At 70.7% G+C, this 55,643-nt stretch carries 56 protein-coding genes (2 of these 56 only partly in view); 32 read left to right on the top strand and 24 right to left on the bottom strand.

Translation table 11 applies throughout. The features are described from left to right. From ACFV9T_RS16955 to ACFV9T_RS16940, 4 genes are all read right to left on the bottom strand, one after another. Positions 1–1,106: the 5' portion of a DUF5667 domain-containing protein gene (locus ACFV9T_RS16955; RefSeq protein ID WP_385440852.1), read on the bottom strand. The gene continues 145 nt to the left of window position 1, outside the view; 1,106 of the gene's 1,251 nt are visible here — the first part of the coding sequence; the start codon lies at positions 1,104–1,106; the stop codon falls past the left edge of the window. Positions 1,107–1,310: 204 nt separating this feature from the next. Further along, positions 1,311–2,096 carry an ECF subfamily RNA polymerase sigma factor, BldN family gene (locus tag ACFV9T_RS16950; RefSeq protein WP_385440850.1) on the bottom strand — a complete coding sequence of 262 codons (786 nt, stop codon included), beginning with the start codon at positions 2,094–2,096 and terminating at the stop codon, positions 1,311–1,313. A 465-nt stretch (positions 2,097–2,561) separates the two neighbouring features. After that, the gene (locus ACFV9T_RS16945; RefSeq protein ID WP_385440847.1) at positions 2,562–3,485 is read right to left on the bottom strand and encodes an HAD family hydrolase; all 924 of its coding nucleotides are present in this window, start codon (positions 3,483–3,485) and stop codon (positions 2,562–2,564) included. 107 nt (positions 3,486–3,592) lie between these two features. Next, complete coding sequence (locus ACFV9T_RS16940; protein WP_385440845.1) at positions 3,593–3,871, bottom strand: glutaredoxin family protein; 279 nt, start codon at positions 3,869–3,871, stop codon at positions 3,593–3,595. Positions 3,872–4,217: 346 nt separating this feature from the next. Here ACFV9T_RS16940 and ACFV9T_RS16935 point away from each other — a divergent pair, with 346 nt between their 5' ends. The 6 genes from ACFV9T_RS16935 to ACFV9T_RS16910 all read left to right on the top strand — a co-directional run bounded on the left by ACFV9T_RS16935 (position 4,218) and on the right by ACFV9T_RS16910 (position 10,661). Continuing rightward, positions 4,218–5,045: a redox-sensing transcriptional repressor Rex gene (locus ACFV9T_RS16935; protein ID WP_385440843.1), complete on the top strand. Its 828-nt coding sequence runs from the start codon at positions 4,218–4,220 to the stop codon at positions 5,043–5,045. Beyond that, positions 5,042–6,544 carry a glutamyl-tRNA reductase gene (locus tag ACFV9T_RS16930; RefSeq protein ID WP_385440840.1) on the top strand — a complete coding sequence of 501 codons (1,503 nt, stop codon included), beginning with the start codon at positions 5,042–5,044 and terminating at the stop codon, positions 6,542–6,544. Before ACFV9T_RS16935 ends, ACFV9T_RS16930 begins: the two co-directional genes overlap by 4 nt. Beyond that, positions 6,541–7,509, top strand: a complete 969-nt coding sequence (hemC, locus tag ACFV9T_RS16925; protein WP_385440838.1) for a hydroxymethylbilane synthase — start codon at positions 6,541–6,543, stop codon at positions 7,507–7,509. The genes ACFV9T_RS16930 and hemC overlap by 4 nt, the downstream gene beginning before the upstream one ends. Next, a complete protein-coding gene (locus ACFV9T_RS16920; RefSeq protein WP_385440835.1) occupies positions 7,506–9,170 on the top strand; it encodes a uroporphyrinogen-III synthase in 1,665 nt (554 codons plus the stop codon). The genes hemC and ACFV9T_RS16920 overlap by 4 nt, the downstream gene beginning before the upstream one ends. Continuing rightward, entirely contained in the window at positions 9,167–10,171 is a 1,005-nt protein-coding gene (gene hemB / locus ACFV9T_RS16915; RefSeq protein ID WP_385440832.1) for a porphobilinogen synthase, read from the top strand. Before ACFV9T_RS16920 ends, hemB begins: the two co-directional genes overlap by 4 nt. A gap of 76 nt (positions 10,172–10,247) precedes the next feature. Then, positions 10,248–10,661, top strand: a complete 414-nt coding sequence (locus tag ACFV9T_RS16910) for an NUDIX domain-containing protein (RefSeq protein WP_385440829.1) — start codon at positions 10,248–10,250, stop codon at positions 10,659–10,661. Positions 10,662–10,672: 11 nt separating this feature from the next. On the opposite strand, the gene ACFV9T_RS16905 is transcribed toward ACFV9T_RS16910, so the two are convergent. From ACFV9T_RS16905 to ACFV9T_RS16890, 4 genes are read right to left on the bottom strand one after another with little or no spacing between them, the layout of a single operon-like run. Further along, on the bottom strand, positions 10,673–10,900 hold the full coding sequence (locus ACFV9T_RS16905) for a hypothetical protein (RefSeq protein ID WP_385440827.1): 228 nt from the start codon (positions 10,898–10,900) through the stop codon (positions 10,673–10,675). Positions 10,901–10,914: 14 nt separating this feature from the next. Continuing rightward, the gene (locus ACFV9T_RS16900; RefSeq protein ID WP_385440824.1) at positions 10,915–12,594 is read right to left on the bottom strand and encodes a sodium:solute symporter family protein; all 1,680 of its coding nucleotides are present in this window, start codon (positions 12,592–12,594) and stop codon (positions 10,915–10,917) included. Next, positions 12,591–13,238: a nucleoside/nucleotide kinase family protein gene (locus ACFV9T_RS16895; protein ID WP_385440821.1), complete on the bottom strand. Its 648-nt coding sequence runs from the start codon at positions 13,236–13,238 to the stop codon at positions 12,591–12,593. Before ACFV9T_RS16895 ends, ACFV9T_RS16900 begins: the two co-directional genes overlap by 4 nt. A gap of 29 nt (positions 13,239–13,267) precedes the next feature. Next, positions 13,268–14,140, bottom strand: coding sequence for a sugar phosphate isomerase/epimerase family protein (locus ACFV9T_RS16890; RefSeq protein ID WP_385440820.1), 873 nt, complete (start codon positions 14,138–14,140; stop codon positions 13,268–13,270). Between the two features lie 172 nt (positions 14,141–14,312). Here ACFV9T_RS16890 and ACFV9T_RS16885 point away from each other — a divergent pair, with 172 nt between their 5' ends. Then, on the top strand, positions 14,313–15,512 hold the full coding sequence (locus ACFV9T_RS16885; RefSeq protein WP_385440818.1) for an ROK family protein: 1,200 nt from the start codon (positions 14,313–14,315) through the stop codon (positions 15,510–15,512). Positions 15,513–15,555: 43 nt separating this feature from the next. Here ACFV9T_RS16885 and ACFV9T_RS16880 read toward each other — a convergent pair whose 3' ends face one another. Next, a complete protein-coding gene (locus tag ACFV9T_RS16880; RefSeq protein WP_385440816.1) occupies positions 15,556–16,143 on the bottom strand; it encodes a hypothetical protein in 588 nt (195 codons plus the stop codon). 197 nt (positions 16,144–16,340) lie between these two features. Here ACFV9T_RS16880 and ACFV9T_RS16875 point away from each other — a divergent pair, with 197 nt between their 5' ends. Then, the gene (locus ACFV9T_RS16875; RefSeq protein ID WP_385440814.1) at positions 16,341–17,828 is read left to right on the top strand and encodes an alpha/beta hydrolase; all 1,488 of its coding nucleotides are present in this window, start codon (positions 16,341–16,343) and stop codon (positions 17,826–17,828) included. A 28-nt stretch (positions 17,829–17,856) separates the two neighbouring features. Here ACFV9T_RS16875 and argS read toward each other — a convergent pair whose 3' ends face one another. Continuing rightward, positions 17,857–19,644 carry an arginine--tRNA ligase gene (gene argS, locus ACFV9T_RS16870; protein WP_385440812.1) on the bottom strand — a complete coding sequence of 596 codons (1,788 nt, stop codon included), beginning with the start codon at positions 19,642–19,644 and terminating at the stop codon, positions 17,857–17,859. 203 nt (positions 19,645–19,847) lie between these two features. On the opposite strand from argS, the gene lysS reads away from it, so the two are divergent. Next, complete coding sequence (gene lysS / locus ACFV9T_RS16865; RefSeq protein WP_385440810.1) at positions 19,848–21,617, top strand: lysine--tRNA ligase; 1,770 nt, start codon at positions 19,848–19,850, stop codon at positions 21,615–21,617. A gap of 71 nt (positions 21,618–21,688) precedes the next feature. On the opposite strand, the gene ACFV9T_RS16860 is transcribed toward lysS, so the two are convergent. The 3 genes from ACFV9T_RS16860 to ACFV9T_RS16850 form a co-directional block, all read right to left on the bottom strand. Continuing rightward, complete coding sequence (locus ACFV9T_RS16860; RefSeq protein WP_385440807.1) at positions 21,689–23,155, bottom strand: DUF2637 domain-containing protein; 1,467 nt, start codon at positions 23,153–23,155, stop codon at positions 21,689–21,691. 102 nt (positions 23,156–23,257) lie between these two features. Further along, positions 23,258–24,034, bottom strand: a complete 777-nt coding sequence (locus ACFV9T_RS16855) for a hypothetical protein (RefSeq protein ID WP_385440805.1) — start codon at positions 24,032–24,034, stop codon at positions 23,258–23,260. Between the two features lie 123 nt (positions 24,035–24,157). Next, complete coding sequence (locus ACFV9T_RS16850; protein WP_385440802.1) at positions 24,158–25,156, bottom strand: DUF3558 domain-containing protein; 999 nt, start codon at positions 25,154–25,156, stop codon at positions 24,158–24,160. 159 nt (positions 25,157–25,315) lie between these two features. Between ACFV9T_RS16850 and ACFV9T_RS16845 the strand changes: the two genes are divergently transcribed. Next, positions 25,316–26,509 carry an RtcB family protein gene (locus ACFV9T_RS16845; RefSeq protein WP_385440800.1) on the top strand — a complete coding sequence of 398 codons (1,194 nt, stop codon included), beginning with the start codon at positions 25,316–25,318 and terminating at the stop codon, positions 26,507–26,509. Positions 26,510–26,564: 55 nt separating this feature from the next. On the opposite strand, the gene ACFV9T_RS16840 is transcribed toward ACFV9T_RS16845, so the two are convergent. Beyond that, a complete protein-coding gene (locus tag ACFV9T_RS16840) occupies positions 26,565–27,320 on the bottom strand; it encodes an SDR family oxidoreductase (RefSeq protein WP_385440797.1) in 756 nt (251 codons plus the stop codon). A gap of 208 nt (positions 27,321–27,528) precedes the next feature. Here ACFV9T_RS16840 and ACFV9T_RS16835 point away from each other — a divergent pair, with 208 nt between their 5' ends. Continuing rightward, complete coding sequence (locus ACFV9T_RS16835) at positions 27,529–29,151, top strand: hypothetical protein (protein WP_385440795.1); 1,623 nt, start codon at positions 27,529–27,531, stop codon at positions 29,149–29,151. Here the strand turns inward: ACFV9T_RS16835 and ACFV9T_RS16830 are convergent. After that, positions 29,141–29,473, bottom strand: coding sequence for a YnfA family protein (locus ACFV9T_RS16830; RefSeq protein WP_385440793.1), 333 nt, complete (start codon positions 29,471–29,473; stop codon positions 29,141–29,143). The two genes, ACFV9T_RS16835 and ACFV9T_RS16830, sit on opposite strands and share 11 nt — an antisense overlap. Before the next feature lie 25 nt (positions 29,474–29,498). Continuing rightward, positions 29,499–30,047: a hypothetical protein gene (locus ACFV9T_RS16825; RefSeq protein ID WP_358628016.1), complete on the bottom strand. Its 549-nt coding sequence runs from the start codon at positions 30,045–30,047 to the stop codon at positions 29,499–29,501. A gap of 138 nt (positions 30,048–30,185) precedes the next feature. Here ACFV9T_RS16825 and hemL point away from each other — a divergent pair, with 138 nt between their 5' ends. The 7 genes from hemL to ccsB all read left to right on the top strand — a co-directional run bounded on the left by hemL (position 30,186) and on the right by ccsB (position 37,886). Continuing rightward, positions 30,186–31,502 carry a glutamate-1-semialdehyde 2,1-aminomutase gene (gene hemL, locus ACFV9T_RS16820; protein ID WP_385440791.1) on the top strand — a complete coding sequence of 439 codons (1,317 nt, stop codon included), beginning with the start codon at positions 30,186–30,188 and terminating at the stop codon, positions 31,500–31,502. 8 nt (positions 31,503–31,510) lie between these two features. Next, positions 31,511–32,197: a histidine phosphatase family protein gene (locus ACFV9T_RS16815; protein ID WP_385440788.1), complete on the top strand. Its 687-nt coding sequence runs from the start codon at positions 31,511–31,513 to the stop codon at positions 32,195–32,197. Between the two features lie 164 nt (positions 32,198–32,361). Further along, positions 32,362–33,546, top strand: a complete 1,185-nt coding sequence (locus ACFV9T_RS16810; RefSeq protein WP_385440786.1) for a hypothetical protein — start codon at positions 32,362–32,364, stop codon at positions 33,544–33,546. 66 nt (positions 33,547–33,612) lie between these two features. Further along, positions 33,613–34,230 carry a TlpA family protein disulfide reductase gene (locus tag ACFV9T_RS16805; protein ID WP_385440783.1) on the top strand — a complete coding sequence of 206 codons (618 nt, stop codon included), beginning with the start codon at positions 33,613–33,615 and terminating at the stop codon, positions 34,228–34,230. A gap of 6 nt (positions 34,231–34,236) precedes the next feature. Further along, complete coding sequence (locus ACFV9T_RS16800) at positions 34,237–34,998, top strand: cytochrome c biogenesis CcdA family protein (RefSeq protein ID WP_385440780.1); 762 nt, start codon at positions 34,237–34,239, stop codon at positions 34,996–34,998. A 3-nt stretch (positions 34,999–35,001) separates the two neighbouring features. Next, complete coding sequence (locus ACFV9T_RS16795) at positions 35,002–36,795, top strand: cytochrome c biogenesis protein ResB (RefSeq protein WP_385440778.1); 1,794 nt, start codon at positions 35,002–35,004, stop codon at positions 36,793–36,795. Continuing rightward, a complete protein-coding gene (ccsB, locus tag ACFV9T_RS16790) occupies positions 36,792–37,886 on the top strand; it encodes a c-type cytochrome biogenesis protein CcsB (protein ID WP_385440775.1) in 1,095 nt (364 codons plus the stop codon). Before ACFV9T_RS16795 ends, ccsB begins: the two co-directional genes overlap by 4 nt. 42 nt (positions 37,887–37,928) lie before the next feature. On the opposite strand, the gene ACFV9T_RS16785 is transcribed toward ccsB, so the two are convergent. After that, a complete protein-coding gene (locus ACFV9T_RS16785; RefSeq protein WP_385440773.1) occupies positions 37,929–38,330 on the bottom strand; it encodes a PLD nuclease N-terminal domain-containing protein in 402 nt (133 codons plus the stop codon). 90 nt (positions 38,331–38,420) lie between these two features. On the opposite strand from ACFV9T_RS16785, the gene ACFV9T_RS16780 reads away from it, so the two are divergent. The 3 genes from ACFV9T_RS16780 to ACFV9T_RS16770 all read left to right on the top strand — a co-directional run bounded on the left by ACFV9T_RS16780 (position 38,421) and on the right by ACFV9T_RS16770 (position 41,591). Continuing rightward, positions 38,421–39,872 (top strand): menaquinone biosynthesis decarboxylase, encoded by a 1,452-nt coding sequence (locus ACFV9T_RS16780; protein WP_385440771.1) that lies wholly within the window; start codon positions 38,421–38,423, stop codon positions 39,870–39,872. A gap of 79 nt (positions 39,873–39,951) precedes the next feature. Further along, a complete protein-coding gene (gene mqnP / locus ACFV9T_RS16775) occupies positions 39,952–40,854 on the top strand; it encodes a menaquinone biosynthesis prenyltransferase MqnP (RefSeq protein ID WP_385440768.1) in 903 nt (300 codons plus the stop codon). A gap of 62 nt (positions 40,855–40,916) precedes the next feature. Then, the gene (locus ACFV9T_RS16770) at positions 40,917–41,591 is read left to right on the top strand and encodes a UbiX family flavin prenyltransferase (RefSeq protein ID WP_385440766.1); all 675 of its coding nucleotides are present in this window, start codon (positions 40,917–40,919) and stop codon (positions 41,589–41,591) included. Positions 41,592–41,599: 8 nt separating this feature from the next. Here the strand turns inward: ACFV9T_RS16770 and ACFV9T_RS16765 are convergent, their stop codons facing one another. Beyond that, on the bottom strand, positions 41,600–41,767 hold the full coding sequence (locus ACFV9T_RS16765; protein WP_385440764.1) for a hypothetical protein: 168 nt from the start codon (positions 41,765–41,767) through the stop codon (positions 41,600–41,602). A gap of 126 nt (positions 41,768–41,893) precedes the next feature. Here ACFV9T_RS16765 and ACFV9T_RS16760 point away from each other — a divergent pair, with 126 nt between their 5' ends. From ACFV9T_RS16760 to ACFV9T_RS16720, 9 genes are all read left to right on the top strand, one after another. Next, a complete protein-coding gene (locus tag ACFV9T_RS16760; RefSeq protein WP_385440762.1) occupies positions 41,894–42,355 on the top strand; it encodes an Lrp/AsnC family transcriptional regulator in 462 nt (153 codons plus the stop codon). 63 nt (positions 42,356–42,418) lie between these two features. Continuing rightward, entirely contained in the window at positions 42,419–43,600 is a 1,182-nt protein-coding gene (gene mqnE / locus ACFV9T_RS16755; RefSeq protein WP_385440759.1) for an aminofutalosine synthase MqnE, read from the top strand. A gap of 7 nt (positions 43,601–43,607) precedes the next feature. Then, positions 43,608–44,132, top strand: a complete 525-nt coding sequence (locus tag ACFV9T_RS16750) for a GNAT family N-acetyltransferase (RefSeq protein ID WP_385440756.1) — start codon at positions 43,608–43,610, stop codon at positions 44,130–44,132. A 43-nt stretch (positions 44,133–44,175) separates the two neighbouring features. Beyond that, a complete protein-coding gene (locus tag ACFV9T_RS16745; protein WP_385440754.1) occupies positions 44,176–44,574 on the top strand; it encodes a DUF4229 domain-containing protein in 399 nt (132 codons plus the stop codon). Positions 44,575–44,923: 349 nt separating this feature from the next. After that, positions 44,924–46,264 carry a dicarboxylate/amino acid:cation symporter gene (locus ACFV9T_RS16740; protein WP_385440752.1) on the top strand — a complete coding sequence of 447 codons (1,341 nt, stop codon included), beginning with the start codon at positions 44,924–44,926 and terminating at the stop codon, positions 46,262–46,264. 189 nt (positions 46,265–46,453) lie between these two features. Then, positions 46,454–47,035: a hypothetical protein gene (locus ACFV9T_RS16735; protein ID WP_385440750.1), complete on the top strand. Its 582-nt coding sequence runs from the start codon at positions 46,454–46,456 to the stop codon at positions 47,033–47,035. Further along, positions 47,035–47,487, top strand: coding sequence for a hypothetical protein (locus ACFV9T_RS16730; RefSeq protein ID WP_385440747.1), 453 nt, complete (start codon positions 47,035–47,037; stop codon positions 47,485–47,487). Before ACFV9T_RS16735 ends, ACFV9T_RS16730 begins: the two co-directional genes overlap by 1 nt. Further along, positions 47,484–47,951, top strand: a complete 468-nt coding sequence (locus ACFV9T_RS16725; protein WP_385440744.1) for a hypothetical protein — start codon at positions 47,484–47,486, stop codon at positions 47,949–47,951. Before ACFV9T_RS16730 ends, ACFV9T_RS16725 begins: the two co-directional genes overlap by 4 nt. A gap of 25 nt (positions 47,952–47,976) precedes the next feature. Continuing rightward, positions 47,977–49,035, top strand: coding sequence for an ATP-binding protein (locus ACFV9T_RS16720; RefSeq protein ID WP_385440743.1), 1,059 nt, complete (start codon positions 47,977–47,979; stop codon positions 49,033–49,035). On the opposite strand, the gene ACFV9T_RS16715 is transcribed toward ACFV9T_RS16720, so the two are convergent. Beyond that, a complete protein-coding gene (locus ACFV9T_RS16715) occupies positions 49,000–49,998 on the bottom strand; it encodes an alpha/beta hydrolase (RefSeq protein ID WP_385440742.1) in 999 nt (332 codons plus the stop codon). The two genes, ACFV9T_RS16720 and ACFV9T_RS16715, sit on opposite strands and share 36 nt — an antisense overlap. Before the next feature lie 244 nt (positions 49,999–50,242). Between ACFV9T_RS16715 and ACFV9T_RS16710 the strand changes: the two genes are divergently transcribed. Further along, positions 50,243–50,845, top strand: coding sequence for a TetR/AcrR family transcriptional regulator (locus ACFV9T_RS16710; protein ID WP_385440884.1), 603 nt, complete (start codon positions 50,243–50,245; stop codon positions 50,843–50,845). 36 nt (positions 50,846–50,881) lie between these two features. On the opposite strand, the gene ACFV9T_RS16705 is transcribed toward ACFV9T_RS16710, so the two are convergent. From ACFV9T_RS16705 to ACFV9T_RS16685, 5 genes are all read right to left on the bottom strand, one after another. Continuing rightward, positions 50,882–51,481: a hypothetical protein gene (locus ACFV9T_RS16705; RefSeq protein WP_385440739.1), complete on the bottom strand. Its 600-nt coding sequence runs from the start codon at positions 51,479–51,481 to the stop codon at positions 50,882–50,884. After that, a complete protein-coding gene (locus ACFV9T_RS16700; RefSeq protein WP_385440737.1) occupies positions 51,478–51,978 on the bottom strand; it encodes a matrixin family metalloprotease in 501 nt (166 codons plus the stop codon). The genes ACFV9T_RS16705 and ACFV9T_RS16700 overlap by 4 nt, the downstream gene beginning before the upstream one ends. Positions 51,979–52,147: 169 nt before the next feature. Then, entirely contained in the window at positions 52,148–53,323 is a 1,176-nt protein-coding gene (locus ACFV9T_RS16695; RefSeq protein ID WP_385440735.1) for a lipase family protein, read from the bottom strand. A 111-nt stretch (positions 53,324–53,434) separates the two neighbouring features. Continuing rightward, positions 53,435–54,592 carry an AraC family transcriptional regulator gene (locus ACFV9T_RS16690; protein ID WP_385440734.1) on the bottom strand — a complete coding sequence of 386 codons (1,158 nt, stop codon included), beginning with the start codon at positions 54,590–54,592 and terminating at the stop codon, positions 53,435–53,437. A 186-nt stretch (positions 54,593–54,778) separates the two neighbouring features. Then, positions 54,779–54,982: a cold-shock protein gene (locus ACFV9T_RS16685; protein ID WP_009715975.1), complete on the bottom strand. Its 204-nt coding sequence runs from the start codon at positions 54,980–54,982 to the stop codon at positions 54,779–54,781. Positions 54,983–55,343: 361 nt separating this feature from the next. Between ACFV9T_RS16685 and ACFV9T_RS16680 the strand changes: the two genes are divergently transcribed. Next, a protein-coding gene (locus ACFV9T_RS16680; RefSeq protein WP_385440881.1) for a menaquinone biosynthetic enzyme MqnA/MqnD family protein crosses the window boundary here: on the top strand, positions 55,344–55,643 show its 5' portion. It continues 573 nt past the right edge of the window; 300 of the gene's 873 nt are visible here — the first part of the coding sequence; it begins with the start codon at positions 55,344–55,346; the stop codon falls past the right edge of the window.

The raw sequence follows: 55,643 nt of genomic DNA, 5'->3' as shown, positions 1-55,643 counted from the left end.
GGTTCCAGCAGACCACCGGCGCCACCCACCAGGCCGCCCTGCTCCTCGGGAGCGGCCGACGCCGACGGGTGCGGCTTGGCGGAGGCGTCACCGGGGCGGCTGTGGCTCGGGGTGGCCGGGGAGGACATCGGCTGGCCGCGCTCCGGCTCCACCGCGCCGGGGCGCGGCGGCAGCTCGCCGCTCGGCTGGCCGGACTCACCCTGCTGCTCCCGGGAGGTGGGCAGCAGTGAGCGCAGCGGGCCGACCTCATCGTCTATGGCGTCGAAGACCGAGCTGACCTGCTCGCCGACGTCCATGAGCTGGACCGGCAGCTGGTCGCGCAGGCGGCTCCAGCCGTCGCGGTGCGACGTGGTGAAGGTGGACAGCTCCCGCATCGCGCCGAGCGAGCCGTCCCGCTTGTAGACCTCGCGCAGCAGCCGGTGGCCCTCGGAGGCGTCGTGGCGCATCCCGGACAGGGCCCGGCGGATCTCGCCGAGCTGGTCGTGGTCGAGGTCGCCGGAGCGGGCCCGCTCCATCAGCCGGCGCGCCTCGCTCAGCCGGGTGGACGCCTGGTCCAGGTAGATCCGGCCGCGGTCGGCGTCGCCGTCGGCCATCTCCAGCTTCAGGCCCTCCATGCCCCGCTTGACCCCGTAGAGGGTGTCGCCCGGGAGCGCGTCGGAGCTGGCCGCGGCGACGCCGCCGAACGCGCCCGCCGCGACTCCCACGGTGAGCCCCCCGGCCGCGAGCCCCTTGGACCAGCGGGAGCGGGGCCGGAGTCTGGCCACCGGGGGTTTCGCCCGGTGGGCGCCGCTGCTGCGGCGGCGCTGCTCGGGGACGCGGGACGCGCCGTCCGCGAAGGCGGCCTCCATGGCGGCGATCAGCTGGGCCCGCTGGGCGGTTTTGACGTCGGCGGACAGGGTCGGCGCGGGCAGTTCGCCGAGCTGCCGCGCCACGCCCATCAGCCGCTGCTGCTGGCCGGGGCTGTCCGTCGCCGGGCCGGACGGTTCGGGCCCGGCCGCCCCGTTCGTGTCCTGGGACGCCTGGTGCCGGCTCTCCAGAGCCTCCAGGGCCTCCAGCGCCTCGGCGAAGGCGTTCGCCCGCCGGTGCGCCGATACGTTCGCGATCACGGGCGGCACCTCCTCTTCTCGTGACGGTCGACTCCCCAGGACACCCAGAGGTTCCGTGCCATGCGCGCGTCCACCCGATCGAGTGAGGGGACTACGGGCAGGGTACGACCGCGAGGCGCCTGCATCTCCCACAACGAGCGGCGCAGCACAGGGGTTACGCCCTCCCGATGATCGGACCACACGTCGCGCCCGCGCTTCCCGGGGTCAGCGGGCGTCGTCCGGCAGCAGCCGTGCGAGGGTGCGCACGGCCCGGTACTGCAGGGTTTTGATCGCGCCCTCGTTCTTCCCCATGACGCGGGCGGTCTCGGCGACCGAGAGGCCCTGGAGGAAGCGGAGCGTCACGCACTCCTGCTGCTGCGGGTTGAGTTTTCGCACCGCCTGCAGCAGCGCCGCGTTGGAGAGGGACTCCAGGACGGAGTCCTCCGGGCTGCGCTCGACCTCGTTGGCGTCGAGCATCTCGCCGGTGGTGACCTCCAGCCGGAAGCGGCTGGACTTGAAGTGGTCGGCGACGAGGTTACGGGCGATCGTCACCAGCCAGGCGCCGAAGTCGCGGCCCTGCCAGGTGAACGTCCCGATGCGGCGCAGGGCGCGCAGGAACGTCTCGCTGGTGAGGTCCTCGGCCGTGGCCCGGCCGCCGACGCGGTAGTAGATATAGCGGTACACCGTGTCGGCGTACTGGTCGTAGAGGCGCCCGAAGGCCTCGGCCTCGCCCGCCTGGGCGCGCTCCACGAGGTCCATCATCCGGCGGCTGTCGCTGTCGGCGCTGGGCCGGCGGGCGGTGGAGGTCGAGGTCGAGGTGGAGCCGCGGGTTCGTCTGCCGACCGCCGCTCCGCCATCGGTGAGGGCATAGCAGGGACTGGCAGGGACGGGCGAGGCGAGGGCGAAGGCGGGGACGGCATACGCGGTGGGGACGAAGCCGCGCAGACAGTCGAGGACCGTTGCGCGCAGCGTAGCCAGGCCCGAGGCGTCAACCCCGACGTGTGGGTACACGGGACTCCCAGAGGCAGAGCTTCCATCACGTGCAGTACGGGACCGTTCACCCGCCGTAGGGACGCGTGGGTACCGGTTTGCGTCTAAGGAGAATAACGCTTCGTGTAGGCGGCGCTACACCCAGTTGCTCAAATCATCGTTTCCGTCTGCTTCGTTATGGGTTGATGACTGATCAAGTGCCGAATGCAGTATGGGAGTTGATCGAAAACCTTCGCTGCTTGTGCGCCGGTATGGCGTGTTGTGACAAACCAGCGGTAAGGGGACTGGCGGGGGCGCTATGGGGCAGCAAACGCGGATTGACTGAAACGGGACGGACGCGGTCGTTCGATGACCCGCCGCATCGCTGCCCAAGCCGTCACGCAGCGCGACGATCAGTCAAGGGCGGGCATGCCCGGTCACCCTCGTACGGCGACGGTCGGTCACGGTGCGCGGCCCGCCGGAGGGGTGTCCCGGTGGCTCGGGGTGCTAGCGGCGCCGGCGGTGGAGGGCCACCGCGGCGGCCGTGCCGCCCGCCACCGCGCCCACCCCGGCCGCGGCCGGGATGCCGATGCGGGCCGCCTTGCGGCCGGTGCGGTAGTCGCGCAGCCGCCAGCCGCGGTCGCGGGCGTGTTTGCGCAGCTGGCTGTCGGGGTTCACGGCGTAGGGGTGGCCCACGATCGACAGCATCGGGATGTCGTTGGAGGAGTCGCTGTACGCCGCGCAGCGGTTCAGGTCGAGCCCCTCGGCCGCCGCGAGGGCCCGTACGGCCTCCGCCTTCGCCGGGCCGTGCAGCGGCTCGCCGACCAGTTTGCCGGTGTACACGCCGCCGACGGACTCGGCCACCGTCCCCAGCGCCCCGGTCAGCCCCAGCCGCCGGGCGATGATCGTCGCGGTTTCGACGGGGGCCGCGGTCACCAGCCACACCCGCTGCCCGGCGTCCAGGTGGGCCTGGGCGAGGGCCCGGGTGCCGGGCCAGATGCGGTCGGCCATGTACTCGTCGTAGATCTCCTCGCCGATGGACATCAGCTCGGCGACCCGGTGGCCCTTGACGATCGACAGCGCGCTGCTGCGCACGTCCTCCATGTGGGCCGGGTCCTCGACTCCGGCCATCCGGAACCACGTCTGCTGCCAGGCGAAGCGGGCCAGCTCGCGCTTCTGGAAGAAGTGCCGCTTGTAGAGGCCGCGGCCGAAGTGGAAGAGCGCGGCGCCCTGCATGACCGTGTTGTCGAGGTCGAAGAAGGCGGCCGCCTGCTCGTCGCCGACCACCGGGAACTCCGGCTCGGCGGCGGTCTGCGGCGGCGGGGTCTCGGCCGACGACTTGCGCGCCGCCTCGGCCGACGCCTCTCCGGCGAGGACGCTCCGCTCCGTGGCGGGTCGTCGACGGCGGGTTACCCATCCCAGTGCGGCCATAGAGCGAGCATAGCCATGCCCATGGCGCTCGCCGTTACGCCAGGGTGTCGGGCGGATTCAGGTTGCGCGAAAGGAAGGCGGGCGAAGCCGGGCCGTACGGCGGTCCGTCAGCCGCCGAGGGCGGCGCGCAGCCGCTTCGGATCGACCCGCCAGAAGTCGTGCTGGGCGCCGTCGACCAGGACAACCGGAATCTGCTCCCAGTACGTGCGGTACAGCTCCTCGTCCTGGGTGATGTCCTTCTTCTCCCAGGGGGTGCCCAGCTCGCCGCAGACCTTCTCGATCACGGCCTCGGCGTTCTCGCAGAGGTGGCAGTCGGGCTTGCCGATCAGCGTCACCATGCGCTCGCTGGGCTTCTTGCGGGGGCTACGGCGCAATAGCGGACTCATGGGCTCCATGATGCCCGGACCGACGAGTTCGGCGGCGGGGCCCCGGTCGGTTTACGATCGTGGGCGATTTGTTGCTGTCCGGGGGTAAAACGGTGAGGAGTGATGGCCCGTGCTCCCCTCGGTGGCTCCGTCGGCGCCCGCGCGGTACGTGCGCGTCCATGGGAAACGGTGCGACGCTGGTGGTGGTTCCGTGGCCAGGTCGAAAAGGCGCGTGACACCGGTCACTTTGCTCGGACAAAGCGGACACCATCTTTGTGCACGCGTTCACAAAGACATAGCCTGCTGTCGATGGGGCGGCCTCACGCCATCCGGCCGCCCGCAGCCCCGCTCTACCCGCAGGAGCACCGTGGCAACTGGCCGAACTCACCGACCGGCGACCCGAAGCCGAGGAATCCCCGAGGCCACCGTCGCCCGGCTACCGCTGTATCTGCGTGCCCTGACCGCGCTCTCCGAGCGCTCGGTCCCCACGGTGTCCTCCGAGGAACTCGCGACCGCCGCCGGGGTCAATTCGGCCAAGCTGCGCAAGGACTTCTCGTACCTCGGCTCGTACGGCACCCGGGGTGTCGGCTACGACGTGGAGTACCTCGTCTACCAGATCTCGCGGGAACTCGGCCTCACCCAGGACTGGCCGGTCGTGATCGTCGGTATCGGTAATCTCGGCGCCGCGCTCGCCAACTACGGCGGCTTCGCCTCCCGTGGCTTCCGGGTGGCCGCGCTGATCGACGCCGATCCGGCGATGGCCGGGAAGCTGGTCGCGGGCATCGCGGTGCAGCACACCGATGAGCTGGAGAAGATCATCGACGACAACGGGGTCTCGATCGGCGTGATCGCCACCCCGGCCGGTGCCGCCCAGCAGGTCTGTGACCGCCTCGTCGCGGCCGGGATCACCTCGATCCTCAACTTCGCGCCCACCGTGCTCTCCGTTCCGGAGGGGGTGGACGTCCGTAAGGTCGATCTCTCCATCGAGCTGCAGATCCTCGCCTTCCACGAGCAGCGCAAGGCGGGCGAGGAGGCCACCCCTCCCGAGCGGGAGACGGCCGGGACCGGTGAGCCGGGTGTCGCGACGACGCCCAAGCCCACCGCCTCCGCGAACCGCCCGGCCGCCGGCGCGTCCGGTGGCGACGGCCCTCGGCAAGGACCTGACGGGGATGTGCCCGCCGTGATGCCGGCATGAGTCTCCTCGTCGTCGGAATGAGTCACCGCAGCGCGCCCGTGAGCGTGCTGGAGCGCGCTGCCCTGGTGGGGGACGAGCAGGCGAAGCTGCTGCAGGACACGCTGGCCGCCGATCCCGCCACCGAGGCCGCGGTGCTGGCCACCTGCAACCGGATCGAGCTGTACGCCGATGTGGACAAGTTCCACGCCGGAGTGGCCGAACTGTCCACCCTGATCGCCCAGCACACCGGTGTCGGCCTGGACGAGCTGACTCCGTATCTCTATGTGCACTACGAGGACCGGGCCGTCCACCACCTCTTCTCGGTGGCCTGCGGGCTGGACTCGATGGTCGTCGGCGAGGGCCAGATCCTCGGCCAGATCAAGGACGCGCTCGCGCTCGGGCAGGAGCTGCACACCGCGGGCCGGATGCTGAACGACCTCTTCCAGCAGGCGCTGCGGGTCGGCAAGCGGGCACACAGCGAGACCGGGATCGACAAGGCCGGTCAGTCGCTGGTGACCTTCGGCCTGGAGCAGCTGGCCGGGGCAGAGCCGGTGGCGGACTGGGCGGCCGGGAAGCGCGCGCTGGTGATCGGCGCGGGCTCGATGTCCTCGCTGGCCGCGACGACCCTCGCGCGGGCCGGTGTGGCAGAACTGGTGATCGCCAACAGGACGTTGGAGCGGGCCCTTCGGCTCGCCGAGTCCCTCGCGGGCCACCACGCCGGGCTGGGCGCCGACGTCGCCGTCGCCGACCTCGCGGCCGACGCCGCGCGGGAGGCCGGTCCGGACGAGCGGCCCGGTCTGATCGCCCGTGCCGTACCGCGCGACCGGGTCGCGAACGAGCTGCCGCACGCCGACATCGTCGTCTCTTGTACGGGCGCGACCGGCCTGGTGCTGACCGCCGACGATCTGCGCACCGCGCTCACCCAGCGGGCGGGCTGCCCCACGGGCGGGCACGCCGCCACCGTCTCGCTGCTGGATCTGGCGATGCCGCGCGACATAGACGCGGCGGCGCACCGGATCGAGGGGCTGCGACTGGTCGACATCGAGTCCCTCGCCGAGGCGGCCGCCACCCCCGCCGACGGCTCGGGCTCCTCCGCCGTCGCGCTCGCCGCCGACGTCGACAAGGTCCGCGGAATCGTCTCCGCCGAGGTGTCCGCCTTCGGGGCGGCCCAGCGCGCCGCGCACATCACGCCGACCGTGGTCGCGCTGCGTACCATGGCGGCAGATGTCGTCGCGAGTGAGATCGCCCGGCTCGACGGACGCCTGCCCGACCTGGACGACAAGCAGCGCTCGGAGATCACCCAGACCGTGCGCCGGGTCGTCGACAAGCTGCTGCACGCGCCCACCGTGCGGGTCAAGGAGCTGGCGAGCACCCCGGGTGGCGCGGGTTACGCGGACGCGCTGCGCGAACTCTTCGACCTCGACCCCCAGGCGGTCGCCGCCGTCAGCCGGGCCGACACGGGCGGTCCGGGCCGCGCGGCCGCCGGAGAACCGAACGACCCGAAGGGAGGCCGGGCATGACCACCGCCCCCGCCACCCCGCTGCGGCTGGGGACCCGCCGCAGCGCGCTCGCCATGGCCCAGTCCGGCCTGATAGCCGACCGGGTGCGCGAGCTGACCGGCCGCCCCGTCGAGCTGGTCGAGATCACGACGTACGGGGACGTCTCGCGCGAGCAGCTGGCGCAGATCGGCGGCACCGGCGTCTTCGTCTCGGCGCTGCGCGAGGCGCTGCTGCGCGGCGAGATCGACTTCGCCGTCCACTCGCTGAAGGACCTGCCGACCGCCGAGCCGGAGGGCCTCACGCTGGCCGCGATCCCGCGCCGCGCGGACCCGCGCGACGCGCTGATCGCCCGCGACGGCCTCACCTTCGAACAGCTGCCGTCCGGCGCCCGGATAGGCACCGGATCGCCGCGCCGGGCCGCACAGCTCAACGCCTGGGCGCGGTCGTCCGGGCTCGCTGTCGAGACGGTGCCGATCCGCGGCAACGTCGGCACCCGGATCGGCTACGTCCGCTCCGGTGAACTCGACGCCGTGGTGCTCGCCGCCGCCGGGCTGAGCCGCCTCGGGCGGATCGGCGAGGCGACCGAGATCCTCGACGCCGACCATGTTTTGCCCGCCCCCGGCCAGGGGGCCCTGGCAGTCGAATGTGCCGCGGCCGACGCGGAGATGACTGCCCTGCTCGCCGGACTCGACGACCCGCACACGCGGGCCGCCGTGACCGCCGAGCGTTCCCTGCTCGCCGCCCTGGAGGCCGGCTGCAGCGCACCTGTGGGGGCGCTGGCCGACCTGTTGGGCGACGGTCAGGTTGTCACCGAAATGCGCCTGCGCGGCGCCGTCGGCACGACCGACGGCTCGACGCTGGTGCAGCTGTCCACCACCGGTCCCGTACCCGCGTCGCCCGATCAGGCCGCGGACCTCGGTCGCGAACTCGCCGCCGAGATGCTCGCCAAGGGTGCGGCCGGTCTTATGGGGGAGCGAGCACTTTGAACCCCAACGCCCCTAACCATCCCGGCTGCGGGCACGTCACCTTTCTCGGTGCGGGCCCCGGAGATCCGGGCCTACTGACGCTGCGTGCCGTAGAGGCACTGGCCGCCGCGGACGTGCTGATCGCCGACCCGCACGTGCTCGACGTGGTGCGTACGCACGTCAGGCCGGGCGTGGCCGCGGAAGCTCAGGGCACGCCAGGGCAAGCGGGCCCTGACGTGTCGTCAGGCTCCGCAGAGGTCCCGGTACTCCGGGACAGCACCAATCTTGTCATGGCGGCCGCGCGCGGCGGCAAGCGGGTCGTCCGCGCCGTCGCGGGCGACCCCGGTCTCGACGGGTACGCCGCCGACGAGATGCTCGCGTGCGCCGCCGAGGGCATCGTCTTCGAGGTGGTCCCCGGTGTCGCGTCCGTGGTGGGCGTGCCCGCCTACGCGGGTGTGCCGCTGCGGGACTCCCAGGGCGCCGATGTGCGCTTCGTGGAGGCCCGTACCGCCGATGAGCGCTGCTGGAGCGAGGTCGGTTCGTCCGACGCGACGGCCGTCGTCTCCGCCACCCTGGAGACGGTCGCGGCCGCCGCCGGGGAGCTGGTGTCCGCGGGCCGTAAGCCGGACACCCCGCTGACGGTCACCGTCGCCGGTACGACCACCCGCCAGCGCACCTGGACGGCGACGCTCGGCACCATCGCGCAGGTGCTGAAGTCGGCGAAGGTGCTGCCGTCGCCGCAGGGCTCGCAGCCCGTGATAGCGGTCGTCGGCGAGAGCGGCGCGGCCGAGCGGCGCGACCAGTTGTCCTGGTTCGAGTCCAAGCCGCTGTTCGGCTGGAAGGTCCTGGTGCCGCGCACCAAGGAGCAGGCCGCCTCGCTCTCGGACCAGCTGCGTTCGTACGGCGCGGTGCCCAGCGAGGTGCCGACGATCGCCGTCGAGCCGCCGCGTACGCCGCAGCAGATGGAGCGCGCGGTCAAGGGCCTGGTCACCGGGCGCTACGAGTGGATCGCGTTCACCTCGGTCAACGCGGTCAAGGCGGTGCGCGAGAAGTTCGAGGAGTACGGGCTCGACGCCCGCGCGTTCGCCGGGATCAAGGTCGCGGCGGTGGGCGAGCAGACCGCCAAGTCGCTGATCGAATTCGGCGTGAAGCCGGACCTGGTGCCCAGCGGTGAGCAGTCCGCGGCCGGGCTGCTGGAGGACTGGCCGCCGTACGACCCGGTCTTCGACCCGATCGACCGGGTGTTCCTGCCGCGCGCCGACATCGCCACCGAGACCCTGGTCGCCGGGCTGATCGAGCTGGGCTGGGAGGTCGACGACGTCACCGCGTACCGCACCGTGCGCGCCTCGCCGCCGCCCGCCGAGACCCGTGAGGCCATCAAGGGCGGCGGGTTCGACGCGGTGCTCTTCACCTCGTCGTCCACCGTGCGGAACCTCGTCGGCATCGCGGGCAAGCCGCACAATGTCACTGTCATCGCCTGTATCGGCCCGGCCACCGCGAAGACCGCGGAGGAGCACGGCCTGCGAGTGGACGTGCTGTCGCCCGAGCCCTCGGTGCTCAAGCTGGCCGAGGCGCTCGCGGACTTCGGCGCGGCGCGGCGCCAGGCCGCGGTCGAGGCCGGGGACCCGGTCACGCGCCCGAGCGAGCGACGGCCCGGATCGCGAAGGAGGGCACGCTCTTGAGCACGCGCTACGGCGGTTTCCCCGGGGCCCGTCCCCGTCGGCTCCGCACCACACCGGCGATGCGGCGCATGGTCGCCGAGACCCGGCTGCACCCGGCCGACCTGATCCTGCCCGCCTTCGTGCGGGAGGACCTCAGCGAGCCGGTGCCGCTGCAGTCGATGCCGGGTGCCCTCCAGCACACCCGGGACTCCCTGCGGAAGGCCGCGGTCGAGGCGGTCGAGGCGGGCGTCGGCGGGTTCATGCTGTACGGGGTGCCGGAGGAGTCCAAGAAGGACGCCGTCGGCACGCCCGGCACCGACCCGGACGGCATCCTCCAGGTCGCCCTGCGCGATGTGCGCGCCGAGGTCGGCGACGACATCGTGATCATGTCGGACCTGTGCCTGGACGAGCACACCGACCACGGCCACTGCGGCGTCCTGGACGCCGAGGGCCGGATCGACAACGACGCCACCCTGGAGCGCTACGCCGAGATGGCCCGCGCCCAGGCCGACGCGGGCGCCCACACGGTCGGCCCGAGCGGCATGATGGACGGCCAGGTCGCCGTCATCCGCGAGGCCCTGGACGGCGCCGGTCACCAGGACGTGTCGATCCTGGCCTACACCGCCAAGTACGCCTCCGCCTTCTTCGGCCCGTTCCGCGAGGCGGTCGGCTCGTCCCTCAAGGGCGACCGCAAGACGTACCAGCAGGACCCGCCCAACGCCCGCGAATCGCTGCGCGAGCTGGAGCTGGACCTGGCCGAGGGCGCCGACATGGTCATGGTCAAGCCCGCCCTGCCGTACCTGGACATCCTCCACCGCATCGCCGACGCGGTGGACGTCCCGGTGGCCGCGTACCAGGTCTCCGGCGAGTACGCGATGGTCGAGGCGGCCGCCGCGAACGGCTGGATCGACCGCGACCGCGCCATCATGGAGTCCCTGACCTCCATCCGCCGCGCGGGCGCGGGGATGATCCTCACGTACTGGGCCACGGAGGTCGCACAGCGACTGAACCGCGGCGAGTAGTTCGTCCGAGACGCCGATGGCCCCCACCGCTACGGTGGGGGCCATCGCTGCGTCTACGACGTCGGGGAGGACGGTTGTGGCTGAGGTTCCGCCGAAGAAGATCCCTGGGTGCTTGGCCGTGATCCTCACCGGCCGCGGGGAAATCATCCTGCAACTCCGGGACGACAAGCCCGGCATCGGGTGGCCGGGGCACTGGTCCCTCCCGGGAGGCGGACGGGAACCGGGCGAGACGCCGATCGACACCATCCTCCGTGAGATCAAGGAGGAGACCGGCATCGTGCCGGACGCGATCGAGGAGGCCGCGGTGACCCCGTACGACCCCCTCAAGGCTCCGCCGCATGTGTTCCTGGGCACGTGGGACGGTGAGGAGAGCGAACTCGTCCTCGGCGAGGGCCAGGAGCTACGGCTGGTCCCACTGGCTCAATTGCCCGAGAAGATGCCACCCCACATCCGGCACTACATCCTGCAGCTCACCTCGGACGGTTCCTGAGACTTCAGAGTTCATTCCCCGTCGCGGCGCTGCGGTGCGAGCTTTGCCCAGGCGGCGAACGCGGCGGCGACCGTGAGGAGGCCCAGGCCGATCCAGAGGTTGATGCGGATGCCGTCTGCCTTGGCGAGTTCGGCGGGGCCGTCCGTTACGCCCAGGACGGTGAGGACGGCGCCGTACAGGCCGAGGAGGCCGGCGATGAGCCAGCGGACGTCGAAGGTCTTTCCCGGGGGCGGGGGCATGGGGTTCTCTCCGTTCATACCGCGACGACCAGCCAGACGCTCAGGGCCGCCGTCAGGGCCAGGATGATGCCGCCGAGGACCGGCGGGGACTTCCACCAGGGCTGGCGCACCGCCGCCTCGTGGGCGTCGGGGGAGTCGGGGTCGGGGAGGCCCCAGACCAGGCCGCGGAGTTCGGATTCGGGCTTGGGCTGGGTGATGAAGGTGACCGCGATCGTGACGACGGCGTCCACGACGAAGGCGAAGAGGGCGCCGTAGAAGTTGGCCATCTGGGCGTTGATGGTGTCGTGCGGGCCGACTTCGCCGCCGGGGTAGAACCAGCCGATGTGGTAGCTGGAGAGGTGGGCCACGGCGGCGGCCGCGGTGCCGGAGAGCATGCCCCAGAAGCCCGCCCACGGGGTGACCCGCTTCCAGAACATGGCCAGCAGGAAGGTCGCGAAGAGCGGCGAGTTGAAGAAGGAGAAGAGGAGCTGGATGTAGTTCTGGATGTTGTTGTACTCGGAGGCGAGGAAGGCCGCCGCGACGCTGACCGCGATGCCCGCGACCGTGGCGTAGCGCCCGGCGGTGAGGTAGTAGCGGTCGTCGCGGCCGCGCACCACGTAGGGCTTCCAGATGTCGTACGTGAAGACGGTGTTGAAGCCGGAGATGTTGGCGGCCATGCCCGCCATGAAGGCGGCGAGCAGGCCGGTGAGGGCGATGCCGAGGACGCCGGTGGGCAGGAAGCGCTGCATCATCTCGGGGATGACGTCGTTGTACGTGGGCCCGCCGGGCTGGCCCAGCTTGGGGATGATGACCAGGGCGATCATGCCGGGGACCACCGTGAACAGCGGCAGCGCCATCTTGGGGAAGGCCGCGATCAGCGGGGTGCGGCGGGCCGCGTTGAGGTCCTTGGCGGCGAGTGAGCGCTGCACCTCGGCGAAGTTGGTGGTCCAGTAGCCGAAGGCGAGGACGAAGCCCTCGCCCATGGCGAGTCCGATCCAGTCGCCGAGCGGGTTGGTCCAGTGGCCGGGGGTGGTGCCCTGCCAGGTGTGCAGCAGGGTGGGGTCCTGGACGGCGTCCCTGAGGCCGCCGAAGCCGCCGACGGCGTGCAGCCCGATGACGACGATGGGGATCAGCCCGGCGAGGATGACGAAGAACTGCAGCACCTCGCCGTAGATCGCGCCCGCGAGCCCGCCCAGGGTGATGTACGCGAGGACGAAGACCGCCGACAGCACGATGGACAGCCACAGCGGCCAGCCGATCAGCAGCTTGACGATCAGCGCGAGCGCGAAGAGGTTGACGCCCGCGAGCAGCATCTGCGCGACGGCGAAGACCACGCTGTTGAGCAGATGGGTCTGGTTGTTGAAGCGGCGGCGCAGATACTCGGAGACGCTGTGCACCCGCGTCGAGTAGTAGAACGGCATCATCACGACGCCCAGGAAGACCATCGCGGGGATCGCGCCGAGCCAGTAGAAGTGGACCGCGGCGGCCCCGTACTGGGCGCCGTTGGCCGCGCCGCCGATGATCTCCAGGGCGCCGAGGTTGGCGGATATGAAGGCGAGGCCGGTGATCCAGGCGGGCATGGAGCGCCCGGCGAGGAAGAAGTCGCCGGTGGTACGGACGGCGCGCTTGGTGTAGAGGCCGATGGCGATGATCGCGCCGAAGTAGACGGCGAGCAGGAACCAGTCGACGGCGCCGAGGCTCAGGGTGCCGGTCATGTCCGTGTCTCCCCCGAGCCGGTGATGACGAGGTCGGCGGCCTCGCGGCCGGGGGCGACGCGGCGGGCGTTGGCCTCGTCCGTGGTGAGGACCCAGCGTTCGGCCTCGGCGGGCGCCTTGCCGAACCGCTCGTGGCGGTCGATCAGCCGCCGTACCCGCTCCTCGGTGTCCAGCTCGACCCACCAGGTCTCGTCGAGCAGCGCGCGGACCGGGTGCCAGGGCGCGTCGTCCAGCAGCAGGTAGTTCCCCTCGGTGATGACGAGCGGGATCTCGGGCGGGACCGGGAGGGAGCCCGCGATGGGCTGCTCCAGCTCGCGTTCGAAGCCCGGCGCGTACACGGTCTCCCCGGGGCGCGGCTCCTTGAGGCGCCGCAGCAGCGCGGTGTAGCCGTACGGGTCGAAGGTCTCCGGGGCGCCCTTGCGGCCCAGCAGGCCGAGGCGGCGCAGCTCGACGTCGGCGAGGTGGAAACCGTCCATGGGGACCAGGACCGCGCGCTCGGGGCCGAGCGCGCCGACCAGGTACTCGGCGAGGGTCGTCTTGCCCGCCCCGGGCGGTCCGGCGATGCCGAGCAGCCGGCGGCGGCCCGAGTCGGCGCCGGAGGCGGCCAGGCGCTCGGCGCGCTCCAGGAGTTGCTGAGGAGTCATGGCGACGCTTTCGTGGTGTCCGGGGGTGCTCAGGCCGCCGTGTGGGCGTGCGCGGCCTTGATCTGGGCGGCGATGTACGAGCGGGCGTGCGCGGCGAGGTCCGGTCCTTCGGACCACAGGTTCCGCCAGACGGCGAGGTCGTGGGAGAGGCCGGGGGCGACGACGGCCGACGAGAAGCTCTCGAAGGTGATCGGGCCTTGATAGCCGATGTCGGCGAGGGCGTGGAAGAAGGCGGGGAAGTCGATGGTGCCGGAGCCGAGGTAGCCGCGGTGGGACTCGCCGATGTGGACGTAGCCGAGGCGGTCGCCGCAGGCGCGGACGGGGCGGGTGAAGTCCTGCTCCTCGATGTTCATGTGGTACGTGTCCAGGTGGACCAGGACGTTGCCGGCGCCGATCTCGTCGATCAGGTCCAGGCACTGGCGGGCGGTGTTGACCACGTTGGTCTCGTACCGGTTGACCACCTCCAGGCCGAGCGTCACGCCGAGGCCGTCCGCCTCGGCGGCCAGTCGGCGCAGCGCTTGGACGGCGTGCTCGCGCCCCCGGGCGGTGGCGGGGCGGCCGTACTTGCCCAGCGCGCTGTAGAGGACCCCGCCGAAGTAGTCGCCGCCGAGGTCATGGGTGATGCGCAGGGCCTGGCGCAGCAGCGCCTCGCCGCGGGCGGCGGTGTCCGGGTCGTCGGAGGAGACGTCGGAGTCGAAGGAGAGGCCGCGGGAGCAGGCCACGCGCAGGCCGTGGTCGGCGAGGACGGCGCGGGTGTCCTTGACGTCCACCAGCTCCGGGTCGTGGAGCGAGATCTCGACCAGGTCGTATCCGGCCTCGCGGCTGCGGGCCGCGGCGGTCCGGGCGCCTTCGGGCGTCCAGTCGCCGGTCCACACCAGTGCGTGCACTCCGAGGTCGTTCATCGAGGTCCTTCCGCGTCGTTGCGTGCGTGCGCGTCGTTGCGTGGGTGATGCCTGCTCGATGCTACGCATCTTTTGCGTGAGGGCAATACATAAGTGTGCTTGGGTTCGGTCGTAAAGGGCGGTACGGTGTGGGCGGTACCGAACACAGCGTGAACATGGAGGACAGGGCTCAGTGGCGGAGGCGGTCTCGGCAGGTCAGGCGCATCCGACGGGCCCAGGGGCGGTGCTGGCGCTCATCCGCGGCGGCCGGGCCACGACCCGGGCCCAGCTCATGGCCGCGACCGGCCTCTCCCGCTCCACCATGGCCACCCGGCTGGAGGCGCTGGGCGAGGCCGGTTATCTGGAGGTGTCCGGCGCGGCCGACTCCACCGGGGGGCGCCCCGCGGGCTCCTTCCGGCTGCGCCGCGACGCCGGAGTGCTGCTCCTCGCCGACATCGGCGGCAGCCATGTGCGCACCGCGCTCGCCGACATGGCCTGCGACGTCCTCGTCTCGCACCGCCGCGATCAGAACGTGGCCGATGGGCCGGACGTGGTCCTCGGGCAGGTCGCCGCCGACTTCCAGCGGCTGTTGAGGGAAGCGGACGAGCCCGCCGAGCGCGTGCGCGGCATCGGCATCGGGGTGCCCGGCCCGGTGGAGGCGGGCACCGGACGCGTCGTCAGCCCGCCCATCATGACCGGCTGGGACGGCTACACGGTGCCGGACTTCTTCCGCGGCGGCTACGACTGCCCGGTCCTCGCCGACAAGGACACCAATCTGATGGCGCTCGGCGAACACCGCGTCAACTGGCCCGACCGCCGCCATCTGCTCTTCGTCAAGGCGGGCACCGGCATCGGCTCCGGCCTGGTCCTCGGCGGCGCGCTCCACCACGGTTCCCAGGGCGCGGCGGGCGACATCGGCCACATCCCCGCCCCCGGGCTCGACGAGACCTCCCCCGACGCCGCGCTGTGCCGCTGCGGCAACTCCGGCTGTCTGGAGGCCCTGGCCGGTGGCTGGGCGCTGGTCCGCGATCTCACCGCGGCGGGCCACGACATCGCCACCACCGACGACGTCGTGGCCCTCGTCCGGTCCGGCAACGGCGACGCCGTACGGCTGCTCCGGCAGGCCGGGCGGCTGCTCGGCCAGGGCGTCGCCGACGCGGTCAGCCTTCTCAACCCGTCGATCCTGGTCATCGGCGGCGGGCTCGCCCATGCCCAGGAGCATCTGATCGCGGGGATCCGGGAGGTCACTTACCGGCGGTCACTGCCGCTGGCCACCCGCGATCTGCGCGTCGTCCTGTCCCCGCTGGGTACGCGCGCGGGCGTCACCGGCGCGGCTCACATGGTCGCCGACGCCCTCTTCGACCCGGCGGCCATCGACGCGCGGTTGCGCTGATTCCGGGGTCGCTCAGCGGGCGGCGGTCCGGACTGGCGCGGGCTCAGCGGGCGGCCGTCCAGGAGTGGGCGACGTCCACGATGACCTTGCCGTCCGACTGGAAGACGCGGAACGGCAGCCGTGCCCGCACGCCCAGCCCGACCTGGGTGTCGCCCTCGAAGCTGGCGGCGTAGCGGGTGTCGCGGAAGGTCTTGTAGCCGGTGACGTTCACGCCCGGCAGCGGCTGCCTGGCCTTGCCCGGGTACGTGCTCCGGCCCGACTCGTAGTCGTAGCTGGGCGCGCCCACCCGGATGTCCAGGATGGCCCCGCCGTTCACCGGGATCGGGTCGCCGGAGCCGTCCTGGTGCAGCGCGTCGACGTAGCGCACGTCGAACCGCACCTGGTCGGCGGCGGTGGCGCCCTTCACGTCGAAGACCATGCGGTCGAAGCACTCGTGCTGACCGGTCCTGATGTTCTCCAGCGGCTTGTAGTTCCCCGAGGGCGCCGTCTTGTCGCCGCTGCCCCAGCCGGTCGCGCAGGCCGCGGCCGTACCCGCGGTGGCGGTCTGCGCCGCGCCCGCGGTTCCCGCCGTCCCCGCCAGTCCGGCGCCTGCCAGCACGATCGCCGCGAGCGCTGTACCCCACCGTCGCATGATCAATCCCCAAGGTGTCGATTGGCCAGTGATTCATGGGGTTTGACGGGTTGGAGAGGCGCGAGGTTGTCCCGAGGGGCGCATCTTGTCGCAAAAGGTATGGTCGGGGTTAACCCCTCAGGGTGGGGTTACCCTCAGCGCTCACCGGCCGGGTGACCGGATGGGCACGCACTTCCGGTTCGGACAGGCTCGTCCCCATGCCACTGACGACCGGCAAGACCACCGCGCTGGCCCTCGCCACCGCCGCCATCGCCTCCGCCCTGACCACGGTGTCCTCCGCCGAGGCGACCAGCGCGCTCGACTGGGGGGCGTGCGCCGGGGACGGCCATGACGCCCGCCAGGAATGCGCCACGCTCGACGTCCCCCTGAACTACCGCGACCCGGACGGGAAGTCGATCACGCTCACGGTCTCCCGCGTCCGCAGCGAGCGGCCCGAGGCCCGCCGAGGCACCCTGCTGCTGATCCCCGGCGGTCCGGGGGAGCCGGGCCTGAACAGGCCGTCCACCGTGGGCAAGCGGCTGCCGCAGTCGGTGCGGGACGCGTACGACCTCATCAGCTTCGATCCGCGCGGAACGGGCCAGTCCACCCCCGCCAGCTGTGATCTGGCGGCCGGGGACCGGTCCTTGGCCACGACCCGCCCCTGGCCCGCCGCCGACGGCGGCATCACGGAGAACGTCACCACCGCCCGCCGCGTCGCCGACGCCTGCGCCCGCAACGGCGGCGATCTGCTGCCCACTCTCAGCACAGTCAACGAGGCCCGCGACATCGACAGCGTCCGCCGGGCGCTCGGCGAGCGGAAGCTGTCGGCCTGGGGCAGGTCGTACGGGACGTACGTGGGTTCCGTCTACGCGCAGCTGTACCCGGAGCGCACCGACCGCTGGGTGCTGGACAGCAACGACGACCCGGACCCGGAGCAGGTGGAGCGCCGCTGGCTGGCCAACTTCGCGGTCGGTACGGAGGACAGCTTCCCCGCCTTCGCGAAGTGGGCCTCGGACCCCGGCAGTCCGGTCCGGCTCGCCGACACCCCGGCCGGGGTGCGCCGCCTCGTCCTGGACCTGGCCGCCCGGCTGGACGCCGAGCCGCTGCCCTGGGAGGGCGCCAACCCGCCGGAGCTGAACGGCAATGTGTTCCGCCAGAGCGTCCTCACCGCCCTGTACTCCCGGAGCCAGTTCGAGGGACTGGCCCGGCTCGTCAGGGACGCGGAGCAGGGCAGGGTGCCCGGCGCGGCGCCGCCGGATCTGCCGCAGGACACGGCGGCGGTGGCCTTCGCGACGATCTGCAACGACGTGGAGTGGCCGACGTCGGTCCCCGGCCACGCCCGCGCCGTCGCCGCCAGCCGTGTCTCCCACCCGCTGACGGCGGGCATGCCGGTGAACATCACGCCGTGTTCGTTCTGGCGCCACGAGCCCCAGGACAAGCCGGTCCGCATCACCGACCGGGGCCCGTCCAACGTCCTGATGGTGCAGAACCGCTACGACGTCGCCACCCCGTACAGCGGGGCGCTGAACCTGCGGCGTGCCTTCGGGGACCGGGCGCGGATGGTCACCGTCGACACCACGGGCCATGGCGCGGCGTATGTCCCCGCGCCGTACGGCAGCTCCTGCGCGGACCGTGCGGTGACGGACTACCTGGTCGGCGGTGTGCGACCGGCGCGCGATGTGTCCTGCGCGCCGGACGCACGGTGAGATATGGGCTCCCGGGGGTGGTGAGCGCTCAGAGGCGCTCGGGGGTCCGGATGCCCAGCAGGGACATGCCCTGCTTCAGGGTGCGGGCGGTCAGGTCGGACAGGAAGAGCCGGTTCTCGACCTCGGCCGGGCCGCCCTCCGCCTTCAGGACCGGGCACTGGTCGTAGAAGGTCGTGAAGAGCGAGGCCAGCTGGTAGAGGTACGCGGCCAGCTTGTGCGGCTCGTACGAACCGGCGACCTCGGCCAGCGTCTCCGCGAACTGGTCCACATGCAGGCCCAGCGCCCGCTCGGCGGGGGCCAGCGGCAGCTCCGGGTGGGCCAGCGGGCGCTGCGTCTCATCGGCGCGGCGCAGGATCGACTGGATGCGGGCGTACGCGTACTGGAGGTAGACCGAGGTGTCGCCGTTGAGCGAGACCATCTGGTCGAGGTCGAACTTGTAGTCGCGGGAGGCGGAGGTGGACAGGTCGGCGTACTTCACGGCGCCGATGCCGACCTGTGCGCCGCGCTCGGCGATCTCCGCTTCCGTGAGGCCGAGCTTCTCGCTCTTCTCCCGGACCACGGCCGCGGCCCGCTCGCTCGCCTCGTCCAGCAGGTCCTCCAGCCGGACCGTCTCGCCCTCACGGGTCTTGAACGGCTTGCCGTCCTTGCCGAGGACCGTGCCGAAGGCGAGCTGGACGGCGTGCGACTTCTCGTTCAGCCAGCCGATCCGGCGGGCGGTCTCGAAGACCATCTTGAAGTGCAGCGACTGCCGGGCGTCCACCACATACAGCAGGGTGTCGGCCTGGAGGTTCCCCACCCGGTCGCGGATCGCGGACAGGTCGGTGGCCGCGTATCCGAAGCCGCCGTCGGACTTCTGGACGATCAGCGGCACCGGGTTGCCGTCCGGGCCCTTGACGTCGTCGAAGAAGACGCAGAGGGCGCCCTCGGAGCGGACGGCGACGCCGGACTCCTCCAGCAGGCGGCAGGTCTCGGCCAGCATGTCGTTGTAGCCGGACTCGCCGACCACATCGGGGTCATGGACCTCGATGTCGAGCTTGTCGAAGACCGAGTAGAAGTAGATCTTCGACTCGTCGACGAACTTCCGCCACAGGGCGATCGTCTCCTCGTCCCCGGCCTGCAGGTCCACCACCCGCCGCCGGGACCGCTCCTTGAACTCCGGGTCGGCGTCGAAGAGCGCGCGCGCCGCCTTGTAGAGCCGGTTCAGATTGGACATCGCCTCTTCGCCGGAGGCGGCGTCCTTGTGGTCCAGCTCGTGGGGGTGCTCGATCAGGTACTGGATGAGCATGCCGAACTGGGTGCCCCAGTCGCCGATGTGGTGGCGGCGGACCACCTTCTCGCCGCTGAACTCCAGGATCCTGACCACCGCGTCGCCGATCACGGCCGAGCGCAGATGGCCGACGTGCATCTCCTTCGCCACGTTCGGCTGGGCGTAGTCGATCACGGTCGTGCCCGCGTCCGCCGCGAACGGGATGCCGAGCCGGTCGTCGGCGGCGCGCGCGGCGAGGGTCGCGGTGATGGCGGAGTCCGCGACGGTGATGTTGAGGAAGCCGGGTCCTGAGACCTCGATGTCGGCGATCACCGAGTCGGGGTCGGCGGAGGTCGGGGCGACCGGAAGGCGCTCCACGACCTGCGCCGCCAGCTCGCGTGGATTGCCCTTGAGCTGCTTCGCGAGCGCCAGCATCCCGTTGGCCTGGAAGTCGGCCCGGTCGCTTCGTCGCAGCAGCGGGTCCGCGGAACCGGCCTCCGGCAGGGCAGCCATGAGGGCGTCCGCGACGCGCTGGTGGACCGAAGCGGCAAGGGAGGGGACCGAGGCCATGGGTGAGGTGCCGTTCCTATAGAGGGCTGGGTTACCAATCTGGCCACACCAGTATTTCACGGCCCGTCCAACCCTTTCGGCGGGCTGTGGACAGCTGTGGATAACTCTCGACATACCCTCGGCGTGCCCGCGCTGTGGATAACGCCGACAACCTGTGGGCAACCCCGAAGGCTCCCTCTCCGTCTGGGACAATGGTCGGTGCCATGACCGCAAGGAAGGAAGTGCCGACCGTGGCTCAGAGCACCGAGACCGACTGGGTCTCCCGTTTCGCGGACGAGGTCATTGCCGAGGCGGAGCGACGCGCGCCCGGCAAACCCATCGTCTGCGCCTCGGGACTCAGCCCGTCCGGCCCGATCCACCTCGGCAATCTGCGCGAGGTCATGACGCCGCACCTGGTGGCCGACGAGATCCGGCGCCGCGGGTACGACTGCGTCCACATCGTGTCCTGGGACGACTACGACCGGTACCGGAAGGTTCCGGCCGGGATCGACCCGTCCTGGTCCGAGCACATCGGCAAGCCGCTGACCTCGGTCCCGGCCCCGCCCGGCTCCTCGTACCCGAACTGGGCCGAGCACTTCAAGGCGCCGATGATCGAGGCGCTGGGTGCGATGGGCATCGAGTTCCACGGCATCAGCCAGACCGAGAAGTACACCTCGGGTGCCTACCGCGAGCAGATCCTGCACGCGATGCGCCACCGCGGGCAGATCGACGCCGTGCTCGACCGGTACCGCACGAAGGACAAGGACAAGGACAAGGACAAGCAGGCGGCGAAGAAGCCGCAGCAGAAGCAGCAGAAGCCGGTCGACGAGGCCGAGCTGGAGGCCGCCGAGGGCTCCGGTGCGGCCGCCGAGGACGACGGCAGCGCGGGCGGCGCCGGGTACTACCCGTACAAGCCGTACTGCTCGGTCTGCGAGCGCGATCTGACGACCGTGACCTCGTACGACGACGAGACCACGGAGCTGGCGTACACCTGCGCCTGCGGCCACGGCGAGACCGTGCTGCTCAGCGAGCACGACCGGGGCAAGCTGGTCTGGAAGGTCGACTGGCCCATGCGCTGGGCGTACGAGGGCGTCGTCTTCGAGCCGTCCGGCGTCGACCACTCCTCGCCCGGCTCCTCGTACGTGGTCGGCGGGCAGATCGTCCGCGAGGTCTTCGGCGGCGACCAGCCGATCGGCCCGATGTACGCGTTCGTCGGCATCAGCGGCATGGCCAAGATGTCCTCCTCCAAGGGCGGCGTGCCGACCCCGGCCGACGCGCTGGAGATCATGGAGGCGCCGTTGCTGCGCTGGCTGTACGCGCGCCGCCGGCCGAACCAGTCCTTCAAGATCGCCTTCGATCAGGAGATCCAGCGCACCTACGACGAGTGGGACGCCCTGGAGCGCAAGATCGGCGACGGTTCGGCGCAGCCCGCGGACGCCGCCGCGCACAGCCGGGCGATCCGCACCGCCACCGGTGAGCTGCCCCGCACCCCGCGCCCGCTGCCGTACCGGATGCTCGCCTCCGTGGTGGACATCACCACCGGGCACGACGAGCAGACGCTGCGCATTCTCGGCGAGCTGGACCCGGCGAACCCGGTGAAGTCCCTGGACGAGACGCGGCCGCGGCTCGACCGGGCCGAGCGCTGGATCACCACCCAGGTCCCGGCCGAGCAGCGCACCCGGGTCCGGGACGAGCCGGACACCGAGCTGCTGGCCTCGCTCGGCGAGACCGAGCGCGCGTCGCTGCGGCTGCTGCTCGACGGGCTCGACGAGCACTGGTCGCTCGACGGGCTGACGACGCTGGTCTACGGCGTCCCGAAGCTCCAGGCCGGGCTGTCGGCGGACGCCAAGCCGACGCCGGAGCTGAAGGTCGCGCAGCGGGCGTTCTTCGCGCTGCTCTACCAGCTGCTGGTCGGGCGGGACACCGGTCCGAGGCTGCCCACGCTGCTGCTCGCGGTGGGGGCGGACCGGGTGCGCAAGCTGCTCGCGGCCTGAGCCGGTAGGCCTCTGAGCCGGGCGGGCGCCGGGGTCCGCCCGGCGCCCGCGGAAAAGGCGGAGCCTGACGGTTACGGGATGTGCTCCGCCTGCATCTCCGTGCGGTAGCGGTCCTTGTAGTCGTTCACATAGCCGGTCAGCTCGTCGTTGCTGAGGTCGGCGACGCCGTACGCCTCCCGCAGCCGCTGTCCGAACTGGTACGCCGAGGGGAAGCGCCCGTTGTCGGCGAGGTACTGCCGGTAGGTCGCGTAGAACACCTCGTCGCGCGGGACGTCGTCCGGCATGGTCGCCGTGGCGACGGGCGCCCCCGGCTGCTCGTACTCGGCGTACGCCTGCTCCTGGCCGCGCTGCTCCGGGACGTACGCGCCCTGGGCGTTGCCCGGGCCCTGGCCGCCGAGCTGGCGGACCCGGTTCGGTCCTACGGGCACGGTGACCTGCGGCTGACCGGGCTGCTGCGGCACGCCCGGCTGCATCTGCTGCGCCTGCTGCATCTGCTGGGCCTGCTGCTCGGGCTGCACCGGGTGCTCGGCCTGCGCCGGATGGGCGGCGGCCGGGTCGAACGGGACGGCGCCCCGGCCGTCGTGGTCCGCTCCCGGCTGCTGCTGGTACACCGGCAGCGGCAGCGAGAGGGGCAGCTCCTGCGGCTGCTGGGGCTGCGGCGGCTGCTGCTGTCCGGGACCGGCGGCGAAGCCGGTGCCGCCTGCCGGACCGTAGACGCCCTGCCGCATCCCCGGGTACGCCGCGCCCGGCGTCTGCCAGGCCCCGCCCCCCGCGGCGCCCGGCGTGCCCGTACCCGAGGCGCCCGTACCCGATGTGCCCGAGGGCAGCGCGGACGGGGAGAAGGCGCCCGGTTCCAGCCCGGCCGCCTCCAGGCCCGCCGGGGCGGTGTCGGACAGCGGCACCCCGTAGCGTGCCAGCCGCAGCGGCATCAGCGCCTCCACCGGGGCCTTACGGCGCCAGTTCCGGCCGTAGCGGGCCTGCAGCCGGGTCTGGTAGACCAGCCGGTCCTGTTCCAGCTGGATGACCTCGTCGTAGCTGCGCAGTTCCCATAGCTTCATCCGGCGCCACAGCCGGAAGGTCGGGATCGGCGCCAGCAGCCAGCGGACGATGCGGACCGACTCCATGTGCCGGTCGGCGGTGATGTCGGCGATGCGGCCGATCGCGTGCCGGGCGGCCTCCACGGAGACCACGAAGAGCACCGGGATGACGCCGTGCATGCCGACGCCGATGGGATCCGGCCAGGCGGCGGCGCCGTTGAAGGCGATGGTGGCCGCGGTCAGCATCCACGCGGTCTGGCGCAGCAGCGGGAAGGGGATACGGATCCAGGTCAGCAGCAGATCCAGCGCCAGCAGCACGCAGATCCCGGCGTCGATCCCGATGGGGAAGACGTTGGCGAAGGCGCCGAAGCCCTTCTTCTCGGCGAGGTCGCGGACCGCGGAGTAGGACCCCGCGAAGCCGATCGCGGCGATCACCACCGCCCCAGCGACGACCACGCCGATCAGTATTCGATGCGTTCTTGTCAGTTGCATCGCGGCCACCCGCGATCCCTCCCCGTCCTTGGCGATAAGCCTTGGCATGCAGCGCGCCAAGGGTCGCATACACGTCAATCGCCACGGACGGGAAGGGGGTGGCGGAGGCGGCTAGGCGCCGCTCTTGGAGTCCTTCGAACCCTCCGAGGCCTTGGGCTTCTCGGGGGACTCGGAACCGCCGGAACCGGATGCGTCCTTGCCGCCGCCGGTGCCCTTCGCGACGGATTCGACGACCTCCTTGGCGGCGGACTTGGCGTCCTCCATCAGCTTGGCGGCGTCCGGCGTCTTCTCGGTCTCGTAGCCCGCGCCGTCGTACTCGATGGTCACCACGACGTTCGCGGTCCGGGCGACGACCGTCTGGTTCCGGAAGTCGTCGCCGTCGCGCTTCTCCTCGGTACGGACGGTGGTCGCCGCGTCACCGATGGCCGTCTGCTCGGTCTTGGGGTTCTTCAGCCCCTCCCCGGAGGAGGCCTTCCCGGCCTGCTGGGTGGCGTACTCCTGGGCGCGCTTGTCGCCGGTGCCGAGCCCCGCGTCGGACTTGAAGAGCTTCAGCGAGAGGGACAGCGAGCGGTACTTGAAGCCGTCGAGGCCGTTCCACAGGCAGGTGGCGGAGGTGTTGGTGTCACCCGAGGGAAGGGCCTTGCCCTTCTTGGTCTTCGCCTTGGGGACCAGCTTGTCGACGGTGTCGCCCGACAGGGACGTACACACATCGGGAAGCTTGCTGAACTTTGCCGCCGCGACGGACGGCGAGGCACTGGGTGAGGAGGGTCTCGACGAGCCCTCCGCGTCTTTTTTGTCATCGGAGCCGGAGGAGCAGCCGGCGACGAGCATGACCGGGACGGTCGCGCAGGCGAGTATTCGGGCGAGTCGCGGGGCTGAACGGTGCATGGTTCCTTCGCTCAATCTCTGTCGATGGGCGGTGGTACCGCCCGCGTCATTACCGGCACGGTACGCGGCCGATCGCGGGCGGCCCAATCCCCGAGGTCTTCCGCCCGGGGGCGGCCCGGCTCGCTATTCGGTGAGACGCCCGGTCAGCTCCTGGGCCAAGTCTTCGGCGTTCCCCTGGAGTTCTTCGCTTTCGGGAATGTCCTTTTTGTTGGTCGACCACTCGTCGTACTCAATGGTGGCGATCACATTCGAGGACCGGAAGACGACCGTGATGTCGCGGTGGATCCCGGAGTCCTTGGTGATCAGCTGGTCATCGAGGAACGCGTCGTCGGCGAGGTCGTCGAGGCGGCGCGGGGCGGTGGCGTCCGGGTTCTCCGGGGTGCTCCCGTCGCTTGCGGTGCCCTCATCGTCGCCCGCGCTCGGACTGCCCGTGCCGCTCTTCTCGCCGCTGTTGCCCTTCTCACTCCCGGCGGAGCTGCCGTTCTCGCCCGTCCCGCCCTCGTCGCCGGACCCGCTGGAGGCGCTCGATCCGCTGGACGCGCTCGCCTCCGAGCCGGGCGACGAGGAGGCGGACGTGTCGCCGCCCGGCTGGTCCGCGTCCTCGTTCTCGTCGCTCTCGTCCTCGTCCGAGGCGCCGGTGGAAGGCGAGGTCGGGGTCGGGGTGTCCGGGATGTCGGCCGCGGTCGCCTTCTTCTCGTACAGCTCCAGCGCCCGGTCGTCATCGCTCACGGACGGGTCGTACGAGACGACGCGCTCGAAGTCCAGCGTCAGATAGCGGGTGCCGCTCGGCGTCGAGACCTTCCAGCGGCAGCCGTCGCGCCGGTCTATGTCGTACGTCACGGCCGCCTGGCCGTCGTACGACTTGTCGGCCTCGGTGCCGCCGGGCAGCAGCCGGTGCAGCGTCTTGGCGCTCACGGCGCCGCACGCCTCGGGGAGGGTGTCGTAGCGGCCCGGCTCGGCCGAGACTCCCGTACCGGAGTCGTCGGAGGCGCTGTCGTCCGCTCCAGGCTTGGAGTCGGAGCCGGTGCATCCGCTGAGTCCCGCGGTGGCGAGCACGGCGATGAGCAGGGCGGCGGCCGGGGCGGCGCGCCGTCCACGAGCCGTTCGCTGCGCTGGCTGCACTATCCGTGTCCCTTCGAGCGAAAACTGCTTGCCGCCCGTAGGCGATGGCTGCAGACAATGTGTACCGCACGGGCCGCCGCGTCTGCCGGTCGGCTGTCGCGAATGGGCCTTGGGCCCGGCTTTTGCGTTTTCCGGCTTTCACGGGGGAATGAGTAAAACATGTCGTATGTCGAGGTGCCCGGGGCGAACGTCCCGATCCGTATGTGGGCGGACCCCGCGACGGTCGAGGGCGTGGCCATGCAGCAGCTGCGGAACGTGGCCACCCTGCCGTGGATCAAGGGCCTGGCCGTGATGCCGGACGTGCACTACGGAAAGGGCGCCACCGTCGGTTCGGTGATCGCGATGCACGGGGCCGTGTGTCCGGCGGCGGTCGGCGTGGACATCGGCTGCGGGATGTCGGCGGTCAAGTCGTCGCTCACCGCGGACGACCTGCCGGGCGATCTGTCGCGGCTGCGGTCCAAGATCGAGCAGGCGATCCCGGTGGGCCGGGGGATGCACGACGACCCGGTCGACCCGGGGCGGCTGCACGGGTTCGGGACCGCCGGATGGGACGACTTCTGGAGCCGGTTCGGGGGAGTGGCCGAGGCGGTCAAGTTCCGCCAGGAGCGGGCCGCGAAGCAGATGGGGTCGCTCGGATCGGGCAATCACTTCATCGAATTCTGTCTCGATGACGAGGGATCGGTGTGGCTGATGCTGCACTCCGGCTCCCGGAACATCGGCAAGGAGCTGGCCGAGTACCACATCGGCCAGGCCCGCGGGCTGCCGCACAACCAGGGTCTGATCGACCGCGACTTGGCCGTCTTCATCGCGGACACCCCGCAGATGGCCGCCTACCGGCACGATCTGTTCTGGGCGCAGGAGTACGCCAAGTACAACCGCGCGATCATGATGTCGCTCTTCCAGGACGTCGTGCGCAAGGAGTTCGCGAAGGCCCGGCCGGTCTTCGAGCCGGTCATCTCGTGCCACCACAACTACGTGGCCGAGGAGCGGTACGAGGACATGGACCTGCTGGTGACCCGTAAGGGCGCCATCCGCGCGGGCCGTGGGGACTACGGGATCATCCCCGGTTCGATGGGCACCGGTTCGTACATCGTCCGGGGCCTGGGGAACGAGTCGTCCTTCAACTCGGCCTCGCACGGCGCCGGGCGGAAGATGAGCCGGAACCAGGCGAAGAAGCGTTTCTCGACGCAGGACCTGGAGGCGCAGACGCGGGGTGTGGAGTGCCGTAAGGACTCCGGCGTCGTGGACGAGATCCCGGGTGCGTACAAGCCGATCGAGAAGGTCATCGAGCAGCAGCGGGACCTCGTCGAGGTGGTGGCCCGGCTCAAGCAGGTCGTGTGTGTGAAGGGGTGAACGCGCGGGGCCGTCGGTGAGCGGCGGTCCTGTTCGGCGTACCGCCTCCGCGGCCTCAGCGCTCCCGGTGGACCTTGTGCTGGGCGGCCTGGGCGCGGGGGCGGATCACCATCAGGTCGACGTTGACGTGGGAGGGCCGGGTGACCGTCCAGGCGACGGTGTCGGCGACGTCGTCGGCGGTCAGCGGCTCGGCGACACCGTCGTAGACGGCGGCGGCCTTGCCCTCGTCCCCGCGGAACCGGTTCACCGCGAACTCGTCCGTCATGACCATGCCCGGCGCGATCTCGATCACCCGCACCGGCTCGCCGCACAGCTCCAGCCGCAGCGTGCCCGCGATCGCGTGCGCGCCGTGCTTGGCGGCCACGTAGCCACCGCCGCCCTCGTACTGGATGTGGCCCGCCGTGGAGGACAGCACCACGATCGTGCCGTCGCCGGAGGCGGTGAGGGCGGGCAGCAGGGCCTGCGTCACATGGAGCACGCCCATGACGTTGACCTCGTACATCGCCCGCCAGTCGGCCGGGTCGGAGGCCGCGACGGTCTCGGCGCCGATGGCCCCGCCCGCGTTGTTGACCAGTACGTCACAGCGGTCGATCTGTTCGGCGAAGGCGGTGACGGCGTCCCGGTCGGTGACGTCCAGGACGTACGGCAGGGCCTCGTGCCCCGCCTCCGTCAGCTCCGCGGCCAGCGCCTCGATCCGCTCCTTGCGGCGGGCGGCGAGGACGACGCGGAATCCGGCGGCGGCGAGCCTGCGAGCGGTCGCCGCCCCGATCCCACTGCTGGCACCGGTGATGACTGCGGTACGGGTGGTCATCGGCCCTCCTGTGGCGACGTGGCATGCGCGTGATCCGGTACGGAAAGCGCACCGTGATCCATACGCAGGATATGACCTTCTGATCTGCGGCCGATCGGGGGACTGAAGATCGGAAACCGCTATCCGCTCATGGCCCCGGGGAAGGGTGCACTGCGTCCGGCGCGCCGCCGGTCTCGGACGTCCCACGCCCAAGGAGTGAATTCAGGTCATGACCCATCAGAACAGAACGCTGCACCGGTCCCGTCGGTCCTTCCGCCGTTGGGGGGTCGCCTCCGCGGGCGCCCTCGCGGCGGCGGCGCTGGTGGCGGGCGCTCCGTCGGTCGCGTGGGCTGCGGGCAGCGCGGTGGGCTCCCACCCGTCGTCGGCCTCCGCATGCCCCCAGGACCAGGAGCGGCACGGGGACCGCAGCCATGGGGATGGCCATCAGCACGCCGACAACAACCACAAGCAGCACGAGAACGGGCACCACGCCAACGGCAAGCGCGAGAACGGCCACGAGGAGAACGGTCGTCACGAGGACGGCCGTCACGAGGACGGTCGCCACGGGAACGGCCACGAGGAGAACGGCCACCACGACAACGGTCGTCACGAGGACGGTCGTCACGAGGACGGTCGTCACGAGGACGGTCGTCACGACAACGGTCGTCACGAGAACGGTCACCACGCCAACGAGCAGTCCGCCAACGGCCAGTCCTCCAACGGTTGGCACGGCAACGGCCACCACGCCAACGGGGCCGCGAACGAGCAGTCCGCCAACGGCCAGGCCGCCAACGGCCAGGCGGCGAACGGTCAGTCCGGCAACGGCTGGCACGGGAACGGTCAGGCCGCCAACGGCCAAGCGGCCGCCAATGGCCAGGCCACCGCCGAGCGCCAGAACAGCCGTCCGCAGCGCCCGGAGCGTCCGCAGCGCCCGCACCGCGAGAACCACGCCCCGCAGGGGCACGGCTACCAGCAGCGCGGCATGGCCCAGTACGGCGAGTCGGCCCAGGCCCAGCCCGAGGCGGCTCCGCAGCCGCAGGCCGCCCCGCAGCCCCAAGCGGCTCCGCAGCCCCAAGCGGCTCCGCAGCCGCAGGCCGCTCCGCAGCCGCAGGCCGCTCCGCAGCCGCAGGCCGCCCCGCAGCCCCAAGCGGCTCCGCAGCCGCAGGCCGCCCCGCAGCCCCAGGCGGCTCCGCAGGTCGCCGACGCCATGCCGCAGCCGCAGGACCGTTACGGCGCCCCGGCCGCCCACGGCGACCACAAGGACGCCCGCAAGGACGACCACAAGGACGACCACGTCCGCAAGGACGACCACGCGGCCCAGGACCCCCACGCCCACCAGAAGCACGAGGCTCCGGTCGCCGACGCGCAGAGCGCTGAGGGACCGGTGACGCTCCAGCGGGCCGTGGAGATCGCCGAGTGCGAGGTCGGCGGCAAGGCCGTCAGCGCCGAGCTGGTGGATGACTGCCCCGAGGACGACCCGCGGCACAAGAACCACCACAAGGGCGACCCGCGCAAGGCCGACCCCCGCAAGGCCGACCCCCGCAAGGACGGCCACCGCAAGGACCAGCACCGGGACCCGCACCACAACGACAAGCAGCGTGCCGAGAAGCCGCACCACGCGGACAAGCAGGACAAGCACCGCGGCGACCACAAGCAGCAGGACCCGCACCACAAGCAGAAGGACCCGGAGCACAAGAACGGCGAAGCACACCAGGTGTGGGCCGTGGACGTCGAGTGCGACCACTCCATCACCCGGGTGCTGATCGACCCGGAGACCGGCTGCGTCCTCGACTCAACCAAGAAGCAGGACAACGGCGACCACGCTCACCACGGCCGCCCGCTCACCTTCTAGGCACGTACATGATCACGACGACACCGGCCAGGCAGATCAGCGCACCGATCACATCGAAACGGTCGGGCCGGTAGCCGTCCGCGACCATGCCCCAGGCGAGTGAACCGGCGACGAAGACGCCGCCGTACGCCGCGAGGATGCGGCCGAAGTTCGCGTCCGGCTGGAGCGTGGCCACGAAACCGTAGGCGCCGAGAGCCACGATCCCGGCGCCGATCCAGGCCCATCCCCTGTGCTCGCGCACACCCTGCCAGACCAGCCAGGCGCCTCCGATTTCCAGGAGGGCGGCCAGGACGAACAGGATGACGGAGCGTGCGATGAGCATGGGGGAAGGCCAGGATTCTGAAGGGCTAGGGCCAGACCAGGCAGTACGGCTGATGGCCCGCCTCGTGCAGCCGGTGGCTGAAGTCCTGCCACTCGTGCAGCAGTTGGTAGACCAGGAAGGCGTCGCGCGGGCCGCCGCGGTCCGGGACCGTCGACCAGATGAACGCGGCCGCGCCCACCGCCTCTTCGCCGACGCCGCGCAGCGGGTCGACGGCGGTCATCGGCAGCTTGACGACGGCGTAGTCCGGGTGCAGGACGACGAGTTCGAGCGGGGGCACCTTGTGCAGGGGGACGCCCTCGATGCCGGTGAGGACCATCGCGGCCACCGTCTCCGGCTTGATCTTGGTGAACATGCCGTGGCCCAGCTCGTCACCGCCCAGCTCCTCGGGGCGCATGGAGATGGGGACCCGGGCAGCGGTGGCCCCGTCGGGCGCGCCGAAGTACTTGTAGGTCACCCCCATGCGGCCCCCGCTCCTGCTTGCCCTGCCCGCGTCTTCTCGCCGATGGCGTCCGGGGCGGGGACGCTCGGGGCCTCGATCGTCAGTCCCCTCACCCAGTTCGCCACTGCGATGCATATCTCCACCCGACCACTCGCGGCCGCCGCCGCGCAACCCGATCATTGCGACTGATCAAACTGATCAATATGACTGAGACCTCCCCCGAGTCGGCGTTATGAAACTCCCGACGGCAGGACTCCGTCACCCTCTGACAACATGGCTTGCGTGAGCTATCCGTACGCAGCCCCAGTTTCGCAGACGCTTTTCGATCGCGCGGCCGTCGTGACGCCCGGCGGCGTGAACTCTCCGGTCCGGGCTTTCCGCGCCGTCGGAGGTACGCCCCGCTTTATGGTGTCCGGTGACGGTCCGTACCTCACCGACGCCGATGGTCGCGAGTACGTCGACCTCGTGTGTTCGTGGGGACCGATGATCCTCGGCCATTCGCACCCCGAGGTCATCTCGGCCGTGCAGGCCGCCGTCGCACGTGGTACGTCGTTCGGCACGCCGGGCGAGGGCGAGGTCGAACTCGCCGAGGAGATCGTGGCCCGGATCGGCCCCGTCGAGCAGGTGCGCCTGGTGTCGTCCGGCACCGAGGCGACGATGTCGGCGATCCGGCTGGCCCGTGGCTTCACCGGCCGCCCCAAGGTGATCAAGTTCGCGGGCTGTTACCACGGCCATGTGGACGCCCTGCTGGCCGCGGCCGGGTCCGGGGTGGCGACCTTCGGGCTGCCGGACACCCCCGGGGTGACGGGCGCGCAGGCGGGGGAGACCGTCGTGCTCCCGTACAACGACCTGGACGCGGTGCGGGCGGCGTTCGCCGCGCACCCGGGCGAGATCGCCTGCGTGATCACCGAGGCGTCGCCCGGCAACATGGGCGTGGTGCCGCCGCTGCCGGGATTCAACGCGGGCCTGAAGGAGCTGTGCGCCGACAACGGCGCGCTCTACATCTCCGACGAGGTCATGACCGGCTTCCGGGTCTCCAAGGCGGGCTGGTTCGGGCTCGACGGAGTCGTACCCGATCTGATGACCTTCGGAAAGGTCATGGGCGGCGGCTTCCCGGCCGCGGCCTTCGGCGGCCGCGCCGACGTCATGGCGCAGCTCGCCCCGGCCGGGCCGGTCTACCAGGCGGGCACGCTCTCCGGGAACCCGATCGCGACGGCCGCCGGTGTGGCCCAGCTGCGGCTGCTGGACGACGCGGCGTACGAAAAGGTCGACGCGGCCTCCGCGCGGCTGCGGGCGCTGGTGACCGAGGCGCTGGACAAGGCGGGCGTGGCCCACCGGCTGCAGACCGCGGGCAACATGTTCTCCGTCTTCTTCACCGACGAGGACGTCACGGACTACGCCAAGGCGAAGGCGCAGCAGGCGTTCCGCTTCACCCCCTTCTTCCACTCGATGCTGTCCCAGGGCGTCTATCTGCCGCCGTCCGCCTTCGAGTCGTGGTTCGTCTCGACGACCCATGACGAGCGGGCGCTGGAGCGGGTGGCCGAGGCTCTGCCGGGGGCGGCGCGGGCCGCCGCCGAGGCCACTGAATGATGGGTGACATGACAACGAGCGAGAACGACATCACCGTCGTCCACGTGATGCGCCACGGCGAGGTGGAGAACCCGGAGGGCGTGCTGTACGGGCGCCTGCCCGGGTACCACCTCTCCGAGCTGGGCCGCCGCATGGCCGACCGGGTCGCCGAGCACCTCGCTGAGCGCGACATCACCCATGTGGTCGCCTCCCCGCTGGAGCGGGCCCAGGAGACGGCCGCGCCGATCGGTAAGGCGCACGGTCTGGACGTGGCCGTGGACGAGCGGCTGATCGAGGCGGCGAACGCCTTCCAGGGGAAGACCTTCGGGGTGGGCGACGGCGCGCTGCGCAGGCCGGCCAACTGGCGTCATCTCACCAACCCCTTCCGTCCCTCCTGGGGCGAGCCGTACATCGACCAGGTGGTGCGGATGATGGGGGCGCTGGGTGCGGCGCGCGACGCGGCCCGCGGGCATGAGGCGGTCTGCGTCAGCCATCAGCTGCCGATCTGGATCGTGCGCAGCTTCGCGGAGCGGCGGCGGCTGTGGCACGACCCGCGCAAGCGGCAGTGCACCCTGGCCAGCCTCACCTCCTTCACCTACCGCGGCGACAAGATCGTGTCGATCGGCTACAGCGAACCGGCCCGTGATCTCGTCCCCGCCCATCTCCTCGCGGGCGCCAAGAAGGTGAAGGGGGCCTCCAAGGGGGTCGGCGCGTAATCAGCGCGCTGTAGGCGGCTCATCGCATGGGGTAATCGTTCCCGGGGTAATGTTCCGGAACGGTAATTGGCCGCGTCCGTTCGGAACCCCGCTATTCGTCTCGCCATCTCAAAGGTCGTCCGTGGCCCGGACAACCAGTACGGCGAGTGCGAATTGAGGACGCTATGCGTGAGGTCAGCCGGAGGGGGATCCTCGGCCTTGGTATGGGGGCGGTCGCGTCACTGACCGCTGTCGGCTGTTCATCGTCGGGGTCGGATAAGGCGGCCCCGAAGAGGACGGCGCAGGCGAAGCCGATCGGTGATGGTTCAACTTCCCGTGGGGTGGGCCGGCCGAAGGATCCCAAGCCGGAGCGTCTTGAGCGGGGGCAGAAGCCGCCGCAGTTCGTGGTGTTCTCCTGGGACGGCGCGGGAGAGGTCGGCAACGGCCTCTTCCCGCGTTTCCTGAAGCTCGCCGAGGATCACGGCGCGACCATGACGTTCTTCCTCTCCGGCCTTTACTGCCTGCCGGAGTCGAAGAAGTCGCTCTACAAGCCGCCGAACAACCCGGTGGGCGCCTCCGACATCGGCTACCTCACCGACGACCACATCAAGGCGACCCTGAAGAACGTGCGTCGTGCCTGGTTGGAGGGGCATGAGATAGGCACCCACTTCAACGGCCACTTCTGCTCCGGGCGCGGCAGCGGCGCCAACTGGACGTCCGCCCAGTGGGAGTCGGAGATCGAGCAGGCGGTGTCGTTCGTGACGCAGTGGCGCACGAACACCGGATTCGCGGACGTCGAGCCGCTGCCCTTCGATTACCGCGAGGAGCTGATCGGCGGGCGCACCCCGTGCCTGCTCGGACAGCAGAATCTGCTGCCGACCGCCCGTAAGCTCGGCTGGCGCTATGACGCCAGTTCGCCCGGCGGGCGTCAGGTATGGCCGTCGAAGAAGCTGGGGCTGTGGGACTATCCGCTGCAGCAAATGCCCTTCCCCGGGCATTCCTTTGAAGTGCTGTCGATGGATTACAACATCCTGGCCAACCAGTCGCAGAATTCCACGAACGCGCCGCCCTCCAACTACCCGGGCTGGCGCAAGCAGGCCACCGACGCGTACATCGCCGGTTTCCAGCGTGCGTACGAGACCAATCGCGCCCCGTTCTTCATCGGCAACCACTTCGAGAAGTGGAACGGCGGGATCTATATGGACGCCGTCGAGGAAGCGCTCAAGCACATGGCCGACGAGAAGCGGAAGGACGTGCGGCTGGTGTCCTTCAAGCAGCTCACGGACTGGATGGACGCGCAGGACCCGGCGGTGCTCGCCGATCTTCAGGGGTTCGGCGTGGGCGAGGCGTGGAGCGCGAACGGCCGCTGACCGCCCTCCCCCGGGGGTCGAGGGGGGTGGCGAAGATCGGCAAATGGGCCATGCGAAACTTTTCACATGAGTGCCTGCCGCGCCCCTCGGCGCCTCGCGACCCTCCGTCGCGCAACCGTGCTGGCCACCGGGGCCGCGGTTGCCGCGCTGTCCCTTTCCGCCTGCGGTAGCGGCGGCGCCTCGGGCGGATCGGCCGATACCAAGTTCGTGCAGGGCAAGGGCGGCATCGACACCGTGGCCAAGGGGGACCGCCAGGAGGCTCCCGAGCTGTCCGGCAAGACCCTTGAGGGCAAGCCGCTCGATGTGGCCGACTACAAGGGCAAGATCGTCGTCCTGAACGTCTGGGGATCCTGGTGCGCGCCCTGCCGGGCCGAGGCCCCGAACCTCGCCAAGGTCGCCACGGACACCAAGGCCAAGGGCGTCCAGTTCATCGGGATCAACACCCGCGACAGCAACCGAGCCCCCGCGCTCAGGTTCGAGAAGGCGTTCAAGGTCGACTACCCCAGCCTGTACGACCCGATCGGCAAGCTGATGCTGCGCTTCCCCAAGGGAAGCCTCAACCCGCAGGCCATCCCGTCGACCATCGTCCTGGACCGGGAAGGCAAGATCGCGGCCCGCGCGCTCACTCCGCTCAGTGAGGAAAAGATGCGCGAGATGGTCGACCCGCTCATCGCGGAGAAGTGACCTCTTGTGACTACGCTCGCCGCCACCGGTGCGAATGAGACGGTGATGACCGGGGCGCTGCTGCTCGCGCTGCCGATCGCCGTTCTCGGTGGACTGGTCTCCTTCTTCTCTCCCTGTGTGCTGCCCCTGGTACCGGGCTACATGTCGTACGTCACCGGGATCACCGGTACGGATCTGGCGGAGGCCAGACGCGGCCGGATGGTCGCGGGCGCCTCGCTCTTCGTGCTCGGCTTCACCGCCGTCTTCGTCTCCGGCGGCGCGCTGTTCGGCCACTTCGGCTGGACGCTCCAGGAGCACAAGGAGACCCTCTCCAAGATCCTCGGGGCCGTCACGATCCTGATGGGCCTGGCCTTCATGGGGCTGCTGAAGGGCTTCGGACAGCGGGAGTTCCGCTTCCACATCACCCCCACCATGGGGCTGGCGGGGGCGCCGGTGCTGGGCGCCCTGTTCGGCGTCGGCTGGACGCCGTGCCTGGGGCCCACCCTCACCGCCGTCCAGGCGCTGGCGTTCAATGAGGGGAGCGCGGGTCGCGGCGCTCTGCTGACCGTCGCGTACTGCGTCGGGCTCGGGCTGCCGTTCGTCGCCGTCGCGGTGGCCTACCGGCGCGCGCTGGGCGCCTTCGCTTGGGTCAAACAGCACTACGTGTGGGTGATGCGGACCGGTGGCGGTCTGCTCATCGCCCTGGGGGTGCTGCTGCTCACAGGTGTCTGGGACAGCATCATGAGCGATACGCAGAGCTGGGCTCAGAGCTTCAACGTTGGGATCTGATCCATGTCCACCACCGATACCGACTCCGCGGCCGAGAAGGCGGCCGAGGCGGCCGAGGCGGCCGACAAAGCGGCTGACACGTCGGCCGACCGCGGCAAGGGCGCCGAGGACCGCGAGCTGGGCGCCGCGGGGTCGCAGCTGTCCACCGCCCCCGCCGAGGAGATCAACGTCCCCTCGCTGGGGCCGCTCGGCTGGGCCAGGTGGTTCTGGCGTCAGCTGACCTCGATGCGGGTCGCGCTGCTGCTGCTCTTCCTGCTCTCCCTGGGCGCGATCCCGGGCTCGCTGATCCCGCAGACCAGCATCGACCAGCTCAAGGTGCAGGACTTCAAGGACAAGCACCCGACGGTCACCCCGATCTACGAGAAGCTCCAGCTGTTCCACGTCTACAGCTCGGTGTGGTTCTCGGCGATCTACATCCTGCTGTTCATCTCGCTCATCGGCTGCATCGTGCCGCGCACCTGGCAGTTCGTGGGCCAGCTGCGCAGCCGCCCGCCGGGCGCCCCGCGCAAGCTCACCCGGCTTCCCGCCTACACCACCTGGCGCAGCGACGCCGAGCCGGAGAAGGTGCTGGAGGCGGCGCAGCGGATCATGAAGCGGAGGCGCTTCCGCAGCCAGCTCACGGGGAACGCGGTCGCCGCCGAGAAGGGCTACCTGCGCGAGGTCGGCAATCTCCTGTTCCACACCGCGCTGATCGTGCTGCTGGTCTCCTTCGCCGCGGGCCAGCTGTGGAAGACCGAGGGCAGCAGCCTGATCACCGAGGGCGGCGGCTTCTCCAACAGTCTGACCCAGTACGACGACATCAAGACGGGGCAGCTGTTCCAGAGCGAGGACCTGGCACCGTTCAGCTTCCAGCTGGACCGCTTCAACGCGACGTACGAGCGCAGCGGACCCCAGATGCGCACGCCGCGCACCTTCCGCGCCGATGTCACCTACTGGGACGGCGTCGACGGGAAGGCCCGCAAGTCCTCGATCAAGGTCAACGAGCCGCTGGAGATCCAGAATTACAAGGTCTTCCTGCTGAACCACGGCTACTCGCCGGTCGTCACGGTCCGGGACGGGCAGGGCGAGGTGGTGCACCAGGGGCCGGTGGTCGGGCTGCCGATCGACGGGGCCAACCTCACCGAGAGCATGGTGATCAAGCTCGGTGACTACCGCGACAAGAACGGCAAGCGCGACCAGGTCGCGTACCAGGGGCAGTTCCTGCCGACCTGGGTGCGCAGCAAGGGCATGTTCTCCCAGTTCCCGGCGCTGGACAATCCGGCACTGGTGCTGACGGCCTACCACGGCAGCCTCGGCATCGACGGCGGTACGCCGCAGAGCGTGTACCAGCTCGACAAGTCGCGGATGAAGCAGTACCTGGAGCCGGACGGGAAGACCAAGTTCGCCCGGGCGCTGGCACCGGGCGACACCATGAAGCTGCCGAACGGCGAGGGCACCCTCACCTTCGACGGCGTCAAGAGCTGGGCCAGCTTCCAGATCTCGCACAAGCCGGGTGACCAGACCGCCCTGCTGGGCGCCGTGGCGGCCCTGGTGGGCCTGGTCGGCTCGCTGTTCATCCAGCGCCGCCGGGTCTGGGTCCGCGCGGTGCGGGGGGCCGACGGCGCGACCGTCGTGGAGATGGCCGGACTCGGCCGCAGTGAATACGCCAAGCTCCCCGAAGAGCTGGCCGATCTGGCCGTCCGGCTCCAGACGGACGCGCCCCCCGCGGCAGAACCGGAATCCGGAGACACCGCAGAGCCTGCAGAACCCGCAGATCCCGCAGATCCCGCAGATCCCGCAGAAGGAGCGCGCGCGTGAACCTCGCGGCCGCAGCCAACGAAACTCTCGCCCACTACAGCAATGTGCTGATCTACACGGCGATGGCGGTCTACACCCTCGCCTTCCTCGCCCATATCGCCGAGTGGGTCTTCGGCAGCCGCAGCGCCGTGGGCCGCACCGCCGCCGCGATCACCCCCGAGACCGCGGCCGCCGACCGCGCCTCGGTGACGGTCCAGACCGCCGAGAAGGGCGGCGGCACCGCCGTCCTGGAGCGCCCGAAGGTCATCACCCGGTCCGCCCCGGGCAGCCGCGACGTCCCGGACGGGCCGGGCGCCGCGGGCGGCAGCGAGCAGGGCGACGTCTACGGCCGGATCGCGGTGGGCCTCACCGTACTGGCGTTCCTCACTCATGCCGGTGGTGTCCTCACCCGCGCGCTGTCCGTGGAGCGGGCGCCCTGGGGCAACATGTACGAGTTCTCCACGACCTTCGGCATGGTCGCGGTCGCCACATACCTCGTGCTGCTCGCGCTGCGGAAGAACGTCGGCTGGATCGGTCTGCCCCTGGTCACCACGATCCTCCTCGACCTCGGACTCGCTGTCTCTGTCTTGTACACCGACAGCGACCAGTTGGTTCCCGCCCTGCACTCCTACTGGCTGTGGATCCACGTCAGCTGCGCGATCATCTCCGGCGCCTCGCTGTACATGGGGGCCGTCTCCACGCTGCTCTACCTCTTCCGCGACCGCTACGAGGCGCAGCTCGAAGACCCCGAGCGCAAGCAGTACCGCCCGGGCGTCAAGTCCGTGCTGGCGCGGGTGCCGTCGGCGGCGTCGCTGGACAAGTTCGCGTACCGCATCAACGCCACGGTCTTCCCGCTGTGGACCTTCACGATCATCGCGGGCGCGATCTGGGCCGAGGCGGCCTGGGGCCGCTACTGGGGCTGGGACCCCAAGGAGGTCTGGTCCTTCATCACCTGGGTCGCCTACGCCTGCTACCTGCACGCCCGGGCCACCGCCGGGTGGAAGGGCCGCAAGGCCGCGTACCTCGCGCTGATCGCCTTCGCCTGCTACCTGTTCAACTACTACGGCGTGAACATCTTCGTCACCGGCAAGCACTCCTACGCCGGAGTCTGACCCGCCGGTTCACACCACCCCCGCCGCCCGCGCCGTCGGAAGTCAGGACGCCGCGGGCGGCGGTGTGTCGTCCGGGCCCTCGGCCTTGCGGCCCAGCTCGTCGCCGTCCTCAGGCCGCTCGCGCTGCTCCGGCCGCTCGCGCTGCTCAGGCCGCTCATCCGGCTCGGGCTGCTCATCGCGCCGACCCCGCTCGCCCAGCGACTTCAGGAACTCGGGGTTGTCGTCCGGGGCGACCCACTCGCGGCGCCGGACCTCGGTCGCCGCGGCCCGCTTGCGGCCCACCAGCAGCCAGGAGATCGATCCCACCACCGGGAACAGCAGGACGAGGATCGCCCACAGTGGCTTGGGGATGTAGCGGACGTCCCGCTCTTCGGTGGTGATGCAGTCGATGAACGCGTAGATGCTGAGTGCCAGCGGCACCAGAATCATCAGCACCCGGAGCATGAGGCGATCCCCCTGCGTGTGGTGTTCGGGGACCGGCCAGGCGGCCCCCAGTTACGGGACCAGGGTAGTGCGTACCGGATACTGGGACGCATGGCTTATGACGATCTTCGTTCCTTTCTGCGGGCGCTCGACAGGGAAGGCGACCTCAAGCGCGTCAAGGCCGAAGTCGATCCGTATCTGGAGATCGGCGAGATCGTCGACCGCGTCAACAAGGCGGGCGGTCCCGCGCTGCTCTTCGAGAACGTCAAGGGCGCGGCGATGCCGCTGGCCATGAACGTCTTCGGCACGGACCGCCGGCTCCTCAAGGCCCTGGGGCTGCGCTCGTACGACGAGATCAGCGAGAAGATCGGCGGACTGCTCAAACCCGAGCTGCCGCAGGGCTTCGTCGGGCTGCGCGAGGCGTTCGGCAAGCTCGGCTCCATGGCGCACGTACCGCCGAGGAAGGTGAAGGAGGCACCGGTCCAGGAGGTGGTGCTGACCGGTGACGACGTCGATCTCGACGCGCTCCCGGCGCTGTTCACCTGGCCCGAGGACGGCGGCTCGTTCTTCAACCTCGGCCTCACCCACACCAAGCACCCCGAGACCGGGGTGCGCAACCTCGGTCTCTACCGCCTCCAGCGCCATGACCGCCGCACCATCGGCATGCACTGGCAGATCCACAAGGACAGCCGCAACCACTACCAAGTCGCGGCCCGGCGCGGCGAGAAGCTGCCGGTCGCGATCGCCTTCGGCGCGCCGCCCGCCGTGACGTACGCGTCGACCGCGCCGCTCCCCGGTGACATCGACGAGTACCTGTTCGCGGGGTTCGTACAGGGCCGTCGGATCGAGATGGTCGACTGCAAGACCGTGCCGCTCCAGGTCCCGGCCGCCGCCGAGGTCGTCATCGAGGGCTGGCTGGAGCCCGGGGAGATGCTGCCGGAGGGCCCGTTCGGCGACCACACGGGCTTCTACACGCCCCAGGAGCCGTTCCCGGCGCTGACCATCGACTGTGTGACGATGCGCTCCCGCCCGCTGCTCCAGTCGATCGTGGTGGGCCGTCCGCCGACCGAGGACGGGCCGCTGGGGCGGGCGACCGAGCGGTTCTTCCTCCCGCTCCTCAAGATCATCATCCCGGACATCGTGGACTACCACCTCCCCGAGTCGGGCGGCTTCCACAACTGCGCGATCGTCTCGATCGACAAGAAGTACCCCAAGCACGCGCAGAAGGTCATGCACGCCATCTGGGGTGCCCACATGATGTCGCTGACCAAGCTGATCGTCGTGGTCGACGCCGACTGCGACGTACACGATCTGCACGAGGTGTCCTGGCGCGCTTTGGGGAACACCGACTACGCCCGCGATCTGAGCGTGGTCGAGGGCCCCGTCGACCATCTGGACCACGCCTCGTACCAGCAGTTCTGGGGCGGCAAGGCGGGCATCGACGCCACCGCCAAGTGGCCCGAGGAGGGCTACACCCGCGACGGCGGCTGGCCGCACATGGTCGAGTCCGATCCGGAGATCTCCGATCGGGTGACCCGACGCTGGAAGGAGTACGGGCTGTGAGGTCCGATGTCATGCTGGGATACAGCAGCGCGGAGGCGGGCTTTCTCCGCCACCGCGGAGGTGAACCGGAGTACGGGCTGTGAGTTCTGCCGCTGCCGCCGTCCCTCAGCCCGGCCGCACCAGGGCCTTTCTGCGCCTGGTGATGATCGAGCACTCCGTCTTCGCGCTGCCCTTCGCGTACACCGCCGCGCTGACCGCGATGCTGCTGCGGGACGAGCGCGTCCACTGGATCGAGCTGCTGCTGATCACCGTCGCCATGGTGGGCCTGCGTACCTTCGCGATGGCCGCCAACCGGATCATCGACCGCGAGATCGACGCGCGGAACCCCCGGACCGCCTCCCGCGAGCTGGTCACCGGCGCGGTCTCGGTGCGCACCGCCTGGACCGGGGCGCTGGTCGCGCTCGTCGTCTTCCTGGGCGCCGCCGCGCTGCTCAATCCGCTCTGCCTGGCGCTGGCGCCGGTCGCCGTCGTCCCGATGGTGGTCTATCCGTACGGCAAGCGGTTCACCGACTTCCCGCACGCCATCCTGGGCCTGGCCCAGGCCATGGGCCCGATCGGGGCCTGGATCGGGGTCACCGGGGAGTGGTCGTGGGACGCGGTGATCCTGGGCCTCGCGATCGGCATCTGGATCGGCGGGTTCGACCTGATCTACGCCTGCCAGGACGTGGCCGCCGACCGGGAGCACGGGGTGCGGTCCGTACCGGCGCGTTTCGGCATCGCGGGGGCGCTCCACGGGGCGCGCGCCTGCCATGTGCTCACCACGCTGCTGCTGGTCTGGTACGCGCTGGCCACCGGCGCCGGTGCCTTCTTCTGGCTGGGTCTGGTGATCGTGGCGGCGGCGTTCGCGTACGAGCACACGATCGTGCGCCCGGACGATCTCTCCCGCCTGAACCGCGCCTTCTTCACGGTGAACGGCTTCATCGGAATCGCCCTGTTCTGCTGCGCTCTGCTCGACCTGGTGGTGCGGGGCCTCGGCCCGTGAGACCCGCCGGATAGGCTCGGTGTGTGGAGCCGCCGCCCGGGCCGAACAGGCCGCACGAAGAAGTGAGCAGACGCCGGCCCTGGGTGGTCGGTGTGTCCGGCGCGTCCGGGACGCCGTACGCCGCCTCGGTTCTACGCGCGCTGCTGTACGCGGGGGAGGCCGTGGACCTGGTGATCAGCCGGGCCTCGCGGCTGACGCTGCTCGATGAGACGGGGATCGGATTCCGGGACGCGCACTGGCGGGAGGATCTGCGGCGCTGGCTGGCGCGCGGCGCGGACGGTACGCCCGACGCCTTCGACGTCCCCGTGGACTCGGCGGACGTCCGCCACTGGGCGGCCGGGGACCTGGCCGCCGGGCCGTCCTCGGGCAGCTACGAGGCCAAGGGGATGCTGATCGTCCCCGCGAGCACCGCGTGTGTGGCGGGGGTCGCGCTGGGGCTCTCGAAGGATCTGCTGCAGCGGGCCGCGAGCGTGACGCTCAAGGAGCGGCGCAGGCTCGTGGTGGCGGTGCGGGAGACCCCGCTGAACGGGCAGACGCTGCGGCATCTGGTGACGCTGGACGAGGCGGGCGCCGTGGTGCTGCCTGCCTCGCCGGCGTTCTACGCGGGCGCGACGCACATCCAGGATCTGGTGGACTTCGTCGCGGGGCGGGCGCTGGACGCGGCGGGGGTGCCGCACAAGCTGTACCGCCGGTGGGAGGGGGAGCTCGGTGGAGACCGGGGACCGGAGACCGGCTAGGGGAGTGGCTAGCGCGTCCAGCGCTTCCTGGCGCGGGCGGCGCGCGCCGCGACGACGGCCGCGCGGCGGGCCGTGCGGGACACGGGACGGTCGGGGTTGCGGACCACGGCACGCGAGCGGCTGGCCAGTTCCCGCAGCTCCAGCATGCGGGCTTCGAGACCTTCGATCGTGTACACGGTGAGTTCTCATCTCCTGAGGTAACAGGCCGAACGCCTAGATGATTTACAGGACTTGTGGTCCTGATGCCTTAGATTCTACATGTAAAGTCGCTCTAACCCTGAATAATGGAAGGCGCACGGCATATGGACGCGGTGGACAGGCAGCTCATCCAGGCCCTGCGGGAGAACGGCAGGGCCTCGTACGCGGAGCTGGGCAGGCTCGTCGGCCTCTCCGGGCCGAGCGTGACGGACCGGATCAACCGCCTGGAGGCGGCCGGTGTGATCACCGGCTATCGCGCGACCGTGGACGCGGCCTCCCTGGGCCTCGGAGTCACCGCCCTCATCGGCCTCCAGCTCTCCGACGCCGCCGACCACGAGGACGTGGCGCAGCGGCTGCGCGACCTCGCCGAGATCGAGGACTGCTGGTTCATCGCGGGCGACGACTCGTACATGCTCAAGGTGCGCGCCTCGAACGTGGACGGTCTGGAGCGCACCGTCCGCAGACTGTCCCTGACCAAGGGCGTGGCCCGGACGCGCAGCACGATCGTGCTCTCCACGAAGTGGGAGAACCGGGTCGGGGAACTTCCCGAGGACGTCGAGGCGTAGTCTCGGCGAAGGCCGACACCGGCACGACGACGTAGGGCCAGACGCATGGGAGGCGGCCGTCGCATGAGCGCAGCGACACACGATGTGGGTTTCAAGCGGGAGTTGGAGCAGAAGGTTCTCGCGGGCGAGCGGCTCACCCGTGAGGACGGTCTCGCCCTGTACGAGTCCGACGACCTGGCCTGGCTGGGCGGGCTCGCCCATGAGGTGCGCACCCGCAAGAACGGCGACGTCGTCCACTTCAACGTCAACCGTCACCTCAACATGACGAACGTGTGCACCGCGTCCTGCGCCTACTGCTCCTTCCAGCGCAAGCCGGGGGAGAAGGACGCCTACACGATGCGCATCGAGGAGGCCGTCCGGCTCGCCAAGGCGATGGAGAACGACAAGCTCACCGAGCTGCACATCGTCAACGGGCTGCACCCCACCCTGCCGTGGCGCTACTACCCGCGGTCGCTGAAGGCGCTCAAGGAGGCGCTGCCCGCCGAGGTGTCGCTGAAGGCCTTCACCGCCACCGAGATCCACCACTTCGAGAAGATCTCCGGCATGTCCGCGTCCGAGATCCTGGACGAGCTGATCGACGCCGGTCTGGAGTCGCTGACCGGTGGCGGCGCGGAGATCTTCGACTGGGAGGTCCGGCAGCACATCGTCGACCACGACACCCACTGGGAGGACTGGTCGCGCATCCACCGGCTGGCGCACGAGAAGGGCCTCAAGACCCCGTGCACCATGCTGTACGGGCACATCGAGGAGCCCCGGCACCGGGTGGACCACGTGCTGCGGCTGCGTGAGCTGCAGGACGAGACCGGCGGTTTCCAGGTCTTCATCCCGCTGCGCTACCAGCACGACTTCGTGGACATGCGGGACGGCAAGGTCCGCAACCGGCTGCAGGCGCGCACCTCCATGGCGACCGGCGCGGAGGCGCTGAAGACCTTCGCGGTCTCCCGGCTGCTGTTCGACAACGTCCCGCACGTCAAGGTCTTCTGGGTGATGCACGGGGTGCAGACCGCGCAGCTCGCCCTCAACCACGGCGCGGACGACATGGACGGCTCGGTCGTCGAGTACAAGATCACGCACGACGCGGACAACTACGGCACGCCGAACAAGCTGACCCGTGACGATCTGCTCGACCTGATCCGGGACGCGGGCTTCACGCCGATCGAGCGCAACACCCGGTACGAGACGATCCGCGAGTACGAGGGCCCGGACCCGGCCCGGCGCGAGTCGCCGCAGCCGATGCGGGTGTGACCGCCTCATGCCGCTGAGATTCGACCTCGACCCCGAGACCACCCCTGAGCTGCTGGACTCCATCCGTACGCTCTGGGCCGACGTCTCGAACGCGGGCGGCGCGGTCGGCTTCGTGCCGCCGGTGACCGCGGAGGACGTACGTCCCGAGCTGATCAAGCACCTCGCCGCGATGACGGAGGGGCGCACCCGGCTGCTCGTCGGCCGGGACGAGAGCGGCGCGGCGGCCGCGACCGCCTTCTTCACCTTCAACACCCACCGGCTGATGCGGCACTGGTGCTGGCTCTACACCGTGATGGTGCACCCCTCCCACCAGGGCAAGGGATACGGCCGCGAGCTGATGGCCGCCGCGGAGGACGCCGCGCGGGGGATGGACGGCATCCGGGGGATACGGCTCACCTGCCGGGGCGGCACCGGCGTGGACCGGTTCTACGCGGGGTGCGGCTACAAGGAGGTCGGCCGGGTGCCGGGGGCGATCAAGGTCGCGGACGACGACTACCGCGACGACGTCACCATGTGGCTACCGCTGCACTGATCTCCGTGGAACCGACCGCCGCTGAATTGATCAGAAACCGGGCGTGATTCACTGGGAGGGCAGGAACTTCCAGGAGAAAGAGGACCCCGCCGTGTCCCTCAAGCCGAGCGCCACGTTCCGCTACACCAGCATGCGCCTGGGGATCTTCGTCGGCTGCTTTCTGGTCATGTGGGCCCTGGTCTACTTCGGCGTGGTCCCCGCGGGCCTCGGCGCCTCCAACCTGTTCTGGGTCGTGCTGCTCGCGCTGATCGTCTCCGCTCCGCTCAGCTTCATCCTGCTGCGCAAGCAGCGCGAGGCGATGGCGGCGCAGGTCGCCGACCGCGTGGACCGGGCCAAGGAGCGGCTGGCGGCCAGCCAGAGCCAGGAGGACAGCGCGCAGAGCGGCGCGCAGAGCGGCGCGGCGCAGAGCGGTGCGCAGAAGCCCGCGCAGGACGGCGTGTAAGCCTCCTCACACCTCACACACGTTTCCGACGCCCCTTGGGCCAGCAGTCGCTGGCACAGGGGGCGTTGAGCTGTTTCCGGCCACCCGTACCGGCCCGGGGCGGGTCCGAAAGGTCAAAGATTTTCTTTGGGTTCCCCAAAGACGCGGTGTTAATGTACTTGTCATGAAGACAGCAGCCGCGCCCCGTATCGCAGCGAGCGTTCCGCTCGTGGCGCGCCTGCACATCGATCTTTGCCGCTGTCGGTCCGCGGCCTGTCGACGCCGCTGACCTTCTCTCGTACAGCGGCCGGAGATCCCGTACGGACTCCTGGCTCTTTCTCGCCCTCTTACCTCCCCCGGAGTGTGTCCGTTGTCGTCCCTCCCCGAGACGTCCGAGAGGACGTCGTCCTTCCGCCTGCCCAAGGTGCCGTTCTGGGCGCAGATCCTGCTGGGTCTCGTCCTCGGTGTGGTGCTCGGCTGGGTCGCCCGCAGCGGCGACGTCGGCTGGCTGGTCACCACGCTCGACAAGGTCGGCTCGACCTTCGTCCAGCTGCTGAAGCTCGCCGTCGCCCCGCTGGTCTTCTTCGCGATCCTGATATCGATCACGAACCTGCGGAACGTCAGCAACGCCGCCCGGCTGGCCACCCGCACCCTGCTGTGGTTCATGGCCACCTCGCTCATCGCGGTCGCCATCGGTCTGGCCATCGGCCTGCTCACCAACCCGGGCGCGGGTACCGGCCTGACCGCCAAGGACGGCTCCAAGCCGGACCACGCCGGGTCCTGGCTGGACTTCCTCACCGGCATCGTGCCGACGGACGTCATCACGCCGTTCACCGAGCTGCAGGTGCTGCAGATCGTCTTCCTGGCCGCCGTCGCGGGCGTCGCCGCCCTGCAGCTCGGCGAGAAGGCGCAGCCGATCCTCACCCTGAGCCAGTCGGTGCTGGAGCTGCTGCAGAAGGCCCTGTGGTGGGTCATCCGGCTGGCCCCGCTGGGCACCGTGGGGCTCATCGGCTCGGCCATCGCCGAGTACGGCTGGGACCTCATCGGCAAGTACGCGACCTTCACCGCCGACGTCTACATCGGCTGCGCGCTGGTGATGTTCGGCGTCTACCCGCTGCTGCTGGCGACCGTCGCCAAGGTCAACCCGCTGAGCTTCTTCAAGGGCGCCTGGCCCGCGATCCAGCTGGCCTTCGTCTCCCGCTCCTCGGTCGGCACCATGCCGGTCACCCAGCGGGTCACCGAACGCCTGGGCGTGCCCAAGGAGTACGCGTCCTTCGCGGTGCCCTTCGGCTCGACCACCAAGATGGACGGCTGCGCCTCCATCTACCCGGCGCTCGCCGCGATCTTCATCGCCGAGATCTTCGGCGTGCACCTCGGCATCGGTGACTACCTGCTGATCGCCTTCGTCTCGGTCATCGGCTCCGCCGCCACGGCCGGTCTCACGGGCGCGACGGTCATGCTCACCCTGACCCTCTCCACCCTCGGCCTCCCCCTGGAGGGCGTCGGCCTGCTGATGGCCATCGACCCGGTCCTGGACATGATGCGGACGGCCACGAACGTCGCCGGACAGGCCCTGGTCCCGGTCCTGGTCTCGGCCCGCGAGAAGATCCTCGACCACGACGCCTACGCCCACGCCACCTCGTCGCCCCTGGACGACGACCGCGACGAGGCGGCGGCCACCGAGCCGGAGCGTCAACTGGCCACCGTGTAGCCCTCGGTGGCGGCGCGCCGCCACTGCAGACCGGTACGCCTGTGCCCCCGGAGTCTCAATGAGGCTCCGGGGGCACTTTTTGATCACAGAGTGCTGCATTGCTGTCAATTTCTTTCACGCTATGTGTTATCCAGTGTTACGGCGCTAATATGTGATTCGTGTACATGCGGTCATACGGGGGGAACGCGCATGCCTGACACCACAGCGGGGAAATCATTGCGATCCGCGCGTGACATGATCGAAAAAGCGATCCGGGAGATGGCGGACAAGGGCGTACTGCCGAAACCCGGCGCCGAGAAGGGCGTTGTCGGCAAAATCGCGCTGCGCCACATCCTGAAGATGATCGATGTCGCGATCGCGGCTATGGAGGCGCCGCCGGAATCCGACTCGATCGTCGTGTACGGGATCCTCGCCGAGGAGTGCGAGCCCGTTCTGGGGCTGCCGTCGAGTGATGTCTTCAGCGCGCTGGTCGAGTTGTGCGGTGAGCCGCACGGGTCGGCCATCCGGCCGGAACTGCCCCGGGCGAAGCCGTCGGTGATCGAGACGCTTCGCCGGGAGATCATCGCGGTGACCGTCGAATACCGGGCGCGGCCCGGGGAGACGGGGGTGCGGATCATCGAGATGCTGTACGGCGCCGATCGGCAGAAGGTGCGGCGCAAGCGCATCAAGCAGGAGATCGACTGGGGCGACATACCCGAGGAAGTGCGCGCGCGGATCATTCGTGACGATGACGAGGGCGTCACCCTGAGTCTTCCTTTGGGGAGGGCTTGATGGTTTTCTTCATTCCTCTGATCATCATGGCCATCGGGCTGGTCATGTGGAATCGGATCATGGTCTGGGCCCGGGATCAGCTCTTTCCCTGGGTGAACGAGAACGTTCCCTGGATGTCCGACACGGTGAAGCTCGCATTCACCGCGCTGGACAAGTACGCCACCGCCATCCGCAGAAATGTGAAGGCGGCCTGGAAGGAACTGCGGTCCTATCTGCTCGAACAGGTCGTCGAGTTCGAGAAGGGGACGGCCCCGAACACCTACCTGCGGCGCATGACCGCGCTGATGAAGAGCCAGCTGAGCAGTGACGCGCCGGTCAGGCGGATCGTGGTCGAGGAGGACGTCGCCTGGGACGACCTTCCCGAGAAATACCGTCAGTCGCTGGTGGCGGGCGACGGCGGGAGTTACCGCATGGACGTGACCAGGATGCGCGACCAGGAACTCGAAGAATGACCCGCAGAGGAAGAAACGGGCATATGTCGCTGTGGTGGTGGACGGGCGTCGGTGTAGTGGTGGTGGCGGTGGCCCTGGTCGCGTCGCGGCTATGGCCGCGGTCCGCCGGGCGCGCGGGAGGCGGCCGTCTCACCGCCGTCGTGCTGGCCGCCCTGGCCGAGGACTGGGCGGCGCGCATGGACGCGCACCCCGATGACATCCGGGCCGCCGTTCTCGGCTCCGGATCCGCCGGGCTGGGCGCCCGGCTCGGCTCGGAAGTGCGGGAGGTGGAGGTCGTGTTCAGCAGACCCGCTACCGGGCGGTCGGACGCGCACACCGTCGTCCGCTGCGTATTCGGGAATCCCGAAAGCGCTCTGGTGACCGAGACCGTCACCGGCTGGGACGACATTCCCGACGATGTCCGCGCGGAACTCATCCGTCAGGAAGCCGACGAGGTCAGCCGCCGCTGGACCGTGGCGAGCTGACACACACTGATACGGGGGGCAGTGCATGGACGAGGGACGGAACACGGTGCCGCGGCGCTGGGCGTTCACCGATTCCGGCGGCGGGGCAGCCGGAACGGCGACGGCGACCGCGACGAAGACCACGACGACCACCAGGACCATGACCGCACGGCGTGCTGAACGGGCCGGAGAATCCCCGGAGACGGGATCGCCGGAAGCGGTCGACTTCCGGGTGGAGCAGCCCGCCCGTACGTTCGGCGATCTCGTCCTCGCGGAGGTGGTGCGACGGCGCGTCGACACCGCGCTGAACGTGGTCGCGCACCGGGACGTGCTGTTCAAGGAATGGAACCTGGCCGCGATTTCCCCGCACCGCGGCGGCGCGGTGGTGAGCCTGTACGGCCCGCCCGGTACGGGGAAATCCGCGTGCGCGGAGGCCATCGCCCACCGGCTCGGCCGCCCGTATCTCCGGGTCAGCTACGCCCAGATCGAATCCCGTTATGTCGGGGAGACGCCGAAGAACATCGTGCGCTGTTTCGCCGAGGCCCGTCGGCACGACGCGGTGCTCATCTTCGAGGAGGCGGACTCCATTCTCGGGCGGCGGCTGAGCCGGGTCACCCAGAGCGCCGACCACAGCGTCAATGTGTCCCGCTCGGTGATGCTCACCGAACTGGACCATTTCGACGGTGTCGTCGTCTTCACGACCAACTTCCCGGAAAACTACGACGTGGCGTTCGTCCGGCGGATCCTGGCCCATATCCGGCTGGAACTCCCCGACCTCGCCGCGCGGCGCGACCTGTGGACGAAGCTCCTCCCGAAGGAACTGCCGCTGCACCCCGAGGTCACCGCCGACATCCTGGCGGCCGAATCGGAGGGCATGGCCGGTGGCGACATCGTGAACGTCATCATGGCCGCCGCCGCGGCGGCCGTGGCCCGCAGCGGAGAGCGGCGCGTGGTCGAACTCGCCGATCTCCGCGACGAACTGGCCGCCTCGGCGCGGGCGCGGCGCGAGGTGGGGAACCCGCCCTCGTCGCCGCGCCTGGTGGCCTGGGAGGACGTGCCCCAGCCCGGCTCAGAGACGGGCGAGGGGGCGGGTCAGCAGGGGTAGCGCGCGGTCCAGTTCGCGCTCCCAGTACGGCCAGGTGTGGGTGCCGGGGCCGTAGAGCCGGGCGGTGAGGGCCAGGCCGCGGGCCCGGGCGCGGCGTACGTAGTCCTCGGCCATCGGCCAGAGGCTCTTCTCGGTGGGGTCGACGGGACGGTCCGCCGGGTCCAGCGGCCCGGGGGTGCCGTCGCCGCAGGAGACGTACACCGGGTAGCCGCGGGGGAGCCGGGTCAGCTGGGTGTACGGGTCGTGGGCCGCCCAGATCGCGGACTGGGCCGTGGGGTCGCCCCACAGGGCGGTCGGGTCGGCGCCGTACCGCTGCACGATGCCCTGGACGCCGGCCGGGCTCCGCAGGGGGTGGATGACGCCGCTGAACGAGGCGGCCGCGCGGAAGAGGCGGGGGTGGCGGGCCGCGTAGGACAGGGCGCCGAAGCCGCCCATCGACAGGCCCGCGATCGCCCGGCGGCCGTTGCCGCGCAGCGTGCGCTCCACCAGCGGGCGCACCTCGCCGAGGTGGAAGGTCTCCCAGGCGGGCGGGCCGTACGCGCCGCCGTTCCACCAGTTGGAGTAGAAGCCGGAGGGGCCGCCCTCGGGGGACACCACCAGGGCGGGGAGGGACGCGGTCAGCCCCTCGACGTCGGTGTTGAGGGTCCAGGCCTGCCAGCCCGGACCGGGGTCGCAGCAGCCGTGCAGCAGGTAGAGGACCGGCCAGCGGCGGTGCGGGCGGCGGTCGTAGCCGCTGGGCAGCAGGACCCGGGCGTGGCCGTCGCGGCCGAGGGCGGGGGAGTCGATCGTCAGGTCGAGGACGCGTTCGCTGACGCGGTCGGCGGCGGTGATGCGCGCCTGGTCGGTATCGGCGCTGCGGGAGCGGGCCTCGGCCGGGCGGGAGCGGGCCTCGGCCGGGGTGGGGAGCAGGGGCGCGGCGGCCAGTGCGGCGAGCGCGGCGGCGGCGCGGCGGCGGGAGGGCATCGTTCGTATCTCCTTCGCTCGGTGCGTGCGGAGCTGAACGGGGCGTTGCGCGTGCGCTGTTGACACTGTGAAGGGGGCGGCGAGCCGTGACAAGAGTGAGGTGCCGAGCACGTGATCTTCGTCGTGCTCCGCCGTAGGCTGGTGAGGGTAAGAGGTGTGCGGGGGCACTGGCTTAAAGGGGGCGGTCCACGTGGGCGGGGTGACGAGGAGCAAGCGCGTACCGCGGGTGGTGCGGGAGCAGCAGATGCTGGACGCGGCGGTGCGGGCCTTCGCGCGGTGCGGCTACCAGAACGCCTCGATGGACGACATAGCCGAGCTGGCCGGGGTGTCCAAACCGCTCGTCTATCTCTACCTCAACTCGAAGGAAGAGCTGTTCGCGGCGTGCCTCCGGCGGGAGGCGGCGTCGCTGGTGGCCGCGGTGCGGGGCGCGGTCGAGCGGGGCGCGCCGCCGGACCGTCAGCTGTGGAGCGGGCTGAGCGGCTTCTTCGCGCACACCTCCCGGCACCCGGACGGATGGGCGCTGCTGCACGTCCAGGCGCGGACGCACGGTCACCCTTATGCGCACGAGGTGGCGGCGATGCGTACGGAGATCGTGGCGTTCGTGACCCAGCTGATCGCGGCGGCGGCGCGGAAGGGCGCGCGGGAGCGGCGGCTGGCGGCCGCCGAGGTGTCCGGGCTCGCGCACGCGCTGGTCGGGGCGGCCGAGTCGCTGGCGGACTGGGCGGGAGACACGGAGCGGCCGGACGGCCGCCCCTCGGCCCAGGAGGCGGCGGCCACCCTCATGAACTTCGCCTGGGCGGGCCTCGGGAACCTGCTGCGCGGACAGGACTGGTCGCCCGCCCGGTAGACGCTTACGGGGCTGGCTACCTACGGGACCGGCGCGTCAGCCGATCCGCGCCCGCGCGTACAGCGCCGCCGGGTCCGCCGCGCGGGACACCGCCGAGGGGTGTACGTCCCGCTGGGACTCCGGATGCCTGACGCCCTCCCGCCAGGACGCGGACGGGTCCGTTCCGCTGTCCGAGCCCGCCTTGTCCGGTGCCAGGTCGAGCGGCAGGAAGTTGGACGGCGCGGTGTGCCAGCCGTCCGGTGCCACCCGGGTGGCCAGGAGGTACGTACGCCCGGGCAGCAGCGCCGGGGCCTCGCCCACCACCACCCGCTGGCGCCGCAGCGGATCGTCGCCGCCCTCCTGGGCGACCCGTACGTTTCCGGACACCTCGCCCTTCAGGGTGGACTGGACCTCGACCCGGTACGTCGTCCACAGCAGCCGGTCGCCGTCGGTGCGCCGGACCCCCTCGCGGGCGGTGACCTTGCCGATGAAGACGTCATCGGCCCAGCCCGAGGCCAGCCCGGGCGTGTCCAGCCGCACCGCGTAGGTGGGGTGGAGCCGCGTACTGCCGTACGGGACCTCGAACCAGGCCGCCGCCGCGCCGCCCACCGCCGCCAGGGCCGTGGCCAGCGCGATCGTCCCGGTACGGAGGCTCATGAGCCCCACACGGCCCGGTACGCGGTGATGTCGGAGGCCGCGGGGGCGAAGGCGGTGCGGGTGTCGTTGCAGTACATGACGGCACCGGGGGCGGAGCGATGGCCCAGCCGGAGGGCGTGGCCCAGTTCATGGGTGACGACGCCGCGCTTCACGTCGGCCGGGTACGCGCCGAGGAAGTGGTCGTTGAGGACGATGTCGTCGGAGCCCAGCTCATGGGACTCCCACAGCCCCGACCAGCCGATGTCGGCGCGGTCGACGTCGGTCGCGTCGACGTCCGCGTAGGCCGTGCCGGTGTGCGGCTTGATCTCGACCCTGCCCAGGGCGTTCCAGCTGTCCCGGGCCCGTGTCCACTCCGCGGTGTACTTGGTGTGGAGGCTGTACGTCAGCTCCGAACCGTCCACGGAGCCGGTCGTGTTCGGGTCGTCCGGGCAGTCGGCGGCGAGGGCCGGGGGCGCGGGCAGCCCCGCGCACAGCCCGGCGGTCAGGGCCGCGCTCACCGCGATGCGTATACACCGCCGGGCGAAACGGGCGCCATTACATCGACCCACGTCCGCAAACCCCTCGTTCGTGTGAGGCCCGAGAGCTTCAACGTACGAGGGGCCGCGGGGCGCCGCATGCGCACAGGTCCTCCCGGGGGAACCGGAGGCCCTTGTTCATGCCCGTGGTTCAGGTGCCGCAGTTGCCGCCCGCGGGCTGGTCGCCGAACCGCGCGCCGAGCCATGCCAGGGCGGGCGGGATACCGGTGATCGCGGTCGTCACATGGTCGCCGGGATGGCTCTTCCACTCCACCGGCGCGCCCTTCTCGCACCACCGGGTGCGCAGTTCCGCGCCGACCTGGTACGGAATCAGCTCGTCCGCCGTGCCCTGGTAGAGGTAGACCGGATGGTCGGGGGCGCGGTCGCCCAGATAGGAGGCGCGCAGCGCGAGCTGCCAGAGCGGTGAGGCCAGCGGATCCCGGACGGTCACCTCGGACAGGTTCGTGAAGAGCCCGGCGATGGTGCTGATGGAGACGCAGTTGTTCCGCATGAAGGCGACGTCGTCCTTGCCCTTCTGGTTGAGGTAGGAGTCCAGCGCCAGTTCGGGGAAGGCGGCGTCCTGTCCGGCGAGCGCCATCAGGGCGAGCCCGGCGCCCGCGCCGCCGTCGTTGTAGTCGAGGGTGGCGGGCAGATCGGCGGGGACGCCCCCGGCGACCGTGCCCTTCACCCGCAGCTCGGGTGCGTACGAGGCACGCAGCTGGGCGGCCCACCCGGCGGCCTGGCCGCCCTGCGAGTAGCCCATGATCCCGACCGGGCCGTCCGGTGCGAGGCCCGCCTCGGGGAGCCGCTGCGCGGCGCGCGCCATGTCCAGCAGGGCGTGCCCCTCGGACCGGCCGACCGTGTAGGTGTGGTCGCCGGGGGTGCCCAGGCCCTCGTAGTCGCTGACGGCGACGGCCCAGCCGCGGCGCAGCGCGAGGTCGATCAGCTGGCCCTCGGAGCTGGTGCCCTGCGGGAAGCGGCCGGAGGCCGCGCAGCCGTCGGCGAGGCCCACGGCGCCCATGCCCCAGGTGACGAGCGGGCGGGGGCCGGTCTTGCCGTCGTCGGGGACGATGACGGTGCCGGAGACGGTGTTCGCCGTGGACCGGGCGGTGGTGGAGCGGTAGGTGATCTTCCAGGAGCGGGTGGTGACCGGCGCGCCGGGCACGGCGCGGAACGAGGTCGGGGACTTGGTGACGATGTCACCGGGCCTGCCCTGGGTGGTGGCGGTCCGGGTGGTGTCGGTCGTGGCCATGGCCGGTGCGGTCGGCAGCGCGGCCGGCAGGGCCAGCGCGGTGAGGGTGGCGAGCACGGTGGTGCGGGTGCGCATACGGCTCTCCCAACGGGGCGATGGTGCTGCGGTGCTGTGAGGAGGACCGTAGAGACAAAAGGGGCGGGTGTTGCTGATCGGAGCGCTCAGATTCGCTGGCCTCATGCCTCATCAGGTCTCACGAGGTCTCAGGTAGGCCTCACCAGGCCTCACCCGGCCTGTCCGGCGCGGGGTCTGGCACCCGGCCGTGCGGCCGTACGTCAGCCGGTAGGCGCCCGGGGTCATCCCCGTCCAGCGCCGGAACGCCCGGTGGAACGCGGCGCCCTCGGAGAAGCCCAGCCGCACCGCCAGTTCCTCGATCGGCTCCCCGGTCTCCCGCAGGCCGCCGATCGCCGCGTCCCGCCGCACCTGGTCCTTGAGCCGCTGGAAGGAGGTGTCCTCCTCGTCCAGCCGCCGGCGCAGCGTCGCGGGACTGACCGCGAGCCGGGCCGCGACCTCGCGCAGGTCCGGCAGCCGTCCGGCGCGGCGGCCACCCGGCCCGCCGCCGGTCCGCAGGCCCCCGGCGAGCGCGTGGCGCACCTGCTCGGCGACGGTCGTGCCGTACTCGGGGCGGCCGAGCAGCCCGACGGGCGCGCGGCGCAACAGCGCCTGGAGGGACGCCTCGTCCTGGATCACGGGCGCGGACAGCCAGCGGGGATCGAACCCGGCCGCCGTACGGTCCCCGCCGAAGCGCGGGACGCAGTCGAACAGCTGCTCGTACTCGTACGCCGCCGCGGGCGGGGGCGCGGGGTGGGCGAACTGGGTCCACAGCAGCGGGATCCGACGTCCGATCAGCCAGCCCGCGAGCCGGTGCCAGATGAGCATCAGCCATTCGGCGACGATCTGGCTCTCGTGGCGGGTGCGTAACCGCCCGTGGATGCCGAACACCGCCTCGCCGCTGTCGCTGCCCTCGCCGCCCTCGCCGCGCTCCAGCGCCAGGTCGGGTCCGCCGGGGAAGAGCCGGTAGAAGCGCGCGCCGCGCTCCAGGGCGGTGCCGAGGTCGGGGCAGCCGATCGAGGCGTAGCACATCATGGCGAACGTGCCGGGTCTGCTGCGCGCACAGCCGAGCCCCAGGAACTCGTCCCCGGTGGCCCGGTGCAGGGCGCGCACCAGCCGGGCGAACTGCTCGGGGGAGAAGCGCGCGCGGTCGTCGCCGAGCAGCAGCGGCGGTATCCGGGCCCGCTGGAGCAGCGGCGCGGTGTCCACGCCCAGCCGCTGCGCGCCGTGCACCGCGGCCCGTACGTGATGCACCGTGACCGTTCGCCGCCCCCGACTCGTGGTCCACCCCATGGCCGAAACGGTAGCCCGATCGGGTGCGCGATGTCGACGGTGCGTCGTTGTTCGGTAACGCAGGGTGAGGCTTGGGGTTTCGCTTTCGAAAGGAAATGAACGGTCCGTGAATAAGGAAAGCCGGAAAAGGCAGGAGCCCCGCTGCCCCGCGGATGCGGGGAGCAGGGCTCCTTGGGTACTGCTAACTCAGACCGCGCTGACGTTCTCAGCCTGCGGGCCCTTCGGGCCCTGGGTGACGTCGAAGGTCACGGCCTGGTTCTCCTCCAGGGAGCGGAAGCCAGACGCGTTGATCGCGGAGTAGTGAACGAAGACATCGGGGCCGCCGCCGTCCTGGGCGATGAAGCCGAAGCCCTTCTCGGCGTTGAACCACTTGACGGTTCCGGTAGCCATAAAGCCCTCCTTGGGCCAAAGGGTTGCCCTGCTCCAGAACCTGCAAGAAGTCTGAAAACTACAAAAGCCCGCGGTTACATGCTCCGCAGGCTCTGTACTGCAAGGGAAACCAAACTGCAACTTGCGGCGAGCCTAGCACGCTCCGTGTCCAGGGGGAAAGAGCCGAAGATCACGAATACGGAGGGTTTCCGGAGCGCGCGGGCGGGACAGGAACGCAGGTCGAGCCCGTGGCGCCGCGAGATATCGGGCCATCCGGGTCACCCCCGCCGCCGGTTCGCGGGAAGAGCGGGGCTAGCCTCCGGTTGTGGACAATTCACCGAGTTCCCCCTCGCGGAGTACACCGGACGCCGCCGAAAGCGTCATCCCCAGCTCCCTGGGACGCCGCGACCGACCGAGGGTCGGCCACATCCAGTACCTCAATTGCGTACCGCTGTATTGGGGTCTCGCCAGGACCGGTTCGCTCCTCGACTTCGAGCTGACCAAGGCCTCGCCCGACGCGCTCAACGACCAGCTGGTCGCGGGTGACCTCGACATCGGCCCGATCAGCCTCGTCGAGTATCTGCGCAACGCCGACGACCTGGTGGCGCTGCCCGATATCGCGGTGGGCTGCGACGGGCCCGTGATGTCGTGCGTGATCGTCTCGAAGGTGCCGCTGGAGCAG

It is taken from the genome of Streptomyces sp. NPDC059850, assembly GCF_042731515.1.
Lineage (GTDB): Bacteria > Actinomycetota > Actinomycetes > Streptomycetales > Streptomycetaceae > Streptomyces.
Note: the sequence above shows the minus strand (reverse complement) of the source record. Positions and strands in the feature narration are given on the sequence as shown.

Coding starts and splice junctions, on each gene's coding strand:
- ACFV9T_RS16945 (WP_385440847.1), bottom strand. CDS start 3,485: ATGGCCGCACTGGGATGGGTAACCCGCCGTCGACGACCCGCCACGGAG.
- ACFV9T_RS16940 (WP_385440845.1), bottom strand. CDS start 3,871: ATGAGTCCGCTATTGCGCCGTAGCCCCCGCAAGAAGCCCAGCGAGCGC.
- ACFV9T_RS16930 (WP_385440840.1), top strand. CDS start 5,042: ATGAGTCTCCTCGTCGTCGGAATGAGTCACCGCAGCGCGCCCGTGAGC.
- hemC (WP_385440838.1), top strand. CDS start 6,541: ATGACCACCGCCCCCGCCACCCCGCTGCGGCTGGGGACCCGCCGCAGC.
- ACFV9T_RS16905 (WP_385440827.1), bottom strand. CDS start 10,900: ATGCCCCCGCCCCCGGGAAAGACCTTCGACGTCCGCTGGCTCATCGCC.
- ACFV9T_RS16900 (WP_385440824.1), bottom strand. CDS start 12,594: ATGACCGGCACCCTGAGCCTCGGCGCCGTCGACTGGTTCCTGCTCGCC.
- ACFV9T_RS16895 (WP_385440821.1), bottom strand. CDS start 13,238: ATGACTCCTCAGCAACTCCTGGAGCGCGCCGAGCGCCTGGCCGCCTCC.
- ACFV9T_RS16890 (WP_385440820.1), bottom strand. CDS start 14,140: ATGAACGACCTCGGAGTGCACGCACTGGTGTGGACCGGCGACTGGACG.
- ACFV9T_RS16880 (WP_385440816.1), bottom strand. CDS start 16,143: ATGCGACGGTGGGGTACAGCGCTCGCGGCGATCGTGCTGGCAGGCGCC.
- ACFV9T_RS16875 (WP_385440814.1), top strand. CDS start 16,341: ATGCCACTGACGACCGGCAAGACCACCGCGCTGGCCCTCGCCACCGCC.
- argS (WP_385440812.1), bottom strand. CDS start 19,644: ATGGCCTCGGTCCCCTCCCTTGCCGCTTCGGTCCACCAGCGCGTCGCG.
- lysS (WP_385440810.1), top strand. CDS start 19,848: ATGACCGCAAGGAAGGAAGTGCCGACCGTGGCTCAGAGCACCGAGACC.
- ACFV9T_RS16855 (WP_385440805.1), bottom strand. CDS start 24,034: ATGCACCGTTCAGCCCCGCGACTCGCCCGAATACTCGCCTGCGCGACC.
- ACFV9T_RS16845 (WP_385440800.1), top strand. CDS start 25,316: ATGTCGTATGTCGAGGTGCCCGGGGCGAACGTCCCGATCCGTATGTGG.
- ACFV9T_RS16840 (WP_385440797.1), bottom strand. CDS start 27,320: ATGACCACCCGTACCGCAGTCATCACCGGTGCCAGCAGTGGGATCGGG.
- ACFV9T_RS16835 (WP_385440795.1), top strand. CDS start 27,529: ATGACCCATCAGAACAGAACGCTGCACCGGTCCCGTCGGTCCTTCCGC.
- ACFV9T_RS16830 (WP_385440793.1), bottom strand. CDS start 29,473: ATGCTCATCGCACGCTCCGTCATCCTGTTCGTCCTGGCCGCCCTCCTG.
- ACFV9T_RS16825 (WP_358628016.1), bottom strand. CDS start 30,047: ATGCATCGCAGTGGCGAACTGGGTGAGGGGACTGACGATCGAGGCCCC.
- hemL (WP_385440791.1), top strand. CDS start 30,186: ATGGCTTGCGTGAGCTATCCGTACGCAGCCCCAGTTTCGCAGACGCTT.
- ACFV9T_RS16815 (WP_385440788.1), top strand. CDS start 31,511: ATGACAACGAGCGAGAACGACATCACCGTCGTCCACGTGATGCGCCAC.
- ACFV9T_RS16810 (WP_385440786.1), top strand. CDS start 32,362: ATGCGTGAGGTCAGCCGGAGGGGGATCCTCGGCCTTGGTATGGGGGCG.
- ACFV9T_RS16805 (WP_385440783.1), top strand. CDS start 33,613: ATGAGTGCCTGCCGCGCCCCTCGGCGCCTCGCGACCCTCCGTCGCGCA.
- ACFV9T_RS16795 (WP_385440778.1), top strand. CDS start 35,002: ATGTCCACCACCGATACCGACTCCGCGGCCGAGAAGGCGGCCGAGGCG.
- ACFV9T_RS16785 (WP_385440773.1), bottom strand. CDS start 38,330: ATGCTCCGGGTGCTGATGATTCTGGTGCCGCTGGCACTCAGCATCTAC.
- ACFV9T_RS16780 (WP_385440771.1), top strand. CDS start 38,421: ATGGCTTATGACGATCTTCGTTCCTTTCTGCGGGCGCTCGACAGGGAA.
- ACFV9T_RS16760 (WP_385440762.1), top strand. CDS start 41,894: ATGGACGCGGTGGACAGGCAGCTCATCCAGGCCCTGCGGGAGAACGGC.
- mqnE (WP_385440759.1), top strand. CDS start 42,419: ATGAGCGCAGCGACACACGATGTGGGTTTCAAGCGGGAGTTGGAGCAG.
- ACFV9T_RS16750 (WP_385440756.1), top strand. CDS start 43,608: ATGCCGCTGAGATTCGACCTCGACCCCGAGACCACCCCTGAGCTGCTG.
- ACFV9T_RS16735 (WP_385440750.1), top strand. CDS start 46,454: ATGCCTGACACCACAGCGGGGAAATCATTGCGATCCGCGCGTGACATG.
- ACFV9T_RS16730 (WP_385440747.1), top strand. CDS start 47,035: ATGGTTTTCTTCATTCCTCTGATCATCATGGCCATCGGGCTGGTCATG.
- ACFV9T_RS16725 (WP_385440744.1), top strand. CDS start 47,484: ATGACCCGCAGAGGAAGAAACGGGCATATGTCGCTGTGGTGGTGGACG.
- ACFV9T_RS16720 (WP_385440743.1), top strand. CDS start 47,977: ATGGACGAGGGACGGAACACGGTGCCGCGGCGCTGGGCGTTCACCGAT.
- ACFV9T_RS16715 (WP_385440742.1), bottom strand. CDS start 49,998: ATGCCCTCCCGCCGCCGCGCCGCCGCCGCGCTCGCCGCACTGGCCGCC.
- ACFV9T_RS16710 (WP_385440884.1), top strand. CDS start 50,243: ATGCTGGACGCGGCGGTGCGGGCCTTCGCGCGGTGCGGCTACCAGAAC.
- ACFV9T_RS16705 (WP_385440739.1), bottom strand. CDS start 51,481: ATGAGCCTCCGTACCGGGACGATCGCGCTGGCCACGGCCCTGGCGGCG.
- ACFV9T_RS16695 (WP_385440735.1), bottom strand. CDS start 53,323: ATGCGCACCCGCACCACCGTGCTCGCCACCCTCACCGCGCTGGCCCTG.
- ACFV9T_RS16690 (WP_385440734.1), bottom strand. CDS start 54,592: ATGGGGTGGACCACGAGTCGGGGGCGGCGAACGGTCACGGTGCATCAC.
- ACFV9T_RS16685 (WP_009715975.1), bottom strand. CDS start 54,982: ATGGCTACCGGAACCGTCAAGTGGTTCAACGCCGAGAAGGGCTTCGGC.